This window comes from Streptomyces sp. NRRL S-118, from assembly GCF_000716335.1.
GTDB lineage: Bacteria > Actinomycetota > Actinomycetes > Streptomycetales > Streptomycetaceae > Streptomyces.
Genome location: NZ_KL591007.1, coordinates 114,443 through 172,113, shown reverse-complemented (window position 1 = coordinate 172,113; position 57,671 = coordinate 114,443). Strand labels below are relative to the sequence as shown.

Below are 57,671 nucleotides of genomic sequence, written 5' to 3'. Positions count from 1 at the left end.
TCTGGGACTTCGCGTACGAGGGCGACCCGAACATCGTCGAGGTGTACGTGAGCGCGCTGCGGCGCAAGCTGGGGGCGGGGACCATCCGGACCGTGCGCGGCGCCGGGTACCGCCTGGAGGACCGGTGAGGCACCCGCTGCGCTCCGTCCGCGCCCGTACCGCCCTCGGCGCCACCCTCGTCGTGGCGGTCGCCCTCGTCGGCGCGGGTGTCGCGTTGCTCGCGGTCCTGCGTGCCAACCTCGTCGACCAGGCCGAGCTCCAGGCGACGGTCTCGGCCCGGTCGGTCGCCTCGCAGATCGCCGACGGCAGGCCGCCGGACCGGCTGGACCTGCCCGACGACACCGAGGAGCACCCGGTGCAGGTCGTGGACGAGGACGGCCGTGTCGTCGCCGTCGGGGACGACATCGATGCCATCTCCGGCACCGGCAGCCCGCGGACGAAGGCGGTCGCGCCGCGCGCCGGCGAGGACGACGGGAGGGAGCCGGGCACCGGGGAGGTCTCCGACGACGTCGCCTACTCGAAGGGCGACGTGACCGTCGACGGCGACACCGCCACGTACCGCTTCGCCGCCGTCAAGGCTTCCGGGCCGCGGAGCGGCGAGGTCACCGTGTACGCCGGCGCGCCGCTGGCCACCGAGACGGCCACGGTCTCCGGTGTGCGGGACGCCATGCTCGGCACGCTGCCGGTGCTGCTCGCGGTGGTCGCCGCCGTGACCTGGCTGGTCACCCGGCGGGCGCTGAAGCCCGTGGAGGGCATCCGCGGCGAGATGGCGGCGATCACGGCGTCGGAGGACCTCTCGCGCCGCGTGCCCGAGCCGGGCACCCACGACGAGGTGGCGCGGCTGGCCCGCACGACCAACGAGACGCTGGCGGCGCTGGAGGCGTCCGTCGAGCGGCAGCGGCGGTTCGTCGCGGACGCCTCGCACGAACTGCGCAGCCCCATCGCGAGTCTGCGCACCCAGCTGGAGGTCGGCGCGGCGCACCCCGGGCTGCTCGACCTCCCCGGCGCGGTCGCCGACACCGTGCGGCTCCAGCAACTGGCGGCGGACCTGCTGCTGCTGGCCCGTCTGGACGCGGGGGAGCGGCCGGGACGGACCCGCTTCGACCTGGCCGAGCTCGTGCGGCAGGAGGTGTCCCAGCGGGCGGAGGACCGCGTACCGGTCCGGGTCGGGGCCGAGCGGGCCGAGGTCGGCGGCTCACGCCCCCAGCTGGCGCGGGTCCTCGCGAACCTGCTCGACAACGCCCAGCGGCACGCGGCCACCCGGGTGACGGTCACCGTCCGTACCGCCGGACGGGACGTCGTCCTGACCGTCGAGGACGACGGGGCGGGCGTGCCGGAGGCCGAGCGGGAGCGGATCTTCGAGCGGTTCGTCCGGCTGGACGACGCCCGCAGCCGCGACGCGGGCGGCGCCGGCCTGGGCCTGGCGATCGCCCGTGACATCGCTGACCGCCACGGCGGCACCCTCGCGGCCCGCCGGTCCCCCTCCGGCGGCGCGCTGCTGGAACTGCGGGTGCCCCGGGACCCCGTGGACACCCCGCGGGGGGACGCCTGAAGGTCCGTCGTTCGGATCAGGCTGGGTCAGGGAACGGTGTCCGGACACCACGAGCCCAGCCGGATCCGAACGAGAGGCCCTGGCTAGGGCTTGCCGCGCAGGCCCCGCAGCTGTTCGGCGATGGGGTGCAGCGAGTCGTGCAGCTGGTGGAGTGCGTCCGGGTTCAGCAGGTCGATGAAGTGCTTGCGCACCGACTCGACGTGGTGCGGGGCGACCTTCCGCATGGTCTCCATGCCGTGGTCGGTGAGGACCGCGTACAGGCCGCGCCGGTCCGACTCGCAGTTCTCCCGGCGCACGAGCCCGGCGTTCTCCATCCGGGTGATCTGGTGGGAAAGGCGGCTCTTGGACTGAAGCGTCGCCGCCGCCAGGTCGCTCATCCGCATCCGCCGCTCGAGCGACTCCGAGAGGTTCACCAGGATCTCGTAGTCGTTGATGGTCAGTCCGAACGGCTGGAGGTCCTTCTCCAACTGGTACGTCAGCAGCCTGTTCACGTCCAGGTACGTGCGCCAGGCGCGCTGCTCGGCATCGGTCAGCCAGGGAATGGCCGTCTCGGTCTCCATGTATGGATTCTACCTAAGAAGTTGAATGCTGGACGAAATGAGGTCGGTGACGCCGGGCAGCCCCGGCCCCCCGTCCTCGACGACTGAGTACCCGCACTACAAGGGCGCAGACGTTCGAGGACGTCACACTCCGCAGACTACCGCTCACAGCCCGAAGCGACGCTGGAGGTCCCCCAGCTGACCGGGAAGGCGCGGTGCGGATCCGTGCTGACCGTGGCCGGATCCATGCGTTCCGCCCGGTACGCCCGGCTCGTGCGGCACCGCCCCGGTCGCCTGCTCGGGCATCAGCACCTCCGACGACTGGAGCAGCACCGTCCCCGCCCCCGCGAACTCGAACTGGTGCTCCTCGCCGGACGCGCCGCCGATGCCCGTCAGGTGCCGCAGCCCGCCCATCACGCCCGTCATGTAGCCGTGGTCGTAGTGGTGGCACGGCGACGGGCAGTCCGCCCAGCCCACCAGCGCCTGCGGATCCACCCGCAGCGGCGGTTCCATGAACACCACGGGACCGTTCGACGCGGCCACGAACTTCCCCGTGCCGATCAGGGTCAGGAACCCCGGCACGATCGACTGCTTCAGCGCGAGGGTGGGCTGGTACGCCAGCAGGTTCCCGGCCCGGATGGTCAGGTTCCCCTCGTCCAGGTCGAACGAGTTGACGTCGAAGGCGCGGTCCGCCAGCAGCATCTTGCCGCTGCCCTCCGCCACCACCCAGTCGCTCGCGTGCAGCGGGGAGTGGAAGCTCGTCCGGATGAGCCGCTCCAGGCGGCCGTGGCCGATGCCGTTGAAGTCGATCCGCCCGTAGTAGGCGATCATCTTCCCCTTCTGGAGGAACCACTGGGAGCCCTTCAGCTCCACGCAGAAGGTGTACGGATTGACGTTGTCGTCGCTCGGCAGCGTGCCGGGATCGAAAACGACGGGCGTGCTCACAGCTTCTCCTCCGACGCCTGGACGTACACCGCACCACTGCCGCTCAGCTCCAGCTGGAAGGCCTCGCCCGAGCCGCGCCCCACCATGTCGCGCCAGCCCAGCGCGGTGGAGAGCTTGTTGCGCACGTCGCCGTGGTGCGCGACGTACGCCTGCGGGTCGACGTGGACCGGCCGCCCCGGGGTGATCGGAAGCTCGATGACCCCGCCGTGCGCCATCACGGCGACCGCGCCGTGGCCCTTCAGGGTCGTGGTGAACAGCCCCTGGCCGGTGACCTGGCCGCGCACCATGCCCATGACGCCGCCCTGCGCGCCCAGGAACATCGTGCCCTGCTCCAGCGTTCCGTCGAAGGCCAGCAGCCGGTCCGCCTCCACGTACAGCGTGTCGCCGGACAGCTGGATCACCTGGATGTGGTGGCCGCCGTGCCCGAACATGACGGTGCCCCGGCCCTCGACCGTCATCAGCGGTGTCGCCTCGCCGGCCACCCGGCGCCCGATCATCGACATCAGGCCGCCCTGGCCGCCGGCGATGTTCGGCGTGAAAGTGACGTCGCCGCGGTACGCGAGCATCGCGCCCCGCTGGCTGAACATCTTCTGGCCGGGCGCGATCGCCGCCTCGACCATCTTCGCGTTGACCTCGCGGAACGGCATCAGACGTCCCCTCCGACGGTGTTGCGCTCGCTCGGCTGGACGTAGACCAGTCCGTCGCCCTCGAAGCGGATCTGGAACGCCTCGCCGCCGCCCTCGCCCAGAAACGTGCGGAACGTCACACCGGACTGGAAGCTCTGCCGGAGGTTGCCCTGGTGGGCGACGTACGCGCCGGGGTCCACCGACAGCGGGTACTGCGGTGACACCCGCAGCACCACGGCCGGGCCGTCCGACATGATCGCGGCCTGCCCGGAGCCCTCGACGGTCGTCGTGAACAGCCCGGTCCCGGTCGCCCCGCCGCGCAGACCGGTGAAGCTCGTGCCGGTGCGCAGCCCGCCGTCGGCGCACAGCAGGTTGCTGGCCTCCACGAAGAGCTTGTCGCCGCGCAGCGCGACCAGGTTGATCTCGCTCGCCCGGTCGGCGAAGTAGCAGGTCCCCTGCCCCTTCACCTCCATCATTTCCATCTGTTCGCCGGTGAGCCGCCGGGTGACCATCCCGCGCAGGCCCTCACCGCCGCCGGACATCTTCTTGAAGGCCATCTGGCCGTCGTACGCGACCATCGAGCCGTTCTTCGCTCTGACGGAGTCGCCGGTCATGTCGACGGCGAGCACTTTGCTGCCTTGGAGTCGGAACGTTGCCACGCGACGACGGTAACCGGTGCCCCCCGGCCGGGACAGAGCCACAGGGAGGATCCCCACCCTGGTAACGGACTGGCAAAGCCGCCTGTCACAATGGTCCGGACCCGCTTGTGCGGCGATTCACAAGATCGCCGTGCATCGCTCACGACGAAGGTGCCGCCTCGTGGACATCAAGACCGCCTCCTCCCTCCACCGCCTCCGCCTGGTCTCCGCGCCGGAGGCCGTCTCGTTCCTCCTGCTGCTGGTCTGCTCGGTGCTCAAGCGCACGACGGAGTTCAACGCGGTCCCGGTCATGGGTGCCGTCCACGGCGTGCTCTTCATCCTGTACGTGCTCTTCTGGCTGGACGCCTGGAACCGCACCAAGTGGGACGTGAGGACGGCCGCCGTCTACTTCCTCCTCTCCGTGGTGCCCTTCGGCGGCTTCTTCGCCGACCGCAGGCTCAAGCGCGCCGCCGACGACGCCGTCATCGCCTCCCGTGCCCGCCGCGAAGGCACGGTGAGCGCGTGATCGTCGCCTTCTCCGTCACTCCGCTCGGCGTCGGCGAGGACGTCGGCGAATACGTCGCAGACGCCGTGCGCGTCGTGCGCGAGTCCGGGCTCCCGAACCGCACGGACGCGATGTTCACCTCCGTCGAGGGCGAGTGGGACGAGGTCATGGACGTCGTCAGGCGCGCCGTCGCGGCCGTGGAGGCGCGGGCGCCGCGCGTCTCGCTCGTCCTCAAGGCGGACATCCGGCCGGGCGTCACGGACGGCCTGACCTCCAAGGTCGAGACGGTGGAGCGCCACCTGTCGGCCTGACCCGGGCCGGCCGGGTACCGAAAAGCGAGACGGGGCTGACCAGCATGTGACCACTCGGTAAGGTCGGTCCCGTGCCCAAGCCGCTCAGTCTCCCGTTCGACCCCATCGCCCGCGCCGACGAACTCTGGCAGCAGCGGTGGGGGCCCGTGCCCTCGATGGCGGCGATCACCTCGATCATGCGCGCCCACCAGATCCTGCTCGCCGAGGTCGATGCCGTGGTCAAGCCGTACGAGCTGACCTTCGCGCGGTACGAGGCGCTGGTGCTGCTCACCTTCTCCAAGGCGGGCGAACTGCCGATGTCCAAGATCGGCGAACGGCTGATGGTGCATCCCACCTCGGTGACCAACACCGTCGACCGCCTGGTGCGCTCCGGCCTGGTGGCCAAGCGCCCCAATCCCAACGACGGCCGCGGCACCCTCGCCTCCATCACCGACAAGGGCCGCGAGGTCGTCGAGGCCGCCACCCGCGATCTGATGGCGATGGACTTCGGGCTGGGCGTGTACGACGGCGAGGAGTGCGCGGAGATCTTCGCGATGCTGCGGCCGCTGCGGATCGCCGCGCACGACTTCGAGGAGAAGTAGGCCGCCCGGACCCGGGCGCGCCCCGGCACGCATCCGGCCCCGTGCCGGGGTCACCCGGGCGAAGATCGCCCGGAACGGGCGGTTACGCTCGATGCCATGAAGAGGAGCGTGCTGACCCGCTACCGGGTCATGGCCTATGTGACCGCCGTCATGCTGCTCGTGCTCTGCACGTGCATGGTTTTCAAATACGGGTTCGACACGGGCGAGGACGTGACCTTCATGGTCTCCCAGGCCCACGGCGTCCTCTACATCATCTACCTGATCTTCGCCTTCGACCTGGGCTCCAAGGCGAAGTGGCCCTTCGGCAAGCTGCTGTGGATCCTGCTCTCCGGCACGATCCCCTTCGCCGCCTTCTTCGTCGAGCGCACGGTCGTCCGCGACGTCGAGCCGCTGCTCGCCGGCGACGCCGCGGCCCAGCCCGCCAAGGCGTAACGCCCCCGACCGCCGCGCGCCACGCTGCGTACGGCGGTCAGCCATCGACATTTACTAGGACGTCCTAGTAAATTCGAAGGTATGGACGCTGACGCCATCGAGGAAGGCCGCCGACGCTGGCAGGCCCGCTACGACGCCGCCCGCAAGCGCGACGCCGACTTCACCACGCTCTCCGGCGACCCCGTTGAGCCCGTCTACGGGCCCCGCCCCGGCGACACCTACGACGGCTTCGAGCGGATCGGCTGGCCCGGTGAGTACCCCTTCACCCGCGGCCTGTACCCGACCGGCTACCGGGGCCGGACCTGGACCATCCGCCAGTTCGCCGGGTTCGGCAACGCCGAGCAGACCAACGAGCGCTACAAGATGATCCTCGGCAACGGCGGCGGCGGCCTGTCCGTCGCCTTCGACATGCCGACCCTCATGGGCCGCGACTCCGACGACCCCCGCTCGCTCGGCGAGGTCGGCCACTGCGGCGTCGCCATCGACTCCGCCGCCGACATGGAGATCCTCTTCAAGGACATCCCCCTCGGCGACGTCACGACGTCGATGACGATCAGCGGACCCGCCGTCCCCGTCTTCTGCATGTACCTCGTCGCCGCCGAACGCCAGGGCGTCGACCCGGGTGTGCTCAACGGCACCCTGCAGACGGACATCTTCAAGGAGTACATCGCCCAGAAGGAGTGGCTCTTCCAGCCCGAGCCCCATCTGCGCCTGATCGGCGACCTGATGGAGCACTGCGCGGCCGGCATCCCCGCGTACAAGCCGCTCTCCGTCTCCGGCTACCACATCCGCGAGGCCGGGGCGACGGCCGCGCAGGAGCTGGCGTACACGCTCGCCGACGGCTTCGGGTACGTGGAGCTGGGGCTGAGCCGCGGCCTGGACGTGGACGTCTTCGCGCCCGGCCTGTCCTTCTTCTTCGACGCGCACGTCGACTTCTTCGAGGAGATCGCCAAGTTCCGCGCCGCCCGCCGCATCTGGGCCCGCTGGATGAAGGAGGTCTACGGCGCGAGGACCGACAAGGCGCAGTGGCTGCGTTTCCACACCCAGACCGCCGGTGTCTCCCTCACCGCGCAGCAGCCGTACAACAACGTCGTCCGCACGGCGGTCGAGGCCCTCGCGGCGGTCCTCGGCGGCACCAACTCCCTGCACACCAACGCCCTGGACGAGACCCTCGCCCTGCCCAGCGAACAGGCCGCCGAGATCGCCCTGCGCACGCAGCAGGTGCTGATGGAGGAGACCGGCGTCGGCAACGTCGCCGACCCGCTGGGCGGCTCCTGGTACGTCGAGCAGCTCACCGACCGCATCGAGGCGGACGCCGAGAAGATCTTCGAGCAGATCAAGGAGCGCGGTCTGCGCGCGCACCCCGACGGGCAGCACCCCATCGGGCCGATCACCTCGGGCATCCTGCGCGGCATCGAGGACGGCTGGTTCACCGGTGAGATCGCCGAGTCCGCCTTCCGCTACCAGCAGTCGCTGGAGAAGGGCGACAAGAAGGTCGTCGGCGTCAACGTCCACACCGGCTCCGTCACCGGCGACCTGGAGATCCTGCGGGTCAGCCACGAGGTGGAGCGCGAGCAGGTGCGGCTGCTCGCCGACCGCCGGGCACGGCGTGACGACGCGCGGGTACGGGCTTCGCTGGACGCCATGCTGGACGCCGCCCGCAGCGGTGCCAACATGATCGAGCCCATGCTGGAGGCCGTCCGCGCGGAGGCCACGCTCGGCGAGATCTGCGACGCGCTGCGCGACGAGTGGGGCACCTACACCGAGCCGGCGGGCTTCTGACCGGGTGGGCCGGGTGCTCCCGCCTGCGCGGGAGCACCCGGCCCTCCGCCCGCGAAACTCCGTCGCGCCCGGGGCGCGGCCGTTGCATGCTGTGCGCATGCAGCTCACCATCCGGGACGCCACCCCCGGCGACTGGCCCGCCATCTGGCCCTTCTTCCGGGCGATCGTCGCCGCGGGGGACACGTTCACCTACCCCCTCGATCCGAGCGACGAGCAGGGCCGCGCCTGGTGGCTGCTTCCGGCCCCGAACCGTACGGTCGTCGCCGTCGAGGACGCCACGGGGACGGTCGTCGGCACGGCGAAGATGAACAACAACCAGGGCGGGAACGGCGCGCACATCGCCAGCGCCAGCTACATGGTCGACCCGGCCCACGGCGGGCGGGGCGTCGGGCGGGCCCTCGTCGAGGAGTCGCTGCGGTGGGCCCGGGCCGCGGGCTTCCGGGGCATGCAGTTCAACGCGGTCGTCGAGACCAACACGCACGCGGTGCGGCTCTACGAGTCTCTGGGCTTCGGCATCGTCGGCACGGTCCCGGAGGGCTTCCGTCACCCGGAGCGCGGGTACGTCGGCCTGCACATCATGCACCGGCCGCTGTAGGGCCTCAGGGCCTCAGGTCTGCGCGGCCGCGGCGAGGCCGCCCAGCAGCAGCGCGGTGAAGCGCTGCACCCACTGGGCGTCGACCGGTTCCGCGCTCACCAGTGCCCGGTGGACCACCGCACCCGCGATCACGTCGAAGATCAGGTCGTCGGTGCCCGCCATCGGGCCGGGTCCGGCGGGCAGCTCCCCGCGGGCCTGGGCGCGCCGGCGGCCCTCCTGGACGAGCCGCTTCTGCCGCTCCACGATCGAGGTGCGGATCCGTTCGCGCAGCGGCTCGTCACGGGTCGACTCGGCGATCACCGCCATGAGGGCCGTCTTGGTCTCGGGCCGTTCGAGGAGCGCGGCGAACTGGAGGACCACGCCTTCGATGTCCGCCATCAGGCTGCCGCGGTCGGGCAGCTGCAGCTCATCGAAGAGAACCGCGACAGCGTCCACCACCAGCTCGTTCTTGCCGGCCCAGCGCCGGTAGAGGGTCGTCTTGGCGACGCCGGCGCGGGTGGCGACGTCGCTCATCGTCAGCTTGGACCAGCCCAGCTCGACGAGCGCGGCGCGGGTGGCCTCCAGGATCGCGGTGTCGGCCGCGATGCTGCGGGGCCGTCCGGTACGGCTTCGAGGGCTGGTACGGCTGCACATGACGCCCGACCATACCGGCGAGTAGGTTGCCGCGCCCGCCGCCGTTCGTGTGATCGAGTTCACCGCGGGGGTCTCGCCGTACCCCACCTCCTGCCATTACGCTACGACCTGTAGCGAAAGGCCGCCCCGCGGCCCCAGCGACAACCACGCACTGGCGCCGAGGTGGGGACCTGGCGCCGATACGAAACGGGTGAAAACGGGCGCCCGGCTGCAATCCGGCCTCGCTCGGGCAGCGGCATGCGCCGTGACTTACCGGTTCTTACCGGTTACGACCGCGGAAGGGGGAGGATGTACCCATGCAGCCTAGGAACATGTCCATGAGCGGCGTCGTCGACCTCGCCGCGGTGAAGGCGGCCGGAGAGGCCAAGGCGAAGGCGGAGAAGGCGCGGGCCGAGGCCGCCCGGCACGGCGGCAGCGCGGCGGTGTCCCCGTCCGCGCTGGTGATCGACGTCGACGAGGCCGGCTTCGAGCGCGACGTCCTTCAGCGCTCGGCCGAGGTGCCGGTCGTCCTCGACTTCTGGGCCGAGTGGTGCGAGCCCTGCAAGCAGCTCGGTCCTCTGCTGGAGCGGCTGGCCGTCGAGTACAACGGCCGCTTCCTGCTGGCGAAGATCGACGTCGACGCCAATCAGATGCTGATGCAGCAGTTCGGGATCCAGGGCATCCCGGCCGTCTTCGCGGTGGTCGCCGGCCAGGCGCTGCCGCTCTTCCAGGGCGCGGCCCCGGAAGCCCAGATCCGGCAGACGCTGGACCAGCTGATCCAGGTCGGCGAGCAGCGCTTCGGTCTCACCGGCCTCACGGTCGACCCGGATGCCGAGGGCGCCGCGGCGCCGTCCGCCCCGGTCCGCCCGGCCGGCCCGTACGACGCGCTGCTGGAGGCGGCGGCGCAGGCGCTGGACGCCAACGACTTCGCCGGCGCCGTCCAGGCGTACAAGAACGTCCTGGTGGACGATCCGGCCAATGTCGAGGCCAAGCTGGGGCTCGCGCAGGCGGAGCTGCTGGGCCGGGTGCGGGACATGGACCCGCAGCAGGTCCGCAAGAACGCCGCGGACGACCCCGCCGACGTTCAGGCCCAGTTGGCCGCGGCCGACCTGGATCTGGTCGGCGGGCATGTGCAGGACGCGTTCGGGCGTCTCGTCGAGACGGTCCGGCGCACGGCGGGCGAGGACCGGGACACCGCGCGACTGCGGCTGCTGGAGCTGTTCGAGGTGATCGGCCCCGAGGATCCGCGCGTCCAGGCGGCCCGTTCGGCGCTGGCGAGAGTGCTCTTCTGACGCACCGTCCGGCCGGGCCGAAAGGCGCCGATCCGGCGACGGAGTGACAAATCGCGGCCGCGCTTTACCAAAACTTGGTAATCGCGGCCGCTGTTACTTCCAGTAAATCAACGCCCTCCTTATGTCCGCCTTTCGGCGGCGAAATCACCTTCTGTCGAACCGGGCGGTAGCACCCTGAGTGCCCGCCCGACGCCACCCCGTCGTGTCGCGGTTATCCAGCCGTTACTAGTGGGTAACGAACCCCCTTGTGCCCCGCCGCGGAATGGACCACGATCGGCCACGCTCGGTCCAATCCCGTACCAGTCCGGCGACCCGCCGGGCCACGGGCCTGGTCCCCACCGAGCCGGCCGGCGGCAGCACAGGCGCCGACCGTGGACAGGGGGGTTCCTGCTGACCGGCAGGGCCTGTCCGATCAGGTTGCGCGAAGGCGTGGCCAGTGGTTGTCGCTCGGGGGTGATCGCCGGTGTTCGGACGCGGCTCGCGCCTGATCCACGGGCGCTCTCCTTCCCGAGGACGTAGCACTTCTCCCATCCCAGGACGGGCCGACGGCCCTTTTGGAGATGTACGTCCGAGAAGGAGGAATCTATGAAGTCCCAGGTTCGCGGTGGGACCAGATGGAAGCGGTTCGCCGTTGTCATGGTGCCGAGCGTGGCCGCGACGGCCGCGATAGGCATCGGCATGGCGCAGGGCGCGCTCGCCGCGTCGTTCAGCATCTCCGGCCAGGAGTTCAAGGTTAAGGCCAAGGAACTCGAGGGCTACGACTTCGTCCAGTACGGCAGCGTGGCGCACGGCAAGAACCTCGAAGGCAAGGACTTCGCGGACCCGGTCGGTGTCTCGGGCTTCAGCGAGGCCTACATCACCGACATGTGCCAGTCGGTCGTCACGCCGAAGGTGCCCTTCCTCGGCAACGTCAGCCTGGAGCTGCGGGCCGGCACGCCGGGTCACGACCGCGTCTACGCCAAGGACATCTACCTGGATGTCTCGGAGCTCGACGCCGACGCCGAGTTCAGCAACATCGACATCGGTGTTGCCGCGGGCTCCCTGAAGAACCCGGGCATCCAGCCCGGTACGCAGGCGAACCCGTACGGCTTCTCGCAGCGTGCCAAGAAGGCCGTCCTGAAGAACGTCGAGCAGAAGGCGTGGGCCACCACGGCCGGCACCTTCAAGCTCAGCGGTCTGAGCCTGCGCCTGCACCAGGGCGTCAAGGAGTGCTTCTAGCACGGACCTGACGGGGCGGGGACCGCTCGACGGCCCCCGCCCCGCTCGGGCCACTTCACCACCTTTCACAGCAACACCGCTTCCAGGGAGCTGTTTTCCATGAGCGCCGAGTCCACTGGATCCCGCGGATTCACCTACTGGCGGCTTCGCTTCCGGGCCTGGCGTGGCAACCGGCCCTTCTGGGCGGGACTGTTCACTCTGCTGGGCAGCGTGCCGATCGCCTACCTCCCGTACGCCGACGTCCGGCTCGGCAACATCACGATCGCGATGGCGACCACGGCCGGCGCCGGATCGCTCATCATCGGCCTGCTGCTGGCGACACTCGGCCTGACGATGTGGTTCCACTCCATCGTCCGGGTCTTCGCCGGTGTGGCCGCCATCATCCTGGGGCTCGTGTCGCTGCCCATCTCCAACATCGGCGGCTTCCTCGTGGGGTTCCTCTTCTCCCTGATCGGCGGTGCGCTCTCCATCTCGTGGGCCCCCGGCGTCCCCCGGGACGAATCCGGCGAGGACGAGGGAGAGGGCGGGGCCGCGGTGTCCGAGGACGCCGCCGTCGTGCCCGGACAGCGGCCCGAGGGCGGGACGGACCTGCACGTGACCGAAGCGACGACCCAGGCCAACGGCGGGAGGAACAGTGCGGGGTGACGACACGCAGTCGGGGACGACTGGGGGCGATGGCACTCTGGCAAGAAGGGGGCCGCGTCACGCGGCCCCGAAGAAGTCGCTGCGAACCAGGATCCAGGCCCCCGCGGGCAAGGCGATAGCCCTGGCCGCGATGCCCACCGCAGTCCTCGTCGGCCTCGGCCTCACGCCCAAGCTGGCCCTCGCCGACGAGAAGGACATCCCCTTCGCGCCCGGTCCGTGCGTGACCCGGTCCGACGAGCCGCAGGAGACGGACGAGCAGGCGAAGCCGTCGCCGTCCGGCTCGGTCTCGCCCGAGCCGTCGGCGAGCGCCGGCGACCCGGCCGGCGGTGGTGACGGGCAGGACGCGCAGGACGGGCAGGGCGACGCCGACAAGCCGGCGCCGGGTGCCGGCCCGTCGGCGGACGACGCGGCGGAGGACACCGAGCCGGCCACCCAGCCGAAGACCGGTGCGACGGCCTCCCCGACCCCGACCCCGACCCCGACGCCGACCCCGACGCCGACCGAGTCCAAGAACCCGCTGGACCCACTGGGCATCGGCGACACGATCAAGGACATCTTCGACGGTCCGGACGACGAGCCGGCGGCGACCCCGTCGGCCGGCGCGCCCGCCCCCACCGAGCCCTCCACCACGCCGGCGCCCACCCCCTCGGACGGACAGCCGTCCACGCAGCCGGCCCCCGAGCCCTCGGCCGAGCCGCCGGCCGGATCCGTGGGCGAGGCGCCGGACCGGACGAAGGACGCCATCAAGGACGCCGCCGACAAGGCCGGCGCCACGGTGGAGGAGCTGCCGGAGGACGTCAAGGGACTCGACCCCAAGAAGGACGAGGACATCCCGGACGGCGCCAAGCCGCGCTTCCCCTGCCCGACGCCCGACCCGCAGGCCCTCGCCGACGCGAAGGCCGAGCCCGGCATCCCGCTGCTCCCGGACGATCCGTGGAAGCTGGAGAGCACGAGGCTCACCCTGCGCGGCCTGGACTACCACGGCATCGTCGAGGTGAAGACCGGCAGCGGCAAGGTGAAGAAGGTCCTGAAGTTCACCGCGAGCGAGGTCGACATCAAGGACCTGCACCAGCTCACGGTCCACTCCGAGGGCCGCACCGGCCATGTGAAGTCCCGGCCCGGTTCCACCTCCACCATCACCGGCGGCACCGTGACCATGTACACGGAGGAGCTGAAGGGCAACCTCTTCGGCCTCATCCCGATCACGTTCAGCCCCGAGACGCCGCCCCCGCTGAACGTCCCGTTCGCCTTCTTCACCGACGTGAAGGTCACGCAGGCCGGCCAGTTCGGCGGCACCCTGACCGTTCCGGGCCTGAAGAACTACATCGACGGCTGACCGCCGGATGCGCCGCGGGCCGCACCCCCTTCCCAGGGGTGCGGCCCGCGGCGTGCGTGTCGGGCGGTGTCAGGCGCGGGACTCGCCGCCCAGGTGGTGGACGCGGACCATGTTGGTCGTGCCCGGGACACCCGGAGGGGAACCCGCGGTGATGACCATGGTGTCGCCCTCGTTGTAGCGCTGGAGCTTCAGCAGCTCGGCGTCGACCAGGTCGACCATCGCGTCCGTGTTGTCGACGTGGGGGACCACGAAGGACTCGACGCCCCAGCTCAGGGCGAGCTGGTTGCGGGTGGAGACCTCGGTGGTGAACGCGAGGATCGGCTGCTGGGCGCGGTAGCGGGACAGCCGGCGGGCGGTGTCGCCGGACTTGGTGAAGGCGATCAGGGCCTTGCCGTCCAGGAAGTCCGCGATCTCGGCGGCCGCGCGGGCGACCGAGCCGCCCTGGGTGCGCGGCTTCTTGCCCGGCACCAGGGGCTGCAGGCCCTTGGAGAGCAGCTCCTCCTCCGCCGCCGCGACGATCTTCGACATCGTCTTGACCGTCTCGATGGGGTACGCGCCCACGGAGGACTCCGCCGACAGCATGACCGCGTCGGCGCCGTCCAGGATGGCGTTGGCGACGTCGGACGCCTCCGCGCGGGTCGGGCGCGAGTTGGTGATCATCGACTCCATCATCTGGGTCGCCACGATCACCGGCTTGGCGTTGCGGCGGCACAGCTCGATGAGGCGCTTCTGCACCATCGGGACCCGCTCCAGCGGGTACTCGACGGCGAGGTCGCCACGGGCCACCATCACACCGTCGAACGCCATCACGACGTCCTGCATGTTCTCGACGGCCTGCGGCTTCTCCACCTTGGCGATGACCGGCACACGGCGGCCGACCTCGTCCATCACCTTGTGGACGTCCTTGACGTCGTTGGCGTCCCGGACGAAGGACAGCGCGACCAGGTCGCAGCCCATCCGCAGGGCGAAGCGCAGGTCCTCGACGTCCTTCTCGGACAGGGCCGGGACGTTCACCGCCGCACCCGGCAGGTTGATGCCCTTGTGGTCGGAGATGACCCCGCCCTCGACGACGATGGTCTTCACGCGCTGGCCGTCGACCTCGATGACGCGCAGCTCGACGTTGCCGTCGTTGATCAGGATCTGGTCGCCCTTGGAGACGTCCCCGGGCAGACCCTTGTACGTGGTGCCACAGATGGACTTGTCCCCGGGGACGTCCTCGGTGGTGATGGTGAACTCGTCGCCGCGGACCAGTTCGACCGGCCCCTCGGCGAACGTTTCCAGACGGATCTTGGGGCCCTGGAGGTCGGCGAGGACGCCCACCGCGCGGCCGGTGTCCTCGGCGGCCTGGCGGAGGCGGTGGTACCGCTCCTCGTGCTCAGCGTGGGATCCGTGGCTCATGTTGAAGCGGGCCACATTCATACCGGCCTCGATCAGAGCTTTCAGTTGCTCGTACGAGTCGACGGCGGGGCCCAGTGTGCAGACGATTTTGGAACGGCGCATAAGGCGGATCCTATCGGTTTGTTTCACTGCGGAATATTCCGTCTGGCGGAATGTACAAATGGGCGGGGTGCCGCTCAGTCGTGGGCCGCGGAGTTGACCAGCGAGTAGGTTTGCCGGGCGATTTCGAGCTCCTCGTCCGTCGGTACCACGGCCACCGCGACCCGCGCGTACTCCGGCGAGATCAGCCGCGCCTCCCCGGACCGCACGGCGTTCAGACCGGCGTCCACCGCCAGTCCCAGCTCCTCCAGGCCCGTGACGGCGGCCTCCCGCACCGGCGCCGCGTTCTCGCCGACCCCCGCCGTGAACGCCACCGCGTCCACCCGGCCGAGCACCGCGTAATAAGCGCCGATGTACTTCTTCAAACGGTGAATGTAGATGTCGAACGCGAGCTGCGCCCGCTCGTCGCCCTCATCGATCCGGCGCCGGATCTCGCGCATGTCATTGTCACCGCAAAGCCCCACCAATCCGCTCTTCTTGTTCAGCAGCACATCGATCTCGTCGGTCGACATTCCGGCGACCCGCTCGAGGTGGAACACCACCGCGGGATCGATGTCACCGGACCGCGTACCCATGACGAGCCCCTCCAAGGGGGTCAGGCCCATCGAGGTGTCCACGCACCGGCCGCCCCGCACCGCCGACGCCGACGCGCCGTTGCCCAGGTGCAGCACGATCACGTTCGCCTCGGACGGATCCTTGCCCAGCAGCTGCGCGGTGCGCCGCGCGACGTACGCGTGCGACGTGCCGTGGAAGCCGTAGCGGCGGATCCGGTGCGCGTCCGCGGTCTCGACGTCGATCGCGTACCGCGCCGCGTGCTCCGGCATCGTGGTGTGGAACGCCGTGTCGAAGACGGCCACCTGCGGCAGGTCGGGGCGGAGCGCCTGCGCGGTCCGGATGCCCGTGATGTTCGCCGGGTTGTGCAGCGGCGCCACCGGCACCAGGCGCTCGATCTCGGCCATCACCTCGTCCGTGATGACCGTCGGGGCGGAGAACCGCAGCCCGCCGTGCACCACCCGGTGCCCGATCGCCGCGAGCTCCGGGGAGTCGAGGCCGAGCCCGTCCGCCGCCAGCTCGTCGGCGACGGCCTTCAGCGCCGCCTCGTGGTCGGCGATCGGGCCCGTGCGCTCCCGCTGCCCGGCGCCGTCGGTCAGCGGCGTGTGGACCAGGCGGGAGGTCTCCTCGCCGATGCGCTCCACCAGGCCGACGGCCAGGCGTGCCCCGTCGTGCATGTCGAGCAGCTGGTACTTCACGGACGACGAGCCGGAGTTGAGGACAAGGACGCGGGAGGCGTCGTTCGCGTTGCTCACGGGTGCGTTGCTTTCTGTGGTCATGCGGAGGCGGGCTGGGACTGGATCGCGGTGATCGCGACCGTGTTCACGATGTCGCTGACGAGCGCTCCGCGCGACAGGTCGTTCACCGGCTTGCGCAGGCCCTGCAGCACCGGGCCGACGGCCACGGCGCCGGCCGAGCGCTGCACCGCCTTGTACGTGTTGTTGCCGGTGTTCAGGTCCGGGAAGATCAGCACCGTGGCCTGGCCCGCCACCTCCGAACCCGGCAGCTTCGTCGCGGCGACGGACGGCTCCACGGCCGCGTCGTACTGGATGGGCCCTTCGATCTTCAGCTCCGGGTGCGCCTCGCGCACCAGCTTCGTCGCCTCGCGCACCTTGTCGACGTCCGCGCCCGAGCCCGACGTGCCCGTGGAGTACGACAGCATCGCGATCCGCGGCTCCACCCCGAACCGGGCGGCCGTCGCGGCCGACTGGACGGCGATGTCGGCGAGCTGCTCGGCGTTCGGGACCGGGTTGACCGCGCAGTCCCCGTACACCAGCACCTTGTCCGCCAGGCACATGAAGAAGACCGAGCTGACGATCGACGCCTCGGGCTTTGTCTTGATGATCTCGAAGGCGGGGCGGATCGTCGCCGCCGTGGAGTGCACCGACCCGGACACCATCCCGTCGGCCAGCCCCTCCTGCACCATCATCGTGCCGAAGTAGTTGACGTCCGACACCACGTCGTACGCCAGCTCCACGCTGACGCCCTTGTGGGCGCGCAGCGCGGCGTACCGCTCGGCGAAGCGCTGGCGCAGCTCCGAGGCCGCCGGGTCGATCAGCTGGCTGTCCCCGAGGTCCACGCCCAGGTCGGCGGCCTTCTTGCGGATCAGCTCGACGTCGCCGAGCAGCGTCAGGGCGCACACGTCGCGGCGCACGAGGACGTCGGCGGCGCGCAGCACCCGCTCCTCCGCGCCCTCCGGCAGCACCACGCGGCGGCGGTCGGCGCGGGCCTGCTCCAGCAGTTCGTGCTCGAACATCATCGGTGTGACGCGGCCGCTGCGGGCCACCGAGATGCGCCCCAGCAGGTCGGCCGTGTCCACGTGCCGCTCGAACAGTCCGAGGGCCGTCTCCGCCTTGCGCGGGGTCGCCGCGTTCAGCTTGCCCTCCAGCGAGAACAGCTCCGCGGCGGTGGGGAAGCTGTTGCCGCTGACCGACAGCACCGGGGTGCCGGGCGCGAGGCGGGCGGCCAGGTTCAGCACCTCCCGGCTGGGGCGCTCGTTCAGCGTGAGCAGCACGCCCGCGATGGGCGGGTTCCCGGCCGAGTGCGCGGCCAGCGCGCCCACCACCAGGTCGGCGCGGTCGCCGGGCGTGACGACCAGGCAGCCGGGGGTCAGGGCGTTGAGGAAGTTGGGCAGCATCGCGCCGCCGAAGACGAAGTCCAGCGCGTCGCGCGCCAGCCCCGAATCGTCCCCGAGCACCACCTCGGCGCCCAGCGCCTGGCGGATCTGGGCGACCGTCGGCGCGGAGAGCGCCGGCATGTCCGGCAGGACGTAGCAGGGCACCGGGAGGCGGGCCGCCAGCCGCTCGGCGATGGCGTCGCGGTCCTCGGGCGCCACCCGGTTGGCGACCATGGCGAGGATGTCGCAGCCGAGGCTCTCGTACGCCCGGAAGGCGTTGCGGGTCTCGGCGCGCACCGAGTCGGCGTCCTGGTCCTTGCCGCCCACCACGGGTATCACCGGGGCGCCGAACTCGTTGGCCAGGCGCGCGTTGAGCGCCAGCTCCTCGGGCAGCTGCGTGGCGTGGAAGTCCGTACCGAGGACCAGTACGACCTCGTAGTCCCGCGCCACCGCGTGGAAGCGGCCGACCAGTCGGGACACCAGTTCGTCCGTGCCCTTCTCGGCCTGGAGCGCGGACGCCTCGTGGTAGTCCATGCCGTACACCGTGGCCGGGTCCTGGGACAGCCGGTAGCGCACCCGCAGCAGGTCGAAGAGGCGGTCGGGGCCGTCGTGCACCAGGGGCCGGAACACCCCCACCCGGTCCACTTGGCGGGTCAGGAGCTCCATGACTCCCAGCTCCACGACCTGGCGGCCGTCACCGCGGTCGATCCCGGTCACGTACACGCTGCGCGCCACGCATGCTCTCCTGTCAAGCGAGTGCTGATGCAAAATCCCTGATCGGGTGCCCGATACCCCCTTGACAATACCTCTGGCGCTGGGTTAAGCGCCCGCCGGGCGGTGAGGTCCGTGACGACAGCCCTTCGGCCGAGCGGCGGGGAACACGCCGCGTGGCCGTACCGTGGGACAATTCGGTAAGGCTCCCCCGTACCGATACCGAGCAGGAGACACAGCACGATGCGCATCGGAGTTCTCACCGCAGGCGGCGACTGCCCGGGCCTCAACGCAGTGATCCGGTCGGTCGTGCACCGGGCGCTCACCGGTCACGGCGATGAGGTCATCGGCTTCGAGGACGGGTTCAAGGGCCTCCTCGACGGCCACTACCGACCGCTCGACCTCAACGCGGTGAGCGGCATCCTCGCCCGCGGCGGCACGATCCTCGGCTCCGCCCGGCTGGAGCGCGCCCGGCTGCGCGAAGCCGCCGAGAACTGCGGCGAGTTGCAGAAGCGGTACGGGATCGACGTGCTCATCCCCATCGGCGGCGAGGGCACGCTGTCCGCGGCGCGGCTGCTGTCCGAGGCGGGGATGCCGGTCGTCGGCGTGCCGAAGACGATCGACAACGACATCTCGTCGACCGACCGCACCTTCGGCTTCGACACGGCCGTGATGGTCGCGACCGAGGCCATAGACCGTCTGAAGACCACCGCCGAGTCGCACCAGCGGGTGATGGTCGTCGAGGTCATGGGCCGGCACGCCGGATGGATCGCGCTGGAGTCCGGCATGGCGGGCGGCGCGCACGGCATCTGCCTGCCGGAGCGGCCCTTCGAGGTCGACGACCTGGTGAAGATGGTCGAGGAGCGGTTCGCGCGCGGCAAGAAGTTCGCGGTGATCTGCGTCGCCGAGGGCGCGCACCCCGCCGAGGGCTCGATGGAGTACGAGAAGGGCGCCATCGACCAGTACGGGCACGAACGGTTCCAGGGCATCGGCAACCGGCTGGCCAAGGAACTGGAGCGCCGGCTCGGCAAGGAGGCCCGGCCGGTCATCCTCGGCCACGTCCAGCGCGGCGGCACGCCCACCGCGTACGACCGTGTCCTCGCGACCCGCTTCGGCTGGCACGCGGTGGAGGCGGCGCACCGCAAGGAGTTCGGCCGGATGACGGCCCTGCGCGGCACGGACATCCACATGGTGCCGCTCGCGGAGGCGGTCACCCAGCTGAAGACGGTGCCTGGGAACCGGATGTACGAAGCGGAGTCCGTCTTCTGACGCTTCCGCACACGGGCAGCGGCCCCGGTCGGCCCCTCGCGGACGGCCGGGGCCGCCGGCTTTCCCGCCCGGCCGCTCGAACCTCCCCCGCCGGAATCGCCCGGCCGGAATTGCCGATTTCCCCTCTTGAGACCCCTCGCCGATTCAACAAGGCTTGACTCCTGTCCCGGACGACCCGCCACTTCGTCCGGGGCGGTCGACGACGGGGCGGACGGGCGGAAGGGGCGGCGCATGACCGACGGGGAGAGAGCAGCTCCCGACCCCCGGGAGGCGCGCGACCCCGCCGGGTTCGTCGAGTTGCTCCAGGCGCTCAAGGACGGGGCCGGCCTGACCTACCGGGAGCTGTCGGCCCGTGCCGAGGCGCTCGGCGAGGTCCTGCCGCGCTCGACGGTCGCCAACATGCTGGCCCGGAACTCGCTGCCGCGCGAAGAACTGCTGTCGGCGTACGTCCGCGCCTGCGGGGTGGGCCCCGGGGAACTGGAGCGGTGGCTCGCGGTCCGCAAGGACCTCGCCGGCCGCTGCCGCGCCGACGGCTCGGCGGCCGAGACCCGGGACCGGCCGGCCGGTCCCGGCGACGGTCCTGCCGATGCTCCCGCCGCCGCTCGGGCCGGGGCGGAGACCCTCCGCCGGGCCGAGGGCCCACCGCCCGGCACGGACCGCCCGCGGGGTCCGGCCGGCGACGACGGTCCCGATCAGGCCGGGCCGCGGGACGGCGGGCCGGGTGACGGCCCCGGGGCCGCCTCCGGGAGGGGGGAGCGATTACGCACCTGGGCCGCCCGCGGATTCGTGCCGCTCGTCGGGCTGCTCGCCCTCGCCACGGCCGCGACCACGGTCGTCGCGTTCCTGCGCGGCCCCGGCGGGGACCGCCCGCGGGAGGAGGCCGCGCCGCCCGCGCCCGGGCCGGTGCTCCTGCGGGCCCTGCACTCGGGCCTCTGCCTGAACGAGCGGCCCGGCCAGCAGAGCGGGCAGGTCTACCAGGTGCCGTGCGCGGAGGCGACCGTACCGCGCTACTCCCTCGTGCGGCTCGGCGGCGGGCGGTGGCGGATCCGCTCCGACCACCCCGACTTCGGGGCCGGCTGCGCGGGCATCCCGGTCGACCTCGCCGAACAGCACGGCGCTCCCCTGGTCGACCAGGAGTGCGGAAAACGGGGCTCGCGCGAGGAGTTCCGCATCGAGGCGTTCGACGGCGCCGGCCGGGAGGCCGGCCACCGCATCAGATCCGCGCACTCGGACCTGTGCCTGCGCGTCCGGGACGCCTCGCGCGAGCCGTGGGCGGATGTGGTGCAGGAGGCGTGCCGCGAGGACGGCAAGGGCCAGCTGTTCGGCTTCGACCCGCCCCGCGCGCCCTGACCGCGGCCGGTCACAGGTGGGCGAGCGACCAGAAGTGCTCGTCTATCCGGGCCAGGAACTCCTTGCCCGCCTGACCGTCGCTGCTGTCGGTGAGGTCGACGCCCCAGCTGTTGGTGGACACCATGCGTGCCTGGTAGTCGGCGTGCAGTTGCTGGAGCACCTCCTCCAGCCGGCCCCGGTCCATCGGCAGCAGTTTCGCCACCGGGCGGACGTACGCCTGCCAGCGCGTCGAGGCGGCGCTGCGCAGCAGCTCCGCGAGCTGCTCGTGCCGGCCCGTGACGGTGAGCAGCTCGCGCGGCCCGAGGGCCAGCGCGTCCGCGAGGGCGGCGGTCTGCCGCTCGTTCCCGCGCCAGCGGCCGGACTCCTCCATGCGGAGGTACGACTTGACGTCCAGGCCGACCCGCCGGGCCAGGTCCTCGGGTGCCATGGCCCGCGCCATCCGGTGCTCGCGCAGGGTCGTGGCGGCGGCCAGCAGTTCGCCGGGCGAACACCACAGGACGCCGGCGAGCGCGGTGAGCTCGTTCGGGGTGGGCGCGGCGACGCCTCGTTCCCAGGCCATCACCGTTTCCGGGGGGACGGCCAGTCCGTACTGGGCGCGCAGACCGTAGGCGACGTGGGCGGGGCCCATGCCGAGTGCCTCGCGCAGTCGGCGGGCGGCCAGCGCGTTGAAGGGTGGAGAGGGCGGGGAGGGGTGCACGCGGCACACGGTAGGTGCGGGCCGTCACCCTTGGCTACGGTGCGTTCAGCCAACGCCACGGATCGTAGGAACGTCCAGAAAAAACACTACCTATGGGTAATTCACCGCACCGCGGTGATCCACCGGTACTGGAGTTCCGGGCGGCCGACCTGGCCGTACTGCGGACTGCGGGCCGCCCGTCCCGCCTCCACCAGGTGCTCCAGGTACCGCCGCGCCGTGATCCGCGAGATGCCGACGGCCGCCCCGGCCTCGGCGGCGGTCAGGCCGCCGGGCGACTCCCGCAGCGTGCGGGTCACCGCCTCCAGCGTCGGCGCGCTCAGGCCCTTCGGCAGCGCCGCGGGCCGCGGCGTGCGCAGCGCCGCCAGCGCCCGGTCGACCTCCTCCTGGCCGGACGCCTCCCCGGCCGCCGCCCGGAACTCCGCGTACCGGCCGAGCCGGTCCCGCAGCGTCGCGAAGGTGAACGGCTTGAGGACGTACTGCACCACGCCGAGCGACACCCCCTCGCGCACGATTCCCAGGTCGCGCGCCGAGGTGACGGCGATGACGTCCGCGTGGTGCCCGGCCGCGCGCAGCGAGCGCAGCAGGTGCAGACCGTGGCCGTCGGGCAGGTACAGGTCGAGGAGGATCAGGTCGACGGCCGTCCGCTCCAGCAGCCGCCCGGCGGCGGCCCGGGTGTGCGCCACGCCGACGACGGTGAAGCCCGGCACCCGGCCCACGTACAGGGCGTGCGCGTCGGCGGCGACCGGATCGTCCTCCACGACCAGCACCCTGATGGCCGGTGCCGCGGTCATGAGCGGGTCTCCACCGGGGCGCGCGCGGCCCCGAGCGGCAGCCGTACGGTGAACTCGGCGCCCGCGTCCGGCCCGGCGGCGACCCGCACCGAACCCCGTCCCCGGTGGGCGGCCTGGCGGACGAGCGCGAGCCCGAGGCCGCGTCCGGGACCGCGGGTGGACCAGCCGCGCTCGAAGACGGCGTCGCGGTCCTCCTGGCCGACGCCCGGACCGGTGTCGGCGACGCGCAGCAGCAGCTCGCCGGCGTCCTCGTCCGCCCGCGCGGTCACGGTGACCCGCGCGAGCCGGCTGCCCTGGGCCGCCTCCAGGGCGTTGTCGACGAGGTTGCCCAGGATGGTGACCAGGTCGCGCGGCGGGAGCGTCGGCGGCAGGACCCCGTCGTCGATGCGGCTGTCCTCGGTCAGCACCAGCTCCACGCCCCGCTCGTTGGCCTGCGCCGCCTTGCCCAGCAGCAGTGCGGCGAGGACCGGCTCGGCGACCGCGTCGACCACCCGGTCGGTGAGGGTCTGGGCCAGCTCCAGCTCCGCCGTGGCGAACTCCACCGCCTCGTCGGCCCGCCCCAGCTCGATGAGCGACACGACCGTGTGCAGACGGTTCGCCGCCTCGTGCGCCTGGGAGCGCAGGGCCTGTGTGAAGCCGCGCTCCGAGTCCAGCTCGCCCGAGAGCGCCTGGAGCTCGGTGTGGTCCCGCAGCGTCACCACCGTGCCGCGCCGCTCGCCGCCGACGACCGGACGGGTGGAGACCACGAGCACGCGGTCGGCCGTCAGGTGCAGCTCGTCCGCGCGCGGCTCCGACGCGAGCAGCGCCCCGGTCAGCGACGGCGGCAGGCCGAGCTCGGCCACCGGTGCGCCCACCGCGTCCTCGCCCAGCCCCAGCAGCTCACGGGCCCCGTCGTTGATCAGCGCGATGCGCCGCTGCCCGTCGAGCATCACCAGCCCCTCGCGCACCGCGTGCAGCGCGGCCTCGTGGTAGTCGTGCATCCGGCTCAGCTCGGCGGCGTTCATCCCGTGCGTGTGCCGCCGCAACCGCGCGTTGATCACGTACGTGCCCAGACCGCCGAGAGCCAGCGCCGCGCCCGCCATGCCCAGCAGCGCGGTGACCTGTTTGCTCAGCTGCTCGCTGATCCGGTCGACGGTGATGCCCGCGCTGACGAGTGCGGTGACCCTGCCCCTGTCGAACACCGGCGCCACGGTGCGCACCGAGCGCCCGAGCGTGCCCCGGTACGTCTCCGAGTACGTCTCGCCGCGCCGCGCCTCCTCGATGTGGCCGAGGTACTTCCTGCCGATCTGGCCCGGATCGGGGTGCGTCCAGCGCGTACCGTCCGGCGCCATGATCGTCACGAAGGCGACGCCCTGGTCGCCGACGAGCGAGGCGGCGTACGGCTGGAGCGCGGCCGTCGGGTCGCCGGACCGGGCGGCGGCGACGACGGCGGGGGAGCGGGCGACGGCCGTCGCGGTCGCCGTGACCTGGCGGCGCGCGGTCTCCTCGGCCTGGCCGCGGTCGTCGACGTAGGCGAAGAGCGCGCAGCCCGCGACGACGACGGCCACCAGCACCACCTGCATCGCGAAGAGCTGGCCCGCGAGGCTCCGCGGGCGGGGCACCCGGGACAGGCCGCGGGGGCGGGGCGCCCGCGCCGGGAGGCGGGGCGCCCGCGGTATGCGGGGCTCGCGGGGTCTGCGCATGGGGTAAGTCTGCCTGGCCGGAAAACGTGTGAACGAAAGGTACGCAACGGTGACCGCGGTCACAAGGTGAGAGATGGTCTCCGGGATCCACAGGGACAGTGGAGCGACTCACCGAGGAGGACCCCGTGGCCGCACGACGGGACCGTACCCACTATCTGTATCTGGCCGTCATCGCGGCGGTCGTGCTCGGCATCGCCGTGGGGTTCGCCGCCCCGGGTGTGGCGGTCGAGCTGAAGCCGCTGGGCACCGGCTTCGTGAACCTGATCAAGATGATGATCTCGCCGATCATCTTCTGCACGATCGTCCTGGGGGTCGGCTCGGTCCGCAAGGCGGCCAAGGTCGGCGCGGTCGGCGGACTGGCCCTGGGCTACTTCATGGTCATGTCGACCGTCGCGCTCGCCATCGGTCTGCTGGTGGGCAACCTGCTGGAGCCCGGTGCCGGGCTGCACCTCACCGACGCGGCGCGCCAGGCCGGCGAGAAGCAGGCGTCCGGCGCCGGTGAAGGCACCGTGGACTTCCTCCTCGGTGTCATCCCCAAGACCATGGTGTCCGCCTTCACCGAGGGCGAGGTCCTCCAGACCCTGCTCGTCGCGCTGCTCGCCGGCTTCGCCCTGCAGGCCATGGGCAGGTCCGGCGAGCCGGTGCTGCGCGGCATCGGGCACATCCAGCGCCTGGTGTTCCGCATCCTCGCGATGATCATGTGGGTCGCCCCGGTGGGCGCCTTCGGTGCCATCGCCGCCGTCGTCGGCGAGACCGGGCTCGACGCGCTGAAGTCGCTCGCCGTCATCATGATCGGCTTCTACATCACCTGCGCCCTGTTCGTCTTCGTCGTCCTCGGTGCGCTGCTGCGGCTGGTGGCCGGGGTGAACCTCCTCGCGCTGCTGAAGTACCTGGGCCGGGAGTTCCTGCTCATCCTGTCGACCTCCTCCTCGGAGTCGGCGCTGCCGCGGCTGATCGCGAAGATGGAGCACCTGGGCGTGAGCAAGCCGGTCGTGGGCATCACCGTGCCGACCGGGTACTCCTTCAACCTGGACGGCACCGCCATCTACCTGACGATGGCCTCGCTGTTCGTCGCCGAGGCGATGGGCAACCCGCTGTCGGTCGGGGAGCAGATCTCGCTGCTCGTCTTCATGATCATCGCGTCGAAGGGCGCGGCGGGCGTGACCGGCGCGGGCCTGGCGACACTGGCCGGGGGCCTGCAGTCGCACCGCCCCGAACTGGTCGACGGCGTCGGCCTCATCGTGGGCATCGACCGCTTCATGAGCGAGGCGCGTGCCCTGACGAACTTCGCGGGCAACGCGGTCGCCACCGTGCTGGTCGGCACCTGGACCAAGGAGATCGATCGCGGCCGGGTCGCCGAGGTCCTCGCCGGTCGCGTCCCCTTCGACGAGCGGACGCTGGTGGACGACCACGCGTCGCCGGCGCCGGGGTCGGGGCTGGGGTCGGCGGCACCGGAGGCCGAGGGTGAGGCCCCCGGGCAGCGCGAGCCCGCCAAGGTCTGAGGCGCGGCGCCGTACCCGCGGGGAGCAGCCCGCACGGAGCCGCCACCGCGCGGGAGGAGGCCGGGGTGCCCCTCCCGCGCGGTGCCGCGTGCCGGCGAGGAGGCCGGGGTGCCCCTCCCGCGCGGTGCCGCGTGCCGGCGAGGAGACCGGGGTGCCGCCTTTCGAGCGGTGCCGTGTGCCGGCAGTCCGGGGCCCGGGGCGCGGGACGGCCGCCTATCCGCCACGGGTTTCCGGTGCCGGGGCGTACCGCCGGTAACAGGATCGTGTCATCGTGGTGGGCGACGTTTCTGGCATGCACATGCAGTACTCGTGGCTCCTCCGAAGGGACGGTCCCATGCCGCGCCTCCACGCCCTGCCCGCCGTGCTCGCCCTCGCTCTCACCCTCGCCGCCGGTTCGGTGACCCCCTCCTCCGCGACGGAGCAGGCGGCCCCGCCGCGCGATGTCGTCCTGGTCGGCAACAGCGCCGACGGCACGGTGAGCTTCATCGACTCCCGTACGTACGAGAACCTCGGCTCCCTCGACGTCGTCCCCGACCTCGACGAGGTGCTGGCCGGGATGAACCCCATCCGCCGGGCCGCCTACGAGATCGTCAGACAGCAGGCCGGGGGCGACAAGTTCGTCGACGACGCCCACGTCTCGCCCGACGGCCGCACCCTGTACGTCTCGCGCGGCAACCTCGGCGACGCCGCCGCGTACGACATCGCCTCCGGGCGTCAGCTGTGGCGCACCCACCTCGACGGCTTCAAGGCCGACCACGCCGCACTGTCGGCGGACGGCTCCACCTTCGTCGTCTCCGCCATCACCGCCGCCAAGGCGCAGACGCTCGACACCGCCACCGGCCGTATCACCGGCGAGTTCCCGACCGGCACGTACCCGCACGAGAACATGTACTCGCCGGACGGCAACCGCATCTACAACATGTCCATCGGCGTCACCTCCCTTCCCAAGGCCCTCGACGCGCTCAAGGGCACCAAGCGGGTGACCGTCGCCGACGCGAAGACGTTGAAGGTGCTGCGCACGTACACCTTCGACAAGGGCGTGCGCCCGGCGGTCGTCACGCCGGACGAGAAGACGATGTACGCCCAGCTGTCGTACCTCAACGGCTTCATCGAATACGACCTGGAGGCGGGCCGCACGGTCCGCACGGTGCGGATGCCGTTCAGCGCCGCGGGCGCCGCGCTCGAGCCCGACGACTACCCGCAGAACTCCGCGCACCACGGCATGGCGCTCAACGGCACGCACGACAAGCTCTGCATGGCCGGCACCATCGACGACTACACGGCCGTCGTCTCCCGCCCCGGTCTGACCACCGACGGCTTCGTCCACTACGAGCAGGGCGCACTGCCGTACTGGGCGGTGACGGCTCCCGGCGGCACGCACTGCTTCGTCACGCTCTCCCAGCGCGACGAGGTGTCCGTGGTCGACTACCGCACCGCCCGGGAGGTCGCCCGGGTGAAGGTCGGCGACTTCCCGCAGCGGGAGCGCGCCGGGAAGGTCGCCGAGGACGCGCTGGCCGGGCTGCGCCGCTGACGCTCACGGGGCCGGCCCGCCGGGGTCCGCTCAGGCGGGCTGGTGCACCTCGCACCGCTCCTCCCGCGGCACGGGAATGGCGGTGAGCGGCGCCGGGGCCGGTACCGGCGGCAGGTCCCACGCCCGGCGCACCTCGTCGATCACCGCGCGGGCGCTGTACGGGGACAGCACGAGCTCCAGCCGGGCCTCCGCCAGGGCGTGCGGATCCCCGGCCCGGCCCCGCAGCGCCGCCACGCCGCGGCGCCGCTCGAAGGAGTGGCCGCTGAAGATCTGGAGCAGCGTGAGCCCGTAGTACGCGTACGCCGACGCCTCGTGGATCAGGTGGGCCGCGCCCTCGGGCAGCGCGTGCCCCGCCGCCGTGCCCGCCGGGGGCTCGGCGGCGAACCCGGACAGGGCCGCGGTGACGCAGGGGCAGCCCGTCCGCAGGTACGCCATGAGGGTGCGGTAGGCGTGCAGCACCCCGGCGTTCTCCGGCGTCCAGGGCTGCTTGCCCAGCAGGGTGCGGAAGCCGGTGAGCGTCTCGGCCAGTTCCTCCAGTACGAGGCGGCGGGAGATGTCCCTCAGCTCGACGGAGCTGGTGCGTTCGTGCATCTCGATGATGCGGCGGCTGTAGCGGATGAGATCGCGCGGGATGCCGCCCGAGAGGGCGTGGGCGAGCACCACGTAGGGCGGCGCCTCCGCGCCTGCCGGGGGAGGTACGAGGCCCGGAGCGCGCTTCTCGATGATGGCGCGCGACTCGTCGAGGGTGCACGGCTGCACATGGACGATGTCGTCCAGCGAACTGTCGGTGGCGTCGCGGTGCGGCAGCCCCCGCCGGACGAAGGCCGCTCCCACGTCCTCGGCGACGGAGATCAGGTAGTAGACGTGCGGCACGCCCAGGACGGCCTTGATCTCGCTCAGGAAGGCCAGGGCCTGGGTGTCGGACCCGAGGCGGTCGAGTTCGTCGACGGTGATCACGGTGCGGTGGCCCTGCTCGTGCACCTGGGCGGCGATGCGGGTCAGGAGGGAGCGGAACTCGTCCACGAGCCCGGGGAAGTTCGGGGGGACGGTGGACAGCGACGACGCGTGGCCGAACACCAGCTGGGCGGGTTGCGGGAGCCCGGCGTTCACGGTTGCCGAGGTGCTCTGCACGGTCTTGAGGTGGTACAGCTGGTCGCGGCAGAGCGTCACCAGCACGGGTTCCGCGGGTCCCGGCCGCCAGGAGGCGGCCCTCAGCAGCATCCAGCCGGCGACGGCGCAGACGAGCCGGGTCGGATGCTCCTCGTCGAGCAGCAGCGCCTTCGCGTCCGTGGTGCGCCAGAACAGCACCGCGAAGCCGGCGAGGCAGCAGAGCGAGGCCGGGGTGTACACGCGCGGTGCGGGGATCCGGTACTCGCCCAGCCGGATGTGGCCCCGCACGTAGCCGGAGACCCACAGGAGGATGGCCGCGAGCAGCAGGAAGAGTTCCCCCACGACGAAGAGGTTCTGGCCGAACAGGGCCGCCGTGTGCCTCCTCAGCCCGGCGTCCATGGGCAGGGAGACCACCGGACCGGTCAGCAGCAGCCCCCCGGCGGCGAGGCAGACGGTCCGCGGAACGGCCCGGAGCCGCCGGCGCCACAGGGCGGACCTCCGCAACCGCCAGACGCCGAGGCCGGCGACGGTGACGGCGAGTCCGGCCGCCAGGTTCTCGCCGCGCCAGACGTCCGCCGCCCAGGCAGCGACCCGGCTCCCGGCGGACTCGGCCGACGTCCACACGCTGCCGTGGTGCCGGTGCCACAGCGACCGGACCGTGGCGGCGGAGCCCAGCGCGACCAGCACGGCGGCGGGCACCGCGAAGAAGACCCGGCGCCGCAGGAGCCGCAGGGACCGGCGGATCCGGCGCAGGAGGCGGACCGCACCCGACAGCCTGGTGAACCGCGGGACCTCGTGGCCCTCCCGGGCGATGTAGCGCTCGCAGACCTTCACGAAGAGGGAGAGCAGGAAGTCGTGGGGTGCGTAGGTCGCGGGCACGTGGGCCGCGACGGTGAAGTCGCCGTCCCGGCGCGCACGGTCCAGGAGGGTGGTCTTGCCGACACCCCGGGGGCCGCACACCGCGACGGTGCCGCCCTCCAGCATGGACAGCGTGCGCTCCAGTTGCTCGGTCGAGCTGCCCGGCACGATGTACGCGTGACCGCGTGCGGCGCGCAGGCCGTCGTAGCTGTCGGGCACCAGCACGGAATGCGGATCGTCGCCGAGGAGTGCGTCGATGACGTGGTGGACGACCACTTCGGTGCCGCTCCGCGTGAGTTCGTTGCTCCACCGCTTGGTCTCGACACGCACGCCCACCGACCGCACCGCGCGCAGGACGCGGCTGCGGAGGACGGTCCACTGGTTCCGCAGGTTGCGCTGCGACCGCTGCGACCCCAGGATCCAGAGGAAGGCGACCGTCCAGGGAGCGCTCACCGCCCCGGCGGTCGCGAGTTTCCTCCAGAACGACAGGTCGGGGTAGAAGGTCGCCTGGGTGAACGCGGTGCCCAGGAAGACGGCGGTGCAGACCCAGAACGTCACCGAGCGGACGTCGTACCCGACGGCGGACCGGGCCTGTTCGAGCGCCCGTCGCGCGGCGTTCAGTTTCTCCGCGGACCTTCGGTACCCGGCGTGGGCGGAGGCGCAGGGTTCCAGCGCGCGGGCGATGTTCGCCTCGTTGCCCATCGCCTGCCGCACGGCGTCCGCGGTCACACCGGGGCGCGCGTCCAGCCGCCGTGCGACGCGGGGATCGTCCAGGCAGGCTTCCACCGTCCCGCGGTAGACGGCTTCCTCCTCCTGATCGCGCCAGCCCTCGAAGGGGGTGGGTGACACGTCCTGGACCGGCGCTTCGGGCACGCGAGGACCTCCGGGTGGGCGGTGACTGCGCGTGAGTGTACTGTCACAGCCCAGCGGCCGGTGTCCGGTCGCGGAAAGCCGGCGGACGGGGGCCGGACGGGCCGGCGAGACCGGTCACAGCGCCTGAGCCAGCTCCGTCGCCCGCTCCGCGGGCACCCCGGCCGAGATCAGCATCGTCGCGGCGGCGGACCGCCCCGCCCGCTCCGCGGCGAGCGTGCCCGCGTTCACGGCCTCCATCAGCCCGAAGAGCACGTGCTCGTGCACGTACGCGAGGGCCGACGCCGGCAGCGGGGAGGTGAACACCCCCGCGTCCAGGCCGCGTTGGAGCAGGTCCGTGGCCTCCTTGCGGACGGGTGCGAGCCGCTCCCGGATGCCCTCCATCGTGACGCTGCGCTGGGCGAGGGCCACCAGCAACCGGTAACGGTCGGCGATCTCCCACGCGGCGAGCGTGGCCCGCGCCAGTGCCTCGGCGGGGTCGTCCACGCCCGTCCGTCCGCTCGCGTGCGCCCGCGCGACGGACTCGACCGCGCTGTCCACGAGCGCGGCGATCAGTGCGTCGCGGCTCGGGAAGTGCCCGTACACGGTCCGCCGGACGACGCCGGCCGCGCGGGCGATCTGGTCCATGGAGGCGTCGGGGTCGCGCAGCAGCTCGGTGAGGGCCACCTGCTCGATGCGGCGCCGGTTCGCGTCGGCTCGTCCTGAGGTCACCCCTTCATTTTGCACATGACTGTGCAGTCACGTAACTTGCACAGCAGTGTGTATTTGCACATGCCTGTGCAAGATCTCGGACTGTATGGACCCCGGAAGGGCGGTTTGGTCATGCCACTCGTCATGAACGAGCCGGTCGAGGAGATGGACCGGCCCTACCCGCGGCGCTGGTGGGCGCTGCTCGTGCTCTGCCTGAGCCTGCTGATCATCGTCATGGCGAACACCGCGCTGACGGTCGCCGCTCCCGACATGACCCAGGACCTGGGGCTCACCAGCTCCGACCTCCAGTGGGTCATCGACGGATACACCGTTCCCTACGCGGCGCTGATGCTGCTCCTCGGCGCGATCGGCGACAAGTACAGCCGCCGCGGGGCGCTGGTGCTCGGGCTCGTCGTCTTCGGCGCGGGTTCGGTCGCGGGCTCGCTGGTCGACTCGGCCACCGGTGTCATAGCCGCCCGGGCGGTGATGGGCGTCGGCGCGGCGATGATCATGCCGGCCACGCTCTCGCTGCTGGCCGCGACCTTCCCGCGGGCCGAGCGTGCCAAGGCCATCGTGCTGTGGACCGCCACCGCGGGCATCGCCATCGCCGCCGGGCCCCTGGTCGCCGGGGCGCTGCTGGAGAACCACGGCTGGTCCTCGACCTTCCTCATCAACGTCCCGGTCGCCGTGCTCGCCGTCCTCGGCACGTTCGCCCTCGTGCCGCCGTCGAAGGCCGCACGGCACGGGCGCATCGACTACGTCGGCGGGCTGCTCTCCGTCGTCTGGACCGGCGCGCTCGTCTACATGATCATCCAGGGGCCGCACTTCGGCTGGGACGCCGAGGCGGTCGGGGCGGCGGTCGTCGCGGGCGCCGGGCTGGTCGCGTTCGTCGTCTGGGAGCTGCGCCACCCGCGGCCGGTCCTGGACGTCCGCCGCTTCCTCGACCGCGGCTTCGCCGGCTCCAACCTCGCCGTGGCGCTGTTCTTCCTCGCCGTCTTCGGCGCCTTCTACTACCTCACGCAGCACCTGCAGTTCGTGCTCGGGTACGACCCGCTCGACACGGGCGTGCGGATGCTCCCGCTGGCCGGCGCGGTCTTCGTCGGCTCGGCCCTCACCGGGTTCCTGACGCCGCGCCTCGGCATGAAGGTCACCGTCACGACGGGCATGGCGCTCGGTACGGCCGCACTCGCGCTGCTCACCCGGATCGACGCGGCGTCCGGGTACGGCGACCTCGTCGCCCCGCTCGTCGTCCTGGGCGTGGCGATCGGCCTGGCGCTGTCGCCGTGCACCGACGCGATCATGGGCGCTTTCCCCGAGTCGGAGCTGGGTGTCGGCGGCGCCGTCAACGACACCTCGCTGGAGCTGGGCGGATCGCTGGGCATCGCACTGCTCGGCTCGGTCCTGGCCTCCTCCTACTCCGACCACCTCGCCGACGCGGCGCGCGGCACCGGCCTGCCGGCCGGGGCGCTGTCCACGGCCCAGGACTCGGTGGGCGCGGGGTACGCCGTGGCGCGGTCGATCGCCGACAAGGCGGCGCAGGCCGGCTCCCCGGAGCAGGCCGCCCAGCTCGCGGAGGCGGCCCGCCGGACGGCCGACGCGGTGGGCTCGGCCTTCTCCGACGCGGTGGCCCACACCAGCCTGATCGGCGCGGCGATCCTGGCGGCGGGCACGGTGCTGGTGGCCGTCCTGCTCCCGGGCCGCACGCGCCGGGAGACCACCCTCCGCACCGAGGACCGGACCCCCGAGCGCGTCTGACCCCCGGACCGCCCGGTCCGCGACGTGCCGCCGGGGGGCCGCACGTCCCGGGCCGGGCTCAGCCTGGAAGCCCGTCCGCCGACCACTACCGGGAACCGCTGGGACATGGGGGCGGATCGGTCCGAGGGGCCGTGGGGAGGCGGTGTGGGTGGGCGTTGTTCCGGGCCGTGGGGGCTTCACCGTCCACCGTGTCGGATGAATTGCCCTCGTTCCGGTCCCTCGGCGGTCTCCAGCAGGTCAGTCCCGCCCCGGGGCTCGCGCGGCCCGCACGCGGGGCCGGCCGCCCCGCCGTATCGCCGCGCGGCGCGTTCGCCGGGCCTACGGGCCCAGCAGCCGCAGTTCCTCCGGGGTCAGGGTCAGGGCCGCGGACGAGGCGGAGTCGCGGGCCGTGGCCGGGCGGCTCGCGCCCGGGATCGGGAGGACCGCCGGGGAGCGGGACAGCGACCAGGCCAGGGCCACGCACTGGGGGCTGACGCCGCGGTCCCGGGCCACCCGGTGGAAGGCGGCGAAGCGCGGGTCCGGGGCCTGCGGCGAGGTGCCGTCGAGCGAGCTGCGCGAGATGCCGCCGAGGGGGCTCCAGGGCAGGAACGCCAGGCCCAGCTCGGCGCAGAGCCGCAGTTCCGGCTCGCTGTCCCGGACCGCCGGCGAGTAGCGGTTCTGCACGGATGCCAGCCGGTCGCCGAGGATCTCGCGGGCGAGGAGGATCTGCGCCGTGTCGACGTTGGAGATGCCCGCCAGCCGGATGGTGCCCGCGTCGAGCAGCTCCCGCAGCGCGCCCAGCGACTCCGCGTACGGCACGGCCGGGTCCGGCTTGTGCAGCTGGTACAGCCCGATCGCCTCGACGCCCAGCCGCCGCGCCGACGCCTGTGCGGCGCGGTGCAGGTGCGCGGGCCGGCCGTCGACGGTCCAGCCGCCGTCGGGGGTGCGGCCCCGGCCGCCCTTGGTGGCGACGAGCACACGGTCGCGCGCGCCGCCGCCGTACGCCGCCAGGGCCCGTGCCACCAGCAGTTCGCCGGCGCCCGGCTCCTCCCCGGGCGGATGGTACGAGTCGGCCGTGTCGACGAGCGTGACGCCCGCGTCGAGCGCCGCGTGCACCGTGGCGACGGCCCGCTCCTCGTCGGGACGGCCCTCGATGGACAGCGGCATCGCCCCGAGCCCTACGGCGCCGACCTCGATGCCGCCGATGAACCGCTGCTTCACCGCGCCGCCCCCACCGTCTCGCCGACGGCCCGCGCCAGCCAGCCCGAGGTGTGCCCGAAGGTGTGACCGAGCGCTGCCGCACGCGTGGTGTCCATCGCGTACGAGCGCCGGAAGGAGAACGGGGAGACCTCGCCCGCCTCCACCTCCCGGAACACCGCCCGCCCGCCGGTGTGGGCCTCGACGGCCGCGCAGATGTCCCCGGTCGTCAGCGGGCCGGGGGAGGCGGCGTTCACCGGGCCGGTGAAGTCCGCCTCCGCCGTGCGGGCCAGGAAGTCCGCGATGTCGTCGACGTACACGTAGGTCGCCGGGTGGTTCGTCACCGGCACGGCGATGGGCGCGCCCGCCCTGATCCGGTCCGCGTAGTGCGCGATGCGCCCGGTGAAGTCGTCGTCGCCGCCGAGGACGTGCGCCACCCGCACCGCGACGTACGGGAACGCCGGGTCCTGCGCGAAGACCGCCTCCGCCTGCCGCTTGCCCTCCCCGTAGTGGGCCTCGCCGAACTCCGGGTCGTCCCAGGGCAGGTCCAGGTCCACCGCGACCGTGCGCGGGTCGACGGCGTCCTCGCGGACGGGCGAGGCCGTGTCCTGGTGCTCGTACACCTCGACCGTCGACGTCATGACGTACCGCCGGGTACGGGACCCGAGGACGCGCCGGGCGACGGCGGCCTGGCGCGGGGTGTAGCAGACCTGGTCGATGACGACGTCGAAGGCCATCGGGCCGAGCGCCGCTTCGAGCGCCTCCTCGTCGTCGCGGTCCGCGACGACGAGGCGGGCGCCGGCGGGCGGTGCGGAGGACCCGCGGTTGATGACGGTCACCTCATGACCGGACGTCAGCAGCCTCTGGACGAGGCGCTTTCCGATGTACCGGCTCCCGCCGATCACGCATATGTGCAGCATGTGCACCAGTGTTACGTTGACGGGTCGCAGTCTGAAGGGGGAACCATGGGAGATGCGGCCGCCGCACCGAAAGAACCACGGCGCTTGCGTGCCGCCGCCGATGAAACGACGGCGGTGGGGATCGACCAGGTGGACCGGAAGATCCTGGAGCTCGTCCAGACCGACGGCCGCATCAGGCTGAGCGAGCTCGGCCGCCGCGTCCGGCTCAGCCCGGCGGCGGTGGCCGAGCGCGTCCGCCGCCTGGAGACGTGCGGCGCGATCACCGGCTACGGGGCGCACGTCTCCCCGGCCCGCCTCGGGTACGGCATCCAGGCGTTCATCCGCGTCAACCCGCACGGCGGCTACACCTTCAAGCACCCCAGGACCCTGGAGCTGCTGGCCCGCCCCGAGATCCTGGAGGCCCACCACGTGGTGGGGGAGGACTGCTGGATCCTCAAGGTGGCGGTGACGGACACCGCCCACCTGGAGGACGTCCTGGAGCAGACGTCGGCGCTGGGGCGTACGACGACGTCGATCGTGCTGTCGTCGCCGGTGCCGCGCAAACCGCTGTTGCCTTGACGCCGACGTCAAGGCGTACCTTCACGGCATGCGAATCGGCGAGCTTGCGCAGCGCGCGGGAACGACCACGCGCACCCTGCGCTACTACGAGTCCCGCGGCCTGCTCCCCGCCCGGCGGGCGGAGAACGGACACCGCACGTACGACGAGGACGACTTGCGGCTGCTGCGGCAGATCCGCACGCTGCAGGACTTCGGGTTCGATCTGGAGGAGACCCGGCCCTTCGTCGACTGCCTGCGCGCCGGCCACCCGGCCGGCGACGCGTGCCCGGCGTCGCTCGACGTCTACCGCCGCAAGCTCGCCGAACTCGACGGCCTGATCGGCCGGCTGGAGTCGGTCCGTGCGGAGGTCGCCGCCCGGCTGGCCCTGGCGACCGACACTCCCGCACCACGATGCGCCTTCGGAGGCACCTCATGAAGCACGTGACCGACGCCGACTTCGACACCCGTGTCCTGGCGGCCGACCGCCCCGTCCTCGTCGAGTTCACCGCCGGCTGGTGCGGCCCCTGCCGCCAGATGGCCCCGGTCCTCGCCGCGGTCGCGGAGGAGGAGAAGGACCGGCTGGACGTGGTGGTGATCGACGCCGACACCAGTCCGGAGACGGTGATCCGGTACGGCGTGCTGTCGATGCCGACGCTGCTGCTGTTCCGCTCCGGCGAGCCGGTGAAGTCGATGGTCGGGGCCCGCCCCAAGCGCCGTCTGCTCCAGGAGCTGGAGGACGTCCTGGAACCACGCCTCACGCCGGCGCGGTGACGGGCGGACACCGCCCGCCCGCCGCTCCGCGGTTCCTCGCCGCCTGAGTGCCCACCGCCCGGAGGGCGAACGGAAAAGACCCCGGTCCGCATTGGCGGCCGGGGTCTTTCCTCGCGTATATTTGATTGTTCGTGTGCGGGCATGGAAAGCCGCACGCGGAAGTCGAATAAACGCACTGTATCGCGTCAGGAGTCGAATTGTCAACCGAGGAATATCGGACTGAGCAGCAATTCATCGATGAGCTCTACGCGCGACTCGACCACCTGCGCGACCAGGCCGAACGGGCCGTCCGGGAGGCGCTCAAGGACGCCGGCAGCGGATTCCAGGCGCGGCTGGAGCGGGATGTGCTGGTCGCCGAGCAGTCCGGGCTGCTCGCGGCGTTCGACGCCGGGGAGAACGGTCTGTGTTTCGGACGGCTGGAGTTCCGGGACGGGCGCGACCACCACATCGGGCGCATCGGCATCCGCGACGACGACGAGGAGCGCACCCCCCTCGTCGTGGACTGGCGGGCCGAGGTGGCGCGCCCGTTCTACCTCGCCACCGGATACGAACCCATGGGCCTCAGGCGCCGCCGGCACATCACCACCCGCGGCCGCGACGTCACCGCGCTGCACGACGAGATCCTCGACCTGGCCGACACCACCCGCACCGGGCTGGAGAACCCGGACGCCGACGCCGTGCTGCTCGCCGCGCTCGACGCCGCCCGCACCGGCCGGATGGGCGACATCGTGCAGACCATCCAGGCCGAGCAGGACCGCATCATCCGCGCGCCGCACCAGGGCGTCCTCGTCGTCGAGGGCGGCCCCGGCACCGGCAAGACGGCCGTCGCGCTGCACCGGGCCGCGTACCTCCTCTACGCGCACCGCGAGCAGCTCGCCCGCCGCGCGGTCCTCATCGTCGGGCCCAACCCCGCCTTCCTCGGGTACATCGGCGAAGTCCTGCCCGCGCTCGGCGAGACCGGCGTGCTCCTCGCCACCATGGCGGAGCTCTTCCCCGGTGTACGCGCCACCGGCACCGACACCCCCGAGGCCGCCGAGATAAAGGGCCGCGCCGGCATGGCGGACGTCCTCGCCCGGTACCTGCGCGACCAGCAGACCGTGCCGCCCACCGACGCGCCGATCGAGATCGACCACGACGACTACGGCACCCTGCTCCTGGACCGCAACATGGCCGAGGACGCCCGCTGGGACGCCCGGGGCACCGGACTGCCGCACAACCTCGCGCGGCCGCGCTTCACCTTCCGCATCATCGACGCCCTCACCGAGCAGCTCGCCGAGCGGCTCGGCGCCGACCCGTTCGGCGGACCCAACCTCCTCGACCCGTCCGACATCACGCAGATGCGCAAGGAGATCGCCGCCAGCCCGTACGTCCACGCAGCCGTCGAGGAGCTGTGGCCCACGCTCACCCCGCAGCAGCTCCTCGCAGGTTTCCTCGCCGCACCGGACGGCTACCTGGCGGACGGCGAGGCCGAGTTCGTCCGCCGGGACCACGGGCCGTGGACCGAGGCCGACGTACCGCTGCTCGACGAGGCCGCCGAGCTCCTCGGCCACGACGACACCGCCGAACGCGCCGCCGCCGAGCGGGAGCGCGGCGCGCGCATCGCCTACGCGCAGGGTGTCCTGGACGTCAGCTACGCCTCGCGCACGTACGAGTTCGAGGACGAGGAGTCCGAGGTGCTCGGCGCCCACGACATCATCGACGCCGAACGGTTCGCCGAGCGCCACGAGGAGGCCGACCACCGCAGCGCCGCCGAGCGCGCCGCCGCCGACCGCACCTGGGCGTTCGGGCACGTCATCGTCGACGAGGCGCAGGAACTGTCCGCGATGGCGTGGCGGCTGCTGATGCGCCGCATCCCGACCCGCTCCATGACCCTCGTCGGCGACCCCGCCCAGACAGGGGACGCGGCCGGCTGCGGTTCCTGGGAGGAGATCCTCGCGCCGTACGTGGGCGACCGGTTCGAACACGTACGGCTCGGGGTCAACTACCGCACGCCCGCCGAGATCATGGAGGTCGCGGCAGCGGTGCGCCGCGCCGAGGACCCGGGGTTCGAGCCGCCGCGGTCGGTCCGGTCCACCGGCGTCCCGCCCTGGGAGGTGACCGCGGACGACCTGCCCGGCGCGGTCGCCGAGGCCGTGCGGCGCGAGACGCCCGCCGAAGGACGGCTCGCCGTCATCGCCCCGGCGGGCCGGCTCCAGGCGATCGGCGAGGCGCTGCCCGGCGCCGCGTACGACCCGGTGCCCGACCTCACCCGGACGGTCGTGCTGCTGGAGCCCCGCCAGGCGAAGGGCCTGGAGTTCGACACGGTGATCGTCGTGGACCCGGACGCCATCCGCGCCGCCGGGCCGCACGGCGTCAACGACCTCTACGTGGCGCTGACCCGCGCGACCCAGCGGCTCGGCGTCATCAGGGCCGGCGCCGGAACCGGAAGCTGAACAGGCGCCGGGGGGCCCTCGGCTCACGCTCCAGGTGCATGCGCGCCAGCTCGGCGGCGCCGGGCGGGGTCTCGCCGGGGAACGCGTCGCGCCAGACGCGCACGATCCGCGCCTCCAGCCCGGCGGGGTCGAACTCCCCGGTCGCCGTGACGCTCACCGGCCCGTACGGCCCTCCGGGCGCGGCCAGCCGCACCACCCTGCCGTCCGGGGCGTACGCCTCGTACTCCCCGGCGGCGACGTCGGCGGCCTCCAGGGAGTTCTCGGCGGCTTCGTACGACGGCAGGACGCAGACGCCGTCGTCGCGGTCGAAGAGCAGCAGGGCGTGCGGGGGGAGCGCGGGGCGGTCGTTCATGCCGGCCATCCTCGCCCGGCGACCGGCCGCCCCGCAGCACCGTTCCGGAAGGTCACGCGGTCACGGGGTCACGCGGGCTTCAGGTACACCGTCGCCAGCGGCGGCAGCGTCAGCCGGACGCCGTCCGCCTCCCGCTTCACCGGCTCGGCGTTGCGGACGTCACCGCCGCCGTACGCCGCGGCGTCCGTGTTGAGGACCTCCGTCCACGCCGAGATGCCCTCCGGCGCCCACAGCCGGTAGTCCTGGCGCACCACCGGGGAGAAGTTGGTCACCGCCAGCAGCGGGTTGCGCCGGGCGTCGTACCGCAGGAACGCGAAGACGTTGTCGTCGGCCGCGTCGCCCAGCACCCACTGGAAGCCCTCCGGGACGGTGTCGCGTTCCCACAGCGCGGGCGTCGCGGTGTACACCCGGTTCAGGTCGCGCACCAGGTCGCGCATGCCGCGGTGGTCGCCGGCCGAGTGGTAGTCGTCCGCCAGCAGCCACCACTCCGGGCCGTGCGCCTCGGACCACTCCGCGCCCTGCCCGAACTCCTGGCCCATGAAGAGCAGCTGCTTGCCGGGGTGCGCCCACATGAAGCCGAGGTACGCGCGGTGGTTGGCGCGCCGCTGCCACCAGTCGCCCGGCATCTTGGTCACCAGCGCCTGCTTGCCGTGCACCACCTCGTCGTGCGAGATCGGCAGGACGTAGTTCTCGCTGTACGCGTACACCATCGAGAAGGTCATCTCGTTGTGGTGGTACTTGCGGTGCACCGGCTCCTTGGAGACGTACACCAGCGAGTCGTGCATCCAGCCCATGTTCCACTTCAGGCCGAAGCCCAGACCGCCGCTGTCGGTCGGGCGGGTGACACCCTCCCAGGCCGTGGACTCCTCCGCGATCGTCACCACGCCCGGGCAGCGGCGGTAGACGGTGGCGTTCATCTCCTGGAGGAAGGACACGGCGTCGAAGTTCTCCCGGCCGCCGAACTCGTTGGGCGCCCAATCCCCGCCCTCGCGCGAGTAGTCCAGGTACAGCATCGAGGCGACGGCGTCGACGCGCAGTCCGTCGATGTGGAACTCCTCGCACCAGTAGACCGCGTTCGCGACGAGGAAGTTGCGGACCTCGGTGCGGCCGTAGTCGAATTCGAGGGTCCCCCAGTCGGGGTGCTCGGCGCGCCGCGGGTCCGGGTGCTCGTACAGCGGCGTGCCGTCGAAGCGGGCCAGCGCCCAGTCGTCCTTCGGGAAGTGCGCCGGCACCCAGTCCACGATCACGCCGATCCCGGCGCGGTGGCAGGCGTCCACGAAGTACCTGAAGTCGTCCGGGGTGCCGAGCCGGGCCGTGGGCGCGTAGAAGCCGGTGACCTGGTAGCCCCAGGACGGGCTGTAGGGGTGCTCGGCGACCGGCATCAGCTCCACGTGGGTGAAGCCGAGCTCCTTGGCGTACGCGGGGAGCTGCTCGGCCAGTTCCTGGTAGGTCAGGCCCGGCCGCCAGGAGGGCAGGTGCACCTCGTAGACGGAGAACGGCGCCTCGTGCACCGGCCGGTCGCCGCGGTGCGCCATCCACTCCCCGTCCTGCCACTCGTAGTGGGAGGCGGTGACGATCGACGCGGTCTCCGGCGGGCACTGGGTGCGGCGGGCCATCGGGTCGGCGCGCAGCGACCGGCTGCCGTCGGGCCCGGTGACGGCGAACTTGTACAGCGCGCCCTCGCCGATGCCGGGCACGAACAACTCCCACACGCCGGTGCCGCCGAGCGACCGCATCGGCAGGCCGGTGGCCTCGTCCCAGTAGTTGAACTCGCCGACCAGCCGCACCCCGCGGGCGTTGGGCGCCCACACCGTGAAGCGGGTGCCCTCGGTGCCCTGGTGGGTCATCGGATGCGCGCCGAGTGCCGTCCACAGCTGCTCGTGGCGGCCTTCGCCGATCAGGTGCAGGTCCAGCTCCCCGAGCGCGGGCAGGTAGTGGTACGGGTCGTCCACCTCGACGACAGCGGATTCGTACGCGACCAGGAGCCGGTAGTCCGGCACCCCGGCGAGCGGCAGCACTCCCGAGAAGAGCCCGTCGCCGTCGTCGTGCAGCTCGGTGCGCGACCCGTCCGCGAGGACGGTCACGCCCACCGCGTACGGGCGCAGCGCCCGGATCGCGACGCCGCCCTCGACCGGGTGCGCGCCGAGCAGCGCGTGCGGGTCGTGGTGCTCCCCGGCGAGCAGCCGCCCCCGGTCGGCGGCGTCCAGCGGTGCGGCCGGGACGGCGCCCGCTCCGGTACGCGGCCGGGGGGTCGCGCCGGGCGGCGCCGTGGGGAGGGCGGTGGCGTCCCCGACGGGCGTTGTCTTGACGTTGCTGGGCTGGGTCCGGGCTGCGGGATTGCGGGTCGGACGACGGGGGGTCACGGGGAAGGGCCTCCTCAAGGCGTCAGGGGGTCGGCTGTGCGGCCAGGCGGCGGATGGCCGCCATCGGGACCGGTAGCCAGTCGGGTCGGTGCCGGGCCTCGTACAGGACCTCGTACACGGCCTTGTCCGTCTCGTACGCCCGCAGCAGTGCGGGCTCGTCGCGCGGATCGGTGCCGGATGCCTCGGCGTAGCCGGTGCAGTACGCGTCGCGGCAGCGTTCCGCCCAGTCCGCGTTCCAGGGGCGGAAGGAGCGGGCCGCGTAGTCGAAGGAGCGCAGTATCCCGGCCACGTCGCGGACGGGCGGCTGCGGGCGGCGGCGCTCGGCGAGCGGCTTCGCGGGCTCCCCCTCGAAGTCGATCACCGACCAGTCGCCGTCCTTCGTGCGCAGGGTCTGGCCCAGGTGGAGGTCGCCGTGGACCCGCTGCGCCCGCCAGGTGACGTCCTCGGCGGCCAGCTTGCCGACCGCGTCGAAGGCGGTGCGCAGCCCGGACACGTACGGCAGGAGCGCGGGTACGGCCTGGGCGGCGGCGTCGAGGCGGCGGGTCATCTGGATGGCCAGGTTCTCGGTCTGCGGGCGGCCGAGCGCGACCGTCGGCAGGGCTTCGGCGAGCGCGGTGTGCACCTCCGCGGTGGCGCGGCCGAGCGCCAGAGCCTCGTCGGTGAAGTCCCGGCCGTCCGCGAGCGCGTCCAGGGCGAGCTGCCAGCCGTCCTGGGAGCCCCGCAGATAGGGCTGGAGGACGCCGAGCGTGCCGGGCTCCGGGTGGTTGTTGACGGTCTCGTACCAGGCGACGGGCGCGGGGACCCGGCTGCACCCGGCGCGGGCGAGCGCGAGGGGCAGTTCCAGGTCCGGGTTGGCACCCGACCAGATCCGCCGGAACACCTTGAGGATGTACGCATCGCCGTACACCAGCGAGGAGTTGGACTGCTCCGCGTCCAGCACGCGCGGGGTGAGCCCCTCCGGGATCGCGACCGTCCTGGAGAACCGCAGCGGACCCATGGGGCCGGGGGTGCGCAACCGTTCCAGCAGCAGCGAGGCGAGGCGCGGGTCCCGCAGTCCCTCGTACACCGTGCGCCCGGCGAGCGGTCCGTCCGGTACGCGGCCGATGAGGGCGTGGGCGAGCGCCGGCGGCAGGGTGGCGCGCACGCCGAGCAGCAGTTGGTAGCAGTCGGCCTGGGCGGACGGCGCGAGCCCGGGCTGCTGGACGCGGACGAGCAGGTGCAGCAGACCGGGGCCGGCCGAGTCGACGACGGGCAGCAGTTCGGTCGCCGAGACGAGGGTGAAGCCCGTGACGGGCCGGCCCTTGCCGGCGAACCAGCGCTGCCGGGGCAGCCATTCGTGGAGCAGTGGCACCAAGGAGGGGAGCAGGGCGACCGGTGCCCGGGCGGTGGATGCGGTCTCCGACATGGCAGCGCGTCCTTTCCCCGGGCACTACAGAATGCACAGAACGTGCAGAGTGTCCCGGAATGCGGCGATTGCTGTCCGGCTGTGCGGGACGTGTCGGGCGGGGATGGTCCGTATAGACCCGAATCGACGTATGAGGGGGAGAGTTCCCAGGGTGCGGCACCGGAAACGCCCGGTTCCGAGGAACTCTCCCCGCCTGCGGGGGCCTTCGGCACGGTGTATATGCCGCCCCGGTATGCCGGTCCGCGGGCATCCGCGGACCCGGCTCCCCGGAGGGCCGTTACGCCGTTGCGGTGACGCCGTTCCGGGCGCGCCGAGACGGGCCGGCGGCCGGGGAGGGGTGTCGCCGGCCGCCGCGGAGGTCAGCCCCGGGGCGCGGGCTTCGGCGCCGGGGGCTCGGCCGCCGCCTGGGTGCCCGGCTTGATGGACTTCGCCGACTTCTTCACGGCGTCCTTGCGCAGCCGGAACCAGTAGAAGCCGTGCCCCGCGAGGGTGAGCAGGTACGGCCATTCGCCGATCGCCGGGAAGCGCACCCCGCCGATCAGCTCCACCGGGTGCATGCCGTTGAACTGCCGCAGGTCCAGCTCCGTCGGCTGCGGGAAGCGCGAGAAGTTGTGCACGCACATCACCAGGTCGTCCCCGTACTCCCGCAGGAACGCCAGGACCGCCGGGTTCGACGACGGCAGCTCGGTGTAGGAGCCGAGGCCGAAGGCCGGGTTCTGCTTGCGGATCTCGATCATCCGCTTGGTCCAGTGCAGCAGTGAGGACGGCGAGGCCATCGACGCCTCGACGTTCGTGACCTGGTAGCCGTAGACGGGATCCATGATCGTCGGCAGGTAGAGCCGTCCCGGGTCGCAGGACGAGAAGCCCGCGTTGCGGTCGGGCGTCCACTGCATGGGGGTGCGGACGCCGTCGCGGTCGCCGAGCCAGATGTTGTCGCCCATGCCGATCTCGTCGCCGTAGTAGAGGATCGGCGAGCCGGGCAGGGACAGCAGCAGCGCGGTGAACAGCTCGATCTGGTTGCGGTCGTTGTCGAGCAGCGGGGCGAGGCGCCGCCGGATGCCGATGTTGGCGCGCATCCGCGGGTCCTTGGCGTACTCCGCGTACATGTAGTCGCGCTCCTCGTCGGTGACCATCTCCAGGGTCAGCTCGTCGTGGTTGCGCAGGAAGATGCCCCACTGGCAGTTCACCGGGATCGCCGGGGTCTTGGCCAGGACTTCGGAGACGGGGTAGCGGGACTCGCGGCGCACCGCCATGAAGATGCGCGGCATGACCGGGAAGTGGAACGCCATGTGGCACTCGTCGCCGCCGGCCGCGTAGTCGCCGAAGTAGTCGACGACGTCCTCGGGCCACTGGTTGGCCTCGGCGAGCAGCACGGTGTCGGGGTAGGCGGCGTCGATCTCCTTGCGGACCCGCTTGAGGAAGGCGTGGGTGGCGGGGAGGTTCTCGCAGTTGGTGCCCTCCTGCTGGTACAGGTACGGCACGGCGTCGAGGCGGAAGCCGTCGATGCCCAGGTCCAGCCAGAAGCGCAGCGCCGACAGGATCTCCTGCTGCACGGCGGGGTTCTCGTAGTTCAGGTCGGGCTGGTGTGAGAAGAACCGGTGCCAGTAGTACTGCTTGCGGACCGGGTCGAAGGTCCAGTTCGAGGTCTCCGTGTCGACGAAGATGATCCGGGCGTCCTGGAACTGCTTGTCGTCGTCGGCCCAGACGTAGTAGTCGCCGTAGGGGCCGTCGGGGTTGGCGCGGGACTCCTGGAACCACGGGTGCTGGTCGCTGGTGTGGTTCATCACGAAGTCGATGATCACCCGCATGCCGCGCTGGTGGGCGGCGTCGACGAACTCGACGAAGTCGGCGAGGTCACCGAACTCCGGCAGGACGGAGGTGTAGTCCGAGACGTCGTAACCGCCGTCCCGGAGCGGGGACTTGAAGAACGGCGGGAGCCACAGGCAGTCCACTCCGAGCCACTGCAGGTAGTCCAGCTTGGCCGTGATGCCCTTGAGGTCCCCGACGCCGTCGCCGTTGCTGTCCTGGAAGGAGCGGACCAGCACCTCGTAGAAGACGGCCCGTTTGAACCAGTCGGGGTCGCGGTCCTTGGCGGGGGTGTCCTCGAAGGTGTCGTGGACGGGCTCGTTGACGATCATGATGTGGGTGACCCTCCGATCGGCGGGGACGGTCGCAGGACGAGGATGTGCGCGGGCGTGACGCCCGGCTCGAGGCGCACATAGTTGGCCCTGCCCCAGTGATAGGTCTCGCCGGTGAGCTCGTCGCGCACCGGTACGGTCTCGTGCCAGTCGAGGCCGAGCTCCGGCATGTCCAACGAGACCGTCGCCTCGTGGGTATGGTGCGGGTCGAGGTTGACGACCATCAGAACAATGTTCGAACCCGACCGCTTGCTGTAGGCGATCACCGCGTCGTCGTCCACGTGGTGGAAGTGGATGGAGCGGAGCTGCCGCAGCGCGGCGTTGCGCCTCCGGATCCGGTTGAGCGAGGTGATCAGCGGGGTGATCGTGCGGCCCTCGCGCTCCGCCGACTCCCAGTCGCGCGGCCGGAGTTGGTACTTCTCCGAGTCGAGGTACTCCTCGCTCCCCTCGCGCAGCGGCGTGTTCTCGCACAGCTCGTAGCCGGCGTACACGCCCCACGACGGCGACATCGTCGCGGCGAGCACCGCCCGTGCCTCGAAGGCCGGCCGGCCGCCGTGCTGGAGGTAGGCGTGCAGGATGTCGGGGGTGTTCACGAAGAAGTTCGGCCGCATGTAGGCGGCCGCCTCGCCCGACAGCTCCGTCAGGTACTCGGTCAGCTCCTGCTTGCCGTTGCGCCAGGTGAAGTACGTGTACGACTGCTGGAAGCCGACCGCGGCCAGCGTGTGCATCATGGCCGGGCGGGTGAAGGCCTCCGCCAGGAAGATCACGTCCGGGTCGGTCCTCCGGATGGACGCGATGACCTTCTCCCAGAAGATCACCGGCTTGGTGTGCGGGTTGTCCACGCGGAAGATGCGCACCCCGTGCGCCATCCAGTGCCGCAGCACCCGCAGCGTCTCGCGGACGATCCCGCGCATGTCCTGGTCGAAGGCGATCGGATAGATGTCCTGGTACTTCTTCGGCGGGTTCTCAGCGTACGCGATGGTGCCGTCGGCCCGGTGGTGGAACCACTGCGGGCGCCTGGTCACCCAGGGGTGGTCCGGCGAGCACTGCAGCGCGAAGTCCAGCGCCACCTCCAGCCGCAGCTCGCGGGCGCGCGCCACGAAGGCGTCGAAGTCCTCCATGGTGCCGAGGTCCGGGTGGATCGCGTCGTGGCCGCCCTCGTGGGAGCCGATCGCCCAGGGCACGCCCACGTCGTCCGGGCCGGCCGTGAGGGAGTTGTTGGGACCCTTGCGGTGGGTGGTGCCGATGGGGTGGATGGGCGGCAGGTACACCACGTCGAAACCCATCGCGGCGATCGCCGGCAGCCGCTCGGCGGCGGTGCGGAACGTGCCCGGGACCAGCCGGCCGTTCTCGTGGCGGGCCCCCTCCGAGCGCGGGAACATCTCGTACCACGAACCGAACAGCGCCCGCTCCCGCTCCACGAGGAGGGGCAACGGGCGCGAGGAGGTGACCAGTTCGCGCAACGGGTGCCGGGACAGTGCCTCCGTCGCCTCCGGCGCGAGCGCGGCGGCCAGCCGGTCCGCCGGCGAGCGCCGCACGTCGCGCAACGCGTCCACCACCGCCAGCACGGCCTCGCGGCCCTCGCTCTTCGGCACACCCTCGGCGGCCCGCTCGTGCAGCGCGGCGCCCTCCTCCAGGACGAGCTCGGTGTCGATGCCCGCCGGAATCTTGATCCCGGCGTGGTGGCGCCAGGTGGTGACCGGATCGCTCCACGCCTCGACCCGGTACGACCACCGGCCTTCGGCCGTCGGGGTGACCTCGGCACCCCAGCGGTCGGTGCCGGGGGCCAGTTCCCGCATGGGCGTGAACGGGCCCTCGTGACCGGCCGGGTCCGTCAGCACCACATTGGCGGCCACGGCGTCGTGACCTTCACGGAACACGGTGGCCGTAACCTGAAAGGTTTCGCCGGTCACCGCCTTGGCGGGCCTTCTACCGCAGTCGACCAGGGGGCGGACATCGAGGACGGGAATGCGACCAATCAGCGAATTCACGGCATCACCTGAGGGTTGCTTACGGGGTATCGCTCTTTGTAGCTGCTCCGTTGACGAGTGGCGGGGCGCAGGCATCACCGCTCCTGTCCGGGTTCACTCGGGTGGGCGGGTACCGCAACAGCCTTCCCCCACCCTTCGGGTGGGCAATCCGGCGCGATGTTAACTACTCCGGCGTAACCGGGAAACGGGAAACCGGCCCCGTATGGTTGATTCCGGGACCGGTTGGCCGGTTACCGCCGAACGGGTGATCGCAGCGGTGATCGGACCCGTGCTCACGCCGGTGACGGGACCCGTTCACGCCGGGGACTGGGCGTCCTGCTCCTCCGGGTCGTTCGCCCAGACCTGCCACGGCTGACGGGTCACCCACTCGTCGACCGGCGCCGGGCGCACCGACAGCGCCTCGGCCCAGGCACCGTCGTCGCCCGCCATCAGCAGCGGGTCCTCGCCCGACGCCATGTAGTGGTAGATGCCCGCCACACCGGCCGCCGCGACCGGCCCGAGGACCGGGGCCAGGCCCCGCTCGAAGGCGTCCGGGTCCAGCGCCCGGTAGCGCACGGCACGCCCGAGGCCCTGCCCGAAAGCCTCCGCCAGCTGCTCGCCCGTCAGGGACCGCGCACCGCCGATGTCGAACGTCCGTCCCTCCACGCCGTCCGCGGTGAGCGCCCCCAGCACCGCCTCCGCCAGGTCCCGGTGGGACAGCCACGCGGTCGGCGTGTGCGCGGGCAGCGGATAGGCGAGCACGCCGTCGTTCACCAGCGCCGGACCGTTCCACGGGCTGAAGAGGTTGTCCAGGTAGACCGGCGGGCGCAGCACCACCAGCGGTACGCCGCTGTCGCGCAGGACCTCCTCGGCGATGCGGCGCGTCTCGAACGCCGCCACATCGGTGGTGACGGAGGGGAGGCGGGTGTTGGCGTTGTACACCAGACGGCGCACGCCGGCGTCCAGGGCCGCGGCCGCGACGTTCCGCGCGTACCGGCGCACCCGCTCCGGCTCGTACACCAGCGGCAGCACCACCGCCGCGTGCGTCGCTCCGTCGAACAGCTGCCGGACGTCCTCGGCGTTGCCGAGGTCGCCGGAGGCGAAGGAGACGCCCGGCAGCGGCGGCCGGTCGCCGTCGGGGCGGCGGGTGAGCGTACGGACCCGGTGGTGGCGCTCGGCCAGGAGCCGGGCGACCGCGCCGCCCTGGAAACCGGTCGCACCGACGACCGCGACCCGCATCTGCGAGGGCGTCCTGGGCGCCTGCATGGGCTGGGAAAGGTGATCCGACATGTGCCTGAAAGGCCCTTCGATAGGGTGTGACTGCTGCCGAAACGGCACTCCACAGGCTGGCGGCGACGGCTTTGGCCGATCAATTAACAAACCGGGGCGGGGGTTGAAGGATCGTCCATGGACACCGTACGCACCGAGCAAGTACGCACCGACGGTGACGACCTCCTCAGCGAGCTGCTGCAGCCGCTGCGCCTGACCGGGGTCTTCGACAGCCGCTGGCACGTCAGCGCCCCGTGGGCCATCGAGGGCGACGCCGAGCAGGGCTGCGCCGTACTGCACTACATCGTCGAGGGCGGCTGCTGGATCACCGCCGAGGGACAGCCCCCGCAGGAGCTGCACACGGGGGACCTCGCCGTCTTCCCGACGGGCACCGCGCACCGGCTGTCCGACCGGCCCGGACGCCAGGGCGTGCCGCTCAAGGCGGTGCTGCCCGAGCGGCAGCCCGGCACCTCCGGCGAGATCCGCATCTCCGGGTCCGGACCGGAGAGCCGGCTGCTGTGCGCCGGGCTGCACTACGACGACAGCGCCGCCACCGGCCTGTACAAGGCGCTGCCGTGGGTGCTCGTCCTGGACGGCTCGCAGGTCGGCCGCGAACCACTGCTGCGGGACACCCTGCGGCTGCTGGCCGCGCCGGACCGGCCCGTCGGGCCCGGCGACCGGCTCATCACGCTGCGCGCGTTCGAGATGGCGCTGGTGCTGGCGCTGCGTCCGCTGCTGCGCGAGCTCACCGAGAACCCGGCGTCCCTGCCGGTGCTGCGCCACCCCGGGATCAGCCGGGCGATGGTGATGATCGCGACCAGGTTCGCCGAGCCGTGGACCATCGAGTCGCTCGCCAAGGAGGTCGGCATGTCCCGCTCCGCCTTCACCGCCGCGTTCCGTGAACTGGTCGGCGAGGCCCCGGCCCGCCATCTGACCGGGCGGCGCATGCAGGAGGCGGCGCGCCTGCTGGGCGAAACGTCACTGCCGCAGTCGGCGGTGCCGCGGCGGGTGGGCTACCAGAGCGCGGTCGGCTTCCACCTGGCCTTCCGCAAGTGGTTCGGGGTGACTCCGGGGGAGTACCGCACGAGCACGGCCGCCGCCTGAGCCCGGCCGCCGGGTCCCCGGTCGTCCCGGCGCCGGTTCACCGCGCTTGCGGAAAACGGCCGGATCCCGGCCCGATACCGGCCGGTATGGCCAGAACCGCACTGGCCGGTTCTTAAGGACCGCTGGACGGTCGTTCATTGCCCCGGCCGGGTACGGCCGGACAGGCTCTGCTGCGGCAATGACGAACCGCAAGAGGAGAACAGGTGACCAGGTCCGGTCAGGAGTATCTGGCGTCGCTGCGCGACGGGCGCGAGATATGGCTCGACGGCGAGCGCGTGGCGGACGTCACCGCGCATCCCGCCTTCCGCAACACCGCCGCATCCCTCGCGCGGCTGTACGACCTGGCCCACGATTCCGAGCACACCCCGGTCCTCACCCAGGGCGGTGTGCACCGCGCGTACGCCGTTCCCCGCTCGTACGAGGACCTCGTCGCCCGCCGCCGGGCGTACAAGGTCTGGTCGGAGGCGAGCTTCGGCTTCCTGGGCCGTACCCCCGACTGCATGGCGGGCGGCGCCGCCGGGTTCGCCGCCCTGCCGCAGGTGTTCAGGACCGAGGCGTACGACGGTTCCGCCGCTGCCCTCGCCTACCACCGGCGGCTCGCCGAGGGCGACCTGTACCCCACCTTCACCCTCACCAACCCGCAGATCGACCGCACCCGCGCCGCCTCCGAGCAGGAGGAGGACGACCTGGTGGTGAAGGTCGTCGCCGAGAAGGACGGCGGGATCGTGGTGCGCGGCGCCAAGATGATCGGCACCGCGGCCGTCTTCGGCAACGAGGTCATCGTCGGCACCATCGAGCCGCTCGCCCCGCAGGACGTCGAGCACGCGGTCTGCTTCTCCCTCCCCGTCGGCACCCCCGGCCTCAAGTTCCTCTCCCGCACCTCCTACGAGGCGCGGGCGCGCAGCGTCTTCGACAACCCGCTCTCCTCGCGCTTCGACGAGAACGACGCCCTCCTCGTGTGCGACGACGTGTTCGTCCCCTGGGAGCGCGTCCTCGCCTACCGGAACGTCGACGTGTCGTTCCGGATGTGGTGGCGCACCCCCGCCTACCTGAACTTCGTGCACCAGGCGGCCACCCGCTTCTGGACCAAGCTGGAGTTCCTCACCGGCATCGCGATCCTGCTCACCAAGGCCAACAACACCTACCAGCTCCCGCCCGTGACGCAGGCCATCGGCCGGCTGATGGGCAAGGTCGCCCAGGCCAAGGCGTTCGTCCTGGCCGCCGAGGCGTCGTACGAGGAGGTCGACGGGGGCCGCGGCGGGGTGATGCCCGGCAAGGACATCTCCTTCGCGCAGCGCATCATGGCCGGCGAGCTGTATCCGCAGGCCGTCCAGGAGATCAAGCTGCTCGCGGGCGGCGGTGTCATCCAGCTGCCCGCTTCCGGCGAGGACCTGCTGCATCCGGAGCTCGGCCCGCTGGTCCGCAAGTACATCCGCTCGCCCGGCACCTCCTCCGAGGAGCGGGTCAAGCTGCTGAAGCTCGCCTGGGACGCCCTCGGCTCGGAGTTCGCCGCCCGCCACGAGCAGTACGAGCGCTTCTACCACGGCGCCCCGCACGTCTACCTGATGCAGCAGGCGTGGGAGGGCGACACGGACAGCTGCGAGTCCCTGGCCCGCGCCTGCCTCGACGGCTACGGCCTGGAGCGGCAGAGGTGAACCGCTCCCTGCGGGGTGCGCTCGCGCTGCTCGCGGCCACCCAGCTGCTGCTGATCATGGACACGGCCATCATCAACGTCGCCCTGCCGTCGATCGGGGCCGACCTGGGTTCCGGATCCGCCGGGCTGTCCTGGGTCGCCAACGCCTACCTCATCACCTTCGGCGGGCTGCTGCTCCTCGGCGGGCGCACCGCCGACCTGGTCGGGCACCGGCGGCTGTTCGTCGCCGGGCTCGTGCTCCTCGCCGCCGCGTCCGCCGCCGGCGGGGTAGCGCGGTCCGCCGGCGCCCTGGTCGCCGCACGCGCCGCGCAGGGTGTCGGGGCGGCCTTCGCCGCGGCCGCCGCCTTCGCGCTGCTGCTGCTCCTGTTCCCGGACGGGCCCGCCCGGCACAAGGCGCTCGGCGCGTTCGCCGCGATGGGCGGCCTCGGCGGGGTGCTCGGCACCGTCCTCGGCGGCGTCCTCACCGATCTGCTCGGCTGGCGCTCCACCTTCTGGCTCAACGTCGCCGTCGCCGCGCTGCTCGGCGCCCTCGCGCTGCGGCTGCTCGACGGCCGGAGCCCCGCCCACGGTCCGCCGGGCACGCCCGGGACCGGGCGGGGCTTCGACCTCCTCGGCGCGCTCACCGTCACCGGCGGCCTCGGCCTGGTCGCGTACGCACTCGTCGGGCGCAGCCTCCCCGCCGGCGCGGCGGGCGTGGTCCTGCTGGCGGCCTTCGCGGTGGTGGAGACCCGCGCCGCACGGCCGCTGGTGCCGCCCGCCGTGCTCCGGCGCCCCGCGCTGCGGCTCGCCAACTGCCTGGGCGCCCTCGCCCAGATGGCGCTGTTCCCGATGTTCTTCCTCGTCAGCCTCTACCTCCAGAGCGTGCTGGACCACTCGCCGCTGGCCGGCGGCCTCGGGCTGCTGCCGCTGTCCGTCGTCGTCGTGGCCACCGCCCCGCAGACCGGGCGCGTCATCGCCCGCCTCGGGCTGCGCGCCACCGCGGCCCTCGGCTTCGGGCTGCTCCTCGCCGGCATGGTCTGGCTCGCCCTGGTCCTCAGCGCCGACGGCACCTTCTTCACCACCGTCCTCGCACCCAGCCTCCTGCTGGGTGCCGCCCTGCCGCTGGTCATGGTCACCACCAACGTGGCCGCCACCGCCGAGGCCTCGCTCGAGGAGACGGGCCTGGCCTCCGGCCTCATCAACACCAGCCAGCAGTTCGGCTCCGTCCTGGGGCTCGCCGTCCTGGTGGCCGTCGCCACCTCCCGTACGGACGCGGCGGACCCCGCCACCGCGACGGCCGGCTTCCAGGCCGCGCTGCTCACCGGCGCGGCCTTCGCGGCGGTGGCCGCACTGCTCTCCGTACGGCTGGGCCCGCCCGCGCCCGTACCGGCGCCGCCGCGCCAGGACCGGGTGGGCGACCCGCGGTGATCCCGTGACCGCGTGACCCGGACCCCGTCATCGCGTGACCCCGCGATCGCGTGGCCCCGCGACCGCGTGCCCGCCCGACCGAGCGGACTCGTGACCGCCCTGACCGAGCGGCCCGTCGCCACCGACCGACCCGAGACTGCCCGAGGGGGCTTGCCTTGACCCTGTACGACCTTGTCGCGCCCGGTCTGGATACCACGACCGAACCGCGCTACCGCATAGCCGAGATACGGGCCGCCGACCCGCTCGGCGCCGATCCGCTGCTCGCCGCGCTCCCCGCGATGAACCGCGACGCCGACGTCCCCGCGCTCACCGTCGCCCTGCGCACGCTCGTCCCCGACCCCGACCGGGTCGCCGAATGGAGCATCGTCGAGGCCCTCGCCGGCATGCGGGACATCGGCATGCTGCTCGGCTCGCTGAAGCGGCACGGCACCGAGCCCGTCGCGGCCGTCCCCGAGATCCTGCCGGTGCTGGAGGAACTGGCCCGCCGCACCGACATGGTGCCCCGCGACACCGTGCACCACTACACCACCTGGAACCCGCCCGGCCGGCGCCGGCGGATGTACACCGGACACGAGATGGAGGCCCACCTCCAGGAGGCCGTCCGGATGGTCTTCCCCAGCCTCGTCGCCGCCCTCGGCACCTGTACCGGCCTCGCCCGCCTCGAACCGTACGACCCGGGCTTCGCCCTCGCGCTGGACCGCACCGCGATGCACGTCCAGGCGATGGTCGACTCCATCGACTTCACCGTCGCCAACGTCTCGCCCGAGTACTTCGCGCGGACGCTGCGCCCGTACTTCGAGGAGATCGACGTGGCGGGCCGCGACTACCTCGGCCCGGCCGCCGCACAGGTCCCGCTCTGGCCGGTCGACCTGACGCTGTGGCAGTGCGACCGCTCCGACCCGGCGTACGACGCCTTCCTCGACGAGTCCGTCGCGTACAGCCTGCCGTCGTGGCGCGCCTTCCACGCGGCCCACCGGGGCGGCGTCTCCGCCGTCAGCAAGCTGTCCGCCGCGCTGAGCTGGGAGACCGTGCACCGGCTGCCGCCCGAGCTGATCGCCTCCGCCCGCTCGCTCGCGCGGGTGCTGCGCATCCTCAAGACCTTCCGGGCCCGCCACATCGGCATCGCCCGCAAGGCCTACAGTGACGACCTGCGCCTGTACGACGAGGGCAGCGGCGGCGCCCCGGTGGCGCTGCTGCGCGAGGTGCTCGACCTGACGCGGGACAACGAGACGCTGGTGCGCCGGTCGGTCGAACACCCCCGCCCCGCGGCCGTCGCGGCACAGCCCGTCCCCGCCGTCGCGGCCCGCCTCCCGGAGGCCGGCACGCCTGCCCCGGCCGCCTGACAGGAGCGCGCCCATGACCCCGCACATCCTCATCGCAGGCGGCGGCATCGCCGGCCTGTCCGCCGCGCTCTCGCTGCACGCCGCCGGCTTCGCGCGCGTCACCGTCGTCGAGGCCGCCCGCGAGATCCGCCCCGTCGGCGCCGGGCTGAACATCATGCCCAACGCCGTCCGCGAGCTGGACGCGCTCGGCGTCCTCGACCGGCTGGAGGCCGGCGCCGTACGCACCCGCGAGCTGCGCTACTACCACCGCTCCGGCGGCCTCGTCTCCCGCGAGCCGCGCGGCCTGGGCGCCGGCTACCTCTGGCCCCAGCTGTCCGTCCACCGCGGCCGGCTCCAGCTCGCCCTCGCCGAGGCCGTACGGGAACGGCTCGGCCCCGCCGCGATCGTCGCCGGTGTCCGCGTCACCGGCCTGGAGCTCCTCCCGGACGGCCGCCCCCGGGTGCGCCTCGACCACCACTGCGGCGCCACCCGCGGGCGCGCCTCCCTCGAACCGGACGTCCTGATCGGCGCCGACGGCATCCGCTCCGCGGTCCGCGCCGCCCTCAACCCGGGCGAGGGCGAGCCGCCGTGGACCGGGATGCTCGTGTGGCGCGGCGTCTCCCGGATGCCCGCCCGGAAGGCCCCCGCCTTCATGTTCATCGCGGGCGACGACCGGCAGAAGGCCGTCGTCTACCCGATGACCACCCCGGCCCCCGGCCGGCCCGAGGTCCTCGTCAACTGGGCCCTGGCGATGCCCGCCGACCACATCGCCGACACCTGCCCCGGTGCCTCGTACCCCGCCACCCGCGGCGACTGGAACCGGCCCGTCCCCCTCGGCACCTTCCTCCACCACTACGAAGGCTGGGAGTTCGACGGCGTCAGCGTCCCCGAGGTGCTGCGCGCCTGCGCCGGCGCCTACGAGTACCCCATGGTCGACCGCGAGCCCCTCACCCGCTGGAGCCACGGCCGCACCACCCTGGTCGGCGACGCCGCCCACGCCATGTATCCCATCGGCTCCAACGGCGCCACGCAGTCCGTCGTCGACGCCCGGGCACTGGCCCACGCCATGGCCCGGCACCGCGACCCCGCCGAGGCCCTCGCCGCCTACGAGCGGGACCGGCTCCCCGCCATGACGGAGCTGCAGCGCGCCAACCGGCGCCTCGGCCCGGAGGTCGTCATCAACCTGGCCCATGAGCGCGCGCCGGACGGCTTCACCGACATCGACGACGTGATCCCGCCCGGGGAGCGCGCGGAGATCGCCGCGCGCTACGCCCTGACCGGGGCCTTCGACCCGGAGACGGTCAACGCGGGGTCACCCTACGAGGTGCCGCTGAGCGCGCTCCCCTGAGTGCGCCGTGGTTGACGGGGCCGTCGTACCACTACCGTCGGAGGGTGAAGGCGGACGCACGACGCCCGTGCGTCCGCCCCGATACGTACCTGCCCTGCGAAGGTGGAACACGTGAAGGCAATCCGTCGATTCACCGTGCGCCCCGTCCTCCCCGAACCCCTTCGACCACTCAGCGACCTCGCGCGCAACCTGCGCTGGTCATGGCACGCCGAGACCCGAGAGCTGTTCCAGAGCGTCGACCCCGACGGCTGGCGGGCGGCCGGGTGCGACCCCGTGCGACTGCTGGGCTCCGTGCCCGCCGCGCGGCTCGCCGAGCTCGCCAGGGACAGGCGGTTCCTGCGCCGCCTCTCCGCCGCCGCCGACGACCTCGACGACTATCTGCACGGCCGCCGCTGGTACCAGCAGCACCAAGGCGCCTCGGACGGCGAACTGCCCGCCGCCGTCGCCTACTTCTCGCCCGAGTTCGGCATCACCGCCGCCCTGCCGCAGTACTCCGGCGGCCTCGGCATCCTCGCCGGCGACCACCTCAAGGCCGCCTCCGACCTCGGCCTCCCGCTGATCGGCGTGGGTCTGCTCTACCGGCACGGCTACTTCCGCCAGTCCCTCTCCCGCGACGGCTGGCAACAGGAGCACTACCCGCTGCTGGACCCCAACGAGATGCCGCTCAGCCTGCTCCGCCAGGAGAACGGTTCACCCGTCCGGGTCTCCCTCGCCCTCCCCGGCGGCCGCCGGCTCCACGCCCACGTCTGGGTGGCCCGCGTCGGCCGCGTACCGCTGCTGATGCTCGACTCCGACGTCGAGGACAACGGCCCCTGCGAGCGGGACGTCACCGACCGGCTGTACGGCGGCGGCAGCGAGCACCGGCTGCTGCAGGAGATGCTGCTGGGGATAGGAGGGGTGCGGGCGGTGCGCGCGTACTGCGCGCTGACCGGCCACCCGGATCCCGAGGTCTTCCACACCAACGAGGGCCACGCCGGCTTCCTCGGCCTCGAACGCATCCGCGAACTGAGCGAGGAGGGTCTGGAGTTCGACGCCGCGCTGGAGGCCGTCCGCGCCGGGACCGTCTTCACCACCCACACGCCCGTCCCGGCCGGCATCGACCGCTTCGACCGCGAGCTAGTCGCCCGCCACTTCGGCGACGGCGCGGAGCTCCCGGGCGTCGACGTCGAACGCGTCCTCCAGCTCGGCATGGAGACCTACCCCGGCGGTGAGCCCAACCTCTTCAACATGGCCGTCATGGGCCTGCGGCTCGCCCAGCGGGCCAACGGCGTGTCGACCCTGCACGGCGCCGTCAGCCGCGAGATGTTCGCCGGCCTGTGGCCCGGCTTCGACCCCGAGGAGGTGCCGATCACCTCCATCACCAACGGCGTCCACGCCCCCACCTGGGTGGCGCCCGAGGTGTTCCGGCTCGGCTCCCGCAAGATCGGCGCCCAGCGCGCCGAGGACGCCCTGAGCGTGGGCGGCTCGCAGCGCTGGGACTCGGTCGCCGACATCGCCGACTCCGAGATCTGGGAGCTGCGGCGCGAGCTGCGCGACCAGCTGGTCACGGAGGTCCGCACCCGGCTGCGCGCCTCCTGGCGGCAGCGCGGCGCCGGGTCCGCCGAGCTGGGCTGGATCGACGGGGTGCTCGACCCCGACATCCTCACCATCGGGTTCGCCCGCCGGGTCCCCTCGTACAAGCGGCTCACCCTGATGCTGCGCGACCGGGACCGGCTGATGGAGATGCTGCTGCACCCGACCCGGCCGGTGCAGATCGTCGTCGCGGGCAAGGCCCACCCGGCGGACGACGGCGGCAAGCGGCTGGTGCGGGAGCTGGTGCGGTTCGCCGACGACCCGCGGGTGCGCCACCGCATCGTCTTCCTGCCCGACTACGGCATGGGCATGGCGCAGAAGCTCTACCCCGGCTGCGACGTCTGGCTGAACAACCCGCTGCGTCCCCTGGAGGCGTGCGGGACGAGCGGGATGAAGGCCGCGCTCAACGGCTGCCTGAACCTGTCCGTGCTGGACGGCTGGTGGGACGAGTGGTACGAGCCGGACTTCGGCTGGGCCATCCCGACCGCCGACGGCCCGACGACGGACGAGGACCGGCGCGACGACCTGGAGGCGGCCGCGCTGTACGAACTGATCGAGCAGCGGGTCGCACCGCGCTTCTACGACCGGGGCGCGAGCGGCCTGCCCGAGCGGTGGATCGAGATGGTCCGCCGTACGCTCGCCAACCTGGGGCCCAAGGTGCTCGCGGGGCGGATGGTGCGCGAGTACGTGGAGCGGCTGTACACCCCGGCGGCGCTCGCCCACCGGTCCCTCGACGGCCGGACGGCCGCGGAACTCGCCGCCTGGAAGGGCCGGGTGCGCGCCGCCTGGCCGCGCGTCACCGTCGACCACGTCGAGGTGGACGAGGCCAACGGCATCGCCGAGCTCGGCGCCACCCTGGGCCTGCGGGTGCGGGTGACCCTCGGGGACCTGTCGCCCGACGACGTCGAGGTGCAGGCGGTCGCGGGCCGGGTCGACGCCGCCGACCGGCTGCGCGACCCCCAGACGGTGCCGCTGAAACCGGCGGGCGGCCCCGACCAGCAGGGGCGGTGGACGTACGAGGGGCCGCTCACCCTGGAGCGCACCGGCCCGTTCGGCTACACCGTGCGGATACTGCCGACGCACCGGCTGCTGGCGACCGGCGCGGACCTGGGCCTGGTGGCGCTGCCCACGGAGGCGACGGGCGAGGGCGCGGGCGTCCTGATGCGGTAGCGGCGCACGCGGCGCAAGCGGACGAGCCGCCCGGGGAGGTGTCCCCGGGCGGCTCGTCCCTGTCGTACGGACTACGGGAAGGTCAGCTTGAAGCTGTTGATGTAGCCGGTGTCCTGCGCGGCCTTGTCCTGGACCCGCAGCTTCCAGGCGCCGTTGGCGACCTCGCTCGAC

General features: G+C 72.4%; 49 protein-coding genes (2 of these 49 running past the window's edge). 27 read left to right on the top strand and 22 right to left on the bottom strand.

Annotation, left to right across the window (positions count from 1 at the left end):
• Both IH00_RS0115155 and IH00_RS0115150 read left to right on the top strand, forming a co-directional pair.
• Positions 1-128: the 3' end of a response regulator transcription factor gene (locus tag IH00_RS0115155; RefSeq protein WP_031073737.1), read on the top strand. 532 nt of this gene lie to the left of the window's left edge; 128 of the gene's 660 nt are visible here — the last part of the coding sequence; its start codon lies beyond the left edge, outside the window; it ends in the stop codon at positions 126-128.
• Between the two features lie 8 nt (positions 129-136).
• Positions 137-1,552: a sensor histidine kinase gene (locus IH00_RS0115150; protein WP_031073735.1), complete on the top strand. Its 1,416-nt coding sequence runs from the start codon at positions 137-139 to the stop codon at positions 1,550-1,552.
• 83 nt (positions 1,553-1,635) lie between these two features.
• Here the strand turns inward: IH00_RS0115150 and IH00_RS0115145 are convergent, their stop codons facing one another.
• From IH00_RS0115145 to IH00_RS0115130, 4 genes are all read right to left on the bottom strand, one after another.
• Positions 1,636-2,112 carry a MarR family winged helix-turn-helix transcriptional regulator gene (locus tag IH00_RS0115145; RefSeq protein WP_031073733.1) on the bottom strand — a complete coding sequence of 159 codons (477 nt, stop codon included), beginning with the start codon at positions 2,110-2,112 and terminating at the stop codon, positions 1,636-1,638.
• Positions 2,113-2,256: 144 nt separating this feature from the next.
• The gene (locus tag IH00_RS0115140; protein ID WP_031073731.1) at positions 2,257-3,036 is read right to left on the bottom strand and encodes an AIM24 family protein; all 780 of its coding nucleotides are present in this window, start codon (positions 3,034-3,036) and stop codon (positions 2,257-2,259) included.
• Positions 3,033-3,683 (bottom strand): AIM24 family protein, encoded by a 651-nt coding sequence (locus tag IH00_RS0115135; RefSeq protein WP_031073730.1) that lies wholly within the window; start codon positions 3,681-3,683, stop codon positions 3,033-3,035. The genes IH00_RS0115140 and IH00_RS0115135 overlap by 4 nt, the downstream gene beginning before the upstream one ends.
• Positions 3,683-4,321: an AIM24 family protein gene (locus tag IH00_RS0115130; RefSeq protein WP_078887767.1), complete on the bottom strand. Its 639-nt coding sequence runs from the start codon at positions 4,319-4,321 to the stop codon at positions 3,683-3,685. Before IH00_RS0115130 ends, IH00_RS0115135 begins: the two co-directional genes overlap by 1 nt.
• Positions 4,322-4,481: 160 nt before the next feature.
• On the opposite strand from IH00_RS0115130, the gene IH00_RS0115125 reads away from it, so the two are divergent.
• The 6 genes from IH00_RS0115125 to IH00_RS0115100 all read left to right on the top strand — a co-directional run bounded on the left by IH00_RS0115125 (position 4,482) and on the right by IH00_RS0115100 (position 8,506).
• Positions 4,482-4,826, top strand: a complete 345-nt coding sequence (locus tag IH00_RS0115125) for a DUF3817 domain-containing protein (protein WP_031073726.1) — start codon at positions 4,482-4,484, stop codon at positions 4,824-4,826.
• Complete coding sequence (locus IH00_RS0115120; protein ID WP_031073724.1) at positions 4,823-5,116, top strand: MTH1187 family thiamine-binding protein; 294 nt, start codon at positions 4,823-4,825, stop codon at positions 5,114-5,116. Before IH00_RS0115125 ends, IH00_RS0115120 begins: the two co-directional genes overlap by 4 nt.
• Before the next feature lie 71 nt (positions 5,117-5,187).
• Positions 5,188-5,697, top strand: coding sequence for a MarR family winged helix-turn-helix transcriptional regulator (locus tag IH00_RS0115115; protein WP_031073722.1), 510 nt, complete (start codon positions 5,188-5,190; stop codon positions 5,695-5,697).
• Between the two features lie 96 nt (positions 5,698-5,793).
• Positions 5,794-6,129 (top strand): DUF3817 domain-containing protein, encoded by a 336-nt coding sequence (locus tag IH00_RS0115110; protein ID WP_031073720.1) that lies wholly within the window; start codon positions 5,794-5,796, stop codon positions 6,127-6,129.
• A gap of 81 nt (positions 6,130-6,210) precedes the next feature.
• Positions 6,211-7,911, top strand: coding sequence for a coenzyme B12-dependent isobutyryl-CoA mutase large subunit (locus tag IH00_RS0115105; protein ID WP_031073718.1), 1,701 nt, complete (start codon positions 6,211-6,213; stop codon positions 7,909-7,911).
• A 97-nt stretch (positions 7,912-8,008) separates the two neighbouring features.
• On the top strand, positions 8,009-8,506 hold the full coding sequence (locus tag IH00_RS0115100; protein ID WP_031073717.1) for a GNAT family N-acetyltransferase: 498 nt from the start codon (positions 8,009-8,011) through the stop codon (positions 8,504-8,506).
• Positions 8,507-8,518: 12 nt separating this feature from the next.
• Here IH00_RS0115100 and IH00_RS0115095 read toward each other — a convergent pair whose 3' ends face one another.
• On the bottom strand, positions 8,519-9,139 hold the full coding sequence (locus IH00_RS0115095; RefSeq protein ID WP_031073716.1) for a TetR/AcrR family transcriptional regulator: 621 nt from the start codon (positions 9,137-9,139) through the stop codon (positions 8,519-8,521).
• A 296-nt stretch (positions 9,140-9,435) separates the two neighbouring features.
• Here IH00_RS0115095 and IH00_RS0115090 point away from each other — a divergent pair, with 296 nt between their 5' ends.
• The 4 genes from IH00_RS0115090 to IH00_RS0115075 all read left to right on the top strand — a co-directional run bounded on the left by IH00_RS0115090 (position 9,436) and on the right by IH00_RS0115075 (position 13,609).
• Positions 9,436-10,410 (top strand): tetratricopeptide repeat protein, encoded by a 975-nt coding sequence (locus IH00_RS0115090; protein WP_031073715.1) that lies wholly within the window; start codon positions 9,436-9,438, stop codon positions 10,408-10,410.
• Between the two features lie 585 nt (positions 10,411-10,995).
• The gene (locus IH00_RS0115085; RefSeq protein ID WP_078887766.1) at positions 10,996-11,628 is read left to right on the top strand and encodes a DUF6230 family protein; all 633 of its coding nucleotides are present in this window, start codon (positions 10,996-10,998) and stop codon (positions 11,626-11,628) included.
• Between the two features lie 99 nt (positions 11,629-11,727).
• A complete protein-coding gene (locus IH00_RS0115080) occupies positions 11,728-12,273 on the top strand; it encodes a DUF6114 domain-containing protein (protein WP_031073711.1) in 546 nt (181 codons plus the stop codon).
• The gene (locus IH00_RS0115075) at positions 12,263-13,609 is read left to right on the top strand and encodes a hypothetical protein (RefSeq protein ID WP_031073709.1); all 1,347 of its coding nucleotides are present in this window, start codon (positions 12,263-12,265) and stop codon (positions 13,607-13,609) included. Before IH00_RS0115080 ends, IH00_RS0115075 begins: the two co-directional genes overlap by 11 nt.
• Positions 13,610-13,678: 69 nt before the next feature.
• On the opposite strand, the gene pyk is transcribed toward IH00_RS0115075, so the two are convergent.
• The 3 genes from pyk to pta form a co-directional block, all read right to left on the bottom strand.
• Positions 13,679-15,109 (bottom strand): pyruvate kinase, encoded by a 1,431-nt coding sequence (gene pyk, locus IH00_RS0115070; protein WP_031073706.1) that lies wholly within the window; start codon positions 15,107-15,109, stop codon positions 13,679-13,681.
• 74 nt (positions 15,110-15,183) lie between these two features.
• Positions 15,184-16,413, bottom strand: a complete 1,230-nt coding sequence (locus IH00_RS0115065; RefSeq protein WP_031073705.1) for an acetate kinase — start codon at positions 16,411-16,413, stop codon at positions 15,184-15,186.
• Between the two features lie 20 nt (positions 16,414-16,433).
• Positions 16,434-18,509, bottom strand: a complete 2,076-nt coding sequence (pta, locus tag IH00_RS0115060; RefSeq protein WP_031073703.1) for a phosphate acetyltransferase — start codon at positions 18,507-18,509, stop codon at positions 16,434-16,436.
• 219 nt (positions 18,510-18,728) lie between these two features.
• Here pta and IH00_RS0115055 point away from each other — a divergent pair, with 219 nt between their 5' ends.
• Positions 18,729-19,754 carry an ATP-dependent 6-phosphofructokinase gene (locus IH00_RS0115055; RefSeq protein WP_031073700.1) on the top strand — a complete coding sequence of 342 codons (1,026 nt, stop codon included), beginning with the start codon at positions 18,729-18,731 and terminating at the stop codon, positions 19,752-19,754.
• Positions 19,755-19,985: 231 nt separating this feature from the next.
• A complete protein-coding gene (locus tag IH00_RS45060) occupies positions 19,986-21,104 on the top strand; it encodes a transcriptional regulator (RefSeq protein ID WP_031073699.1) in 1,119 nt (372 codons plus the stop codon).
• Between the two features lie 10 nt (positions 21,105-21,114).
• On the opposite strand, the gene IH00_RS0115045 is transcribed toward IH00_RS45060, so the two are convergent.
• The 3 genes from IH00_RS0115045 to IH00_RS0115035 all read right to left on the bottom strand — a co-directional run bounded on the left by IH00_RS0115045 (position 21,115) and on the right by IH00_RS0115035 (position 24,154).
• Positions 21,115-21,801, bottom strand: coding sequence for a helix-turn-helix domain-containing protein (locus IH00_RS0115045; RefSeq protein WP_078887763.1), 687 nt, complete (start codon positions 21,799-21,801; stop codon positions 21,115-21,117).
• Between the two features lie 101 nt (positions 21,802-21,902).
• Positions 21,903-22,592, bottom strand: a complete 690-nt coding sequence (locus IH00_RS0115040; protein WP_031073695.1) for a response regulator — start codon at positions 22,590-22,592, stop codon at positions 21,903-21,905.
• Positions 22,589-24,154, bottom strand: coding sequence for a sensor histidine kinase (locus IH00_RS0115035; RefSeq protein ID WP_052411391.1), 1,566 nt, complete (start codon positions 24,152-24,154; stop codon positions 22,589-22,591). Before IH00_RS0115035 ends, IH00_RS0115040 begins: the two co-directional genes overlap by 4 nt.
• Before the next feature lie 245 nt (positions 24,155-24,399).
• Here IH00_RS0115035 and IH00_RS0115030 point away from each other — a divergent pair, with 245 nt between their 5' ends.
• Positions 24,400-25,776: a cation:dicarboxylate symporter family transporter gene (locus IH00_RS0115030; RefSeq protein ID WP_031073691.1), complete on the top strand. Its 1,377-nt coding sequence runs from the start codon at positions 24,400-24,402 to the stop codon at positions 25,774-25,776.
• 334 nt (positions 25,777-26,110) lie between these two features.
• Positions 26,111-27,307, top strand: a complete 1,197-nt coding sequence (locus tag IH00_RS0115025) for a YncE family protein (protein ID WP_031073689.1) — start codon at positions 26,111-26,113, stop codon at positions 27,305-27,307.
• A 30-nt stretch (positions 27,308-27,337) separates the two neighbouring features.
• Here IH00_RS0115025 and IH00_RS0115020 read toward each other — a convergent pair whose 3' ends face one another.
• Both IH00_RS0115020 and IH00_RS0115015 read right to left on the bottom strand, forming a co-directional pair.
• Positions 27,338-30,148: a P-loop NTPase fold protein gene (locus IH00_RS0115020; protein WP_052411390.1), complete on the bottom strand. Its 2,811-nt coding sequence runs from the start codon at positions 30,146-30,148 to the stop codon at positions 27,338-27,340.
• Positions 30,149-30,262: 114 nt separating this feature from the next.
• The gene (locus IH00_RS0115015; RefSeq protein ID WP_031073686.1) at positions 30,263-30,856 is read right to left on the bottom strand and encodes a TetR/AcrR family transcriptional regulator; all 594 of its coding nucleotides are present in this window, start codon (positions 30,854-30,856) and stop codon (positions 30,263-30,265) included.
• Between the two features lie 111 nt (positions 30,857-30,967).
• On the opposite strand from IH00_RS0115015, the gene IH00_RS0115010 reads away from it, so the two are divergent.
• On the top strand, positions 30,968-32,590 hold the full coding sequence (locus IH00_RS0115010; RefSeq protein WP_031073685.1) for an MFS transporter: 1,623 nt from the start codon (positions 30,968-30,970) through the stop codon (positions 32,588-32,590).
• A gap of 318 nt (positions 32,591-32,908) precedes the next feature.
• Here the strand turns inward: IH00_RS0115010 and IH00_RS0115005 are convergent, their stop codons facing one another.
• Positions 32,909-33,790: an aldo/keto reductase gene (locus tag IH00_RS0115005; protein ID WP_031073683.1), complete on the bottom strand. Its 882-nt coding sequence runs from the start codon at positions 33,788-33,790 to the stop codon at positions 32,909-32,911.
• Positions 33,787-34,686, bottom strand: coding sequence for an NAD-dependent epimerase/dehydratase family protein (locus tag IH00_RS0115000; protein ID WP_031073681.1), 900 nt, complete (start codon positions 34,684-34,686; stop codon positions 33,787-33,789). The genes IH00_RS0115005 and IH00_RS0115000 overlap by 4 nt, the downstream gene beginning before the upstream one ends.
• 45 nt (positions 34,687-34,731) lie before the next feature.
• Between IH00_RS0115000 and IH00_RS0114995 the strand changes: the two genes are divergently transcribed.
• The 4 genes from IH00_RS0114995 (at position 34,732) to IH00_RS0114980 (ending at position 38,426) form a co-directional block, all read left to right on the top strand.
• Positions 34,732-35,244 carry an Lrp/AsnC family transcriptional regulator gene (locus tag IH00_RS0114995; protein WP_031073679.1) on the top strand — a complete coding sequence of 171 codons (513 nt, stop codon included), beginning with the start codon at positions 34,732-34,734 and terminating at the stop codon, positions 35,242-35,244.
• A gap of 28 nt (positions 35,245-35,272) precedes the next feature.
• Positions 35,273-35,659, top strand: a complete 387-nt coding sequence (locus tag IH00_RS0114990; RefSeq protein ID WP_031073677.1) for a MerR family transcriptional regulator — start codon at positions 35,273-35,275, stop codon at positions 35,657-35,659.
• Positions 35,656-35,994, top strand: coding sequence for a thioredoxin (gene trxA, locus IH00_RS0114985; protein ID WP_031073675.1), 339 nt, complete (start codon positions 35,656-35,658; stop codon positions 35,992-35,994). Before IH00_RS0114990 ends, trxA begins: the two co-directional genes overlap by 4 nt.
• A gap of 197 nt (positions 35,995-36,191) precedes the next feature.
• Complete coding sequence (locus tag IH00_RS0114980) at positions 36,192-38,426, top strand: HelD family protein (protein ID WP_031073672.1); 2,235 nt, start codon at positions 36,192-36,194, stop codon at positions 38,424-38,426.
• Here IH00_RS0114980 and IH00_RS0114975 read toward each other — a convergent pair.
• The 6 genes from IH00_RS0114975 to IH00_RS0114950 form a co-directional block, all read right to left on the bottom strand.
• Complete coding sequence (locus IH00_RS0114975; RefSeq protein WP_158827815.1) at positions 38,398-38,778, bottom strand: hypothetical protein; 381 nt, start codon at positions 38,776-38,778, stop codon at positions 38,398-38,400. The genes IH00_RS0114980 and IH00_RS0114975 overlap by 29 nt on opposite strands.
• 68 nt (positions 38,779-38,846) lie before the next feature.
• On the bottom strand, positions 38,847-41,141 hold the full coding sequence (gene glgB / locus IH00_RS0114970) for a 1,4-alpha-glucan branching enzyme (protein ID WP_031073667.1): 2,295 nt from the start codon (positions 41,139-41,141) through the stop codon (positions 38,847-38,849).
• Between the two features lie 22 nt (positions 41,142-41,163).
• Positions 41,164-42,546 (bottom strand): maltokinase N-terminal cap-like domain-containing protein, encoded by a 1,383-nt coding sequence (locus IH00_RS0114965; protein ID WP_031073664.1) that lies wholly within the window; start codon positions 42,544-42,546, stop codon positions 41,164-41,166.
• A 359-nt stretch (positions 42,547-42,905) separates the two neighbouring features.
• Positions 42,906-44,684, bottom strand: coding sequence for a maltose alpha-D-glucosyltransferase (treS, locus tag IH00_RS0114960; RefSeq protein WP_052411389.1), 1,779 nt, complete (start codon positions 44,682-44,684; stop codon positions 42,906-42,908).
• A complete protein-coding gene (locus IH00_RS0114955) occupies positions 44,681-46,666 on the bottom strand; it encodes an alpha-1,4-glucan--maltose-1-phosphate maltosyltransferase (RefSeq protein ID WP_031073661.1) in 1,986 nt (661 codons plus the stop codon). The genes treS and IH00_RS0114955 overlap by 4 nt, the downstream gene beginning before the upstream one ends.
• A gap of 303 nt (positions 46,667-46,969) precedes the next feature.
• Complete coding sequence (locus IH00_RS0114950) at positions 46,970-47,944, bottom strand: SDR family oxidoreductase (protein WP_234334850.1); 975 nt, start codon at positions 47,942-47,944, stop codon at positions 46,970-46,972.
• Between the two features lie 117 nt (positions 47,945-48,061).
• Between IH00_RS0114950 and IH00_RS0114945 the strand changes: the two genes are divergently transcribed.
• From IH00_RS0114945 to glgP, 6 genes are all read left to right on the top strand, one after another.
• Positions 48,062-49,027, top strand: a complete 966-nt coding sequence (locus tag IH00_RS0114945) for an AraC family transcriptional regulator (RefSeq protein ID WP_031073657.1) — start codon at positions 48,062-48,064, stop codon at positions 49,025-49,027.
• 203 nt (positions 49,028-49,230) lie between these two features.
• Positions 49,231-50,682: a 4-hydroxyphenylacetate 3-hydroxylase family protein gene (locus IH00_RS0114940; protein WP_031073654.1), complete on the top strand. Its 1,452-nt coding sequence runs from the start codon at positions 49,231-49,233 to the stop codon at positions 50,680-50,682.
• On the top strand, positions 50,679-52,088 hold the full coding sequence (locus IH00_RS0114935; RefSeq protein WP_031073651.1) for an MFS transporter: 1,410 nt from the start codon (positions 50,679-50,681) through the stop codon (positions 52,086-52,088). The genes IH00_RS0114940 and IH00_RS0114935 overlap by 4 nt, the downstream gene beginning before the upstream one ends.
• Positions 52,089-52,243: 155 nt before the next feature.
• Positions 52,244-53,431, top strand: coding sequence for a monodechloroaminopyrrolnitrin synthase PrnB family protein (locus IH00_RS0114930; RefSeq protein ID WP_078887758.1), 1,188 nt, complete (start codon positions 52,244-52,246; stop codon positions 53,429-53,431).
• Positions 53,432-53,444: 13 nt separating this feature from the next.
• Positions 53,445-54,758, top strand: a complete 1,314-nt coding sequence (locus IH00_RS0114925) for a flavin-dependent oxidoreductase (protein ID WP_031073648.1) — start codon at positions 53,445-53,447, stop codon at positions 54,756-54,758.
• A 111-nt stretch (positions 54,759-54,869) separates the two neighbouring features.
• Positions 54,870-57,500, top strand: a complete 2,631-nt coding sequence (glgP, locus tag IH00_RS0114920) for an alpha-glucan family phosphorylase (RefSeq protein ID WP_031073646.1) — start codon at positions 54,870-54,872, stop codon at positions 57,498-57,500.
• Between the two features lie 71 nt (positions 57,501-57,571).
• Here the strand turns inward: glgP and IH00_RS0114915 are convergent, their stop codons facing one another.
• Positions 57,572-57,671 carry the end of a M4 family metallopeptidase gene (locus IH00_RS0114915; RefSeq protein ID WP_031073645.1) on the bottom strand. It continues 1,934 nt past the right edge of the window, so only the last 100 of its 2,034 coding nucleotides appear in the window; its start codon lies beyond the right edge, outside the window; the stop codon is at positions 57,572-57,574.

Coding starts and splice junctions, on each gene's coding strand:
- IH00_RS0115085 (WP_078887766.1), top strand. CDS start 10,996: ATGAAGTCCCAGGTTCGCGGTGGGACCAGATGGAAGCGGTTCGCCGTT.
- IH00_RS0114965 (WP_031073664.1), bottom strand. CDS start 42,546: ATGTCGGAGACCGCATCCACCGCCCGGGCACCGGTCGCCCTGCTCCCC.
- pyk (WP_031073706.1), bottom strand. CDS start 15,109: ATGCGCCGTTCCAAAATCGTCTGCACACTGGGCCCCGCCGTCGACTCG.
- IH00_RS0115105 (WP_031073718.1), top strand. CDS start 6,211: ATGGACGCTGACGCCATCGAGGAAGGCCGCCGACGCTGGCAGGCCCGC.
- IH00_RS0115010 (WP_031073685.1), top strand. CDS start 30,968: ATGCCACTCGTCATGAACGAGCCGGTCGAGGAGATGGACCGGCCCTAC.
- IH00_RS0114945 (WP_031073657.1), top strand. CDS start 48,062: ATGGACACCGTACGCACCGAGCAAGTACGCACCGACGGTGACGACCTC.
- treS (WP_052411389.1), bottom strand. CDS start 44,684: ATGATCGTCAACGAGCCCGTCCACGACACCTTCGAGGACACCCCCGCC.
- IH00_RS0114950 (WP_234334850.1), bottom strand. CDS start 47,944: ATGTCGGATCACCTTTCCCAGCCCATGCAGGCGCCCAGGACGCCCTCG.
- IH00_RS0114990 (WP_031073677.1), top strand. CDS start 35,273: ATGCGAATCGGCGAGCTTGCGCAGCGCGCGGGAACGACCACGCGCACC.
- IH00_RS0115055 (WP_031073700.1), top strand. CDS start 18,729: ATGCGCATCGGAGTTCTCACCGCAGGCGGCGACTGCCCGGGCCTCAAC.
- IH00_RS0115025 (WP_031073689.1), top strand. CDS start 26,111: ATGCCGCGCCTCCACGCCCTGCCCGCCGTGCTCGCCCTCGCTCTCACC.
- IH00_RS0114925 (WP_031073648.1), top strand. CDS start 53,445: ATGACCCCGCACATCCTCATCGCAGGCGGCGGCATCGCCGGCCTGTCC.
- IH00_RS0115135 (WP_031073730.1), bottom strand. CDS start 3,683: ATGCCGTTCCGCGAGGTCAACGCGAAGATGGTCGAGGCGGCGATCGCG.
- IH00_RS0115035 (WP_052411391.1), bottom strand. CDS start 24,154: ATGCAGGTGGTGCTGGTGGCCGTCGTCGTCGCGGGCTGCGCGCTCTTC.
- IH00_RS0114975 (WP_158827815.1), bottom strand. CDS start 38,778: ATGAACGACCGCCCCGCGCTCCCCCCGCACGCCCTGCTGCTCTTCGAC.
- IH00_RS0115145 (WP_031073733.1), bottom strand. CDS start 2,112: ATGGAGACCGAGACGGCCATTCCCTGGCTGACCGATGCCGAGCAGCGC.
- IH00_RS0115110 (WP_031073720.1), top strand. CDS start 5,794: ATGAAGAGGAGCGTGCTGACCCGCTACCGGGTCATGGCCTATGTGACC.
- IH00_RS0115095 (WP_031073716.1), bottom strand. CDS start 9,139: ATGTGCAGCCGTACCAGCCCTCGAAGCCGTACCGGACGGCCCCGCAGC.
- IH00_RS45060 (WP_031073699.1), top strand. CDS start 19,986: ATGACCGACGGGGAGAGAGCAGCTCCCGACCCCCGGGAGGCGCGCGAC.
- IH00_RS0115080 (WP_031073711.1), top strand. CDS start 11,728: ATGAGCGCCGAGTCCACTGGATCCCGCGGATTCACCTACTGGCGGCTT.
- IH00_RS0115000 (WP_031073681.1), bottom strand. CDS start 34,686: ATGCTGCACATATGCGTGATCGGCGGGAGCCGGTACATCGGAAAGCGC.
- IH00_RS0115100 (WP_031073717.1), top strand. CDS start 8,009: ATGCAGCTCACCATCCGGGACGCCACCCCCGGCGACTGGCCCGCCATC.
- trxA (WP_031073675.1), top strand. CDS start 35,656: ATGAAGCACGTGACCGACGCCGACTTCGACACCCGTGTCCTGGCGGCC.
- IH00_RS0115040 (WP_031073695.1), bottom strand. CDS start 22,592: ATGACCGCGGCACCGGCCATCAGGGTGCTGGTCGTGGAGGACGATCCG.
- IH00_RS0115090 (WP_031073715.1), top strand. CDS start 9,436: ATGCAGCCTAGGAACATGTCCATGAGCGGCGTCGTCGACCTCGCCGCG.
- IH00_RS0114995 (WP_031073679.1), top strand. CDS start 34,732: ATGGGAGATGCGGCCGCCGCACCGAAAGAACCACGGCGCTTGCGTGCC.